Below are 57,550 nucleotides of genomic sequence, written 5' to 3'. Positions count from 1 at the left end.
CAGCTCCCAGTCCCCTTCGGCGGTGATGACCAGCTCCCGCACGTCATCCCCAGGCATGGACACCTCGAACCACAGCCCTTCATCCACCTGCTGCAACTGCCCCAGCAGCTCGTCCCAGAACGGATGCTCCGGCGATTCCAGTGCATCGAGATCGTCCTGATGGGCCTTGACCCAGGACCAGAAGGCATTGATCTGCTGCGGGTGGACGGTGTCTTGCATGCGGTGTCTCCGATTTGCCGCGATTATCGACGCGCAGGGCCTGCGTGCTTGTCTGAGAATGCGGCATGCAGTTCAACCGTATCCGCGCGATTTCCCTGGACCTGGACGACACGCTCTGGCCCTTTCGCCCCTGTCTCGTGAGAGCCGAAGCCGCCTTGCTGGCCTGGCTCCAGGCCCATGCGCCGGGCACGCGATCGGTCCTGTCCGACCCCACCACCCTCATGGCCTATCGGGCCCGGGCCCATGAACGCCATCCAGAACTGCGCGCCGACCTCAGCGGCCTGCGGCGCGCTTCCATTCGGGCATTGCTGGAAGACTGCCGGGAAGATCCGGCCCTGGCGGAGGCCGCCTTCGAGGTGTTCTTCGCCGAGCGGCAGCGGGTGGAGCTGTTCCCGGAAGTGGCCCAGGCCCTGACGGCACTGAGTGAACGATTGCCGCTGGTGGCCTTGACGAACGGCAATGCCTGCATCCACAAGGCAGGCGTCGGCCATTTCTTCAAGGGGGCCATCAGTGCCGCCGAGCTGGGGGTGGCCAAGCCCGAGCCACAGGCTTTCCATGCGGCAGCTGCCCTCGCGGGTGTGCATCCCTCCGAGGTGCTGCATGTGGGCGACGATTGGCATCTGGATGTGGCGGGCGCGGTGGCGGCCGGGGCCCAGGCCGCGTGGGTGGTGAGATCGCCGCAGGCGCTGGGCATCGCCGCAGGCGCCGCCCATGGATTCGGGCCTCCCGCGGGGCTCGACGCAGTGGATACCGGCGCGGTGCCGCATCTGCGTGTCAACGATCTTCAGGAGTTGTTCGACCAGCTCAGCGCGGGCATGGCCTCAAGCCGGCCCGCTCAGCGATCCACGGTGTAGGGCAGCAGGGCCTTCGCCGCTTCGATCCGCAGCGCCAGGGGAACGGCGCTGTCGTTCATCACATGCAGCAGGAAGTGGCGAGGGTCGTTGAAGGACTGCGTCACCAGCGCGACGGCGGGGGCCTCTTCCCCGCGCGGCGCCGCCTCCTGGGTGATGGCCTGTGCGGGCGACTTGCTGGCGCGGTCCCCCACCGCGTCGGCCTCGATCGCCAAGCGCTCCCACGCGTCCTTCCACTGCGCCGGGGAGACGCTCCTGATCCCGCTCAGCAGCTCCGCCTGTCCTTCCTCGTTGGGAGGAAAGTCCACCCAGGGCGTCTCCTCGAAGACCGGCGCGAGGCCGGGCGCGACAAAGGCGGACCATTGGTCCGGCATTACCGGCTCCGGCACGCGGCGGGCATGGGTCCAGGGCGCCTGCGCGTCGGCCCGGGTCGGAAACGTCCGCACCCGCGCGGGTTTCACGGCGGGCAGGAAACGTCGCTGCAGCGCCTGCAAGAAGCGCTCTGCATCCTGCGCCGGCACGGCCTGCGCGAGCGACCACCACAGCTGGAAACTTTGCTCACCGGAAATCGCAATGGCCGGCGCCGGCAGGTCCAGTTCCTCCTGGACCGCGCGCCACAACGCAGCCACCAGCGGCCATTCCACCGGACGCCCGATGTCCAGCACCATCGCCCGCGTCTGGCCATCCGGCCCCAACAAGGCGTCCGCGCCGGGGCCGAGCGCTTCGGAGGTGCCATTCGGGGCAGCATACAAACGGTCGAATTCGGTGTGGTAGCGGCTCATAAGGTCATCGGGGAAATCAAAACTCCGCATGCAGCGTGAAAGCAGCACTCTACTGGACACCGCCCCACCCCACCTGAGGGGCGGGCGCTGCACAGGCAGGCGGATTGCGTGTACCGTTCGCGCCAGACGGCGGTGACGCTGCGACCCCGGGGAGCCCATGAATCCGACCGATGTATGGCCCGGCGTGGTGGCGGTGCTGCTGGCATTGTTGACCACCCGCCTCCTGCCGCATGGCGGTCCGCTGAAGACTGGCGAGACCGGCCCTAGAGGCCAGAGCGGCCAGACCGGCGCATCCCGCTATCGCAGCATTGACGGCCTGCGCGGCTACCTCGCCCTGGGCGTCTTCCTGCACCATGCCGTTCTCTGGCAGGGCTATCGCGTCTCCGGCGCATGGACGCAGCCGCCATCGGCGCTGTATGCGAATGCCGGCAAGGGCAGCGTGGCCCTGTTCTTCATGATCACGGCCTTCCTGTTCTTCGGGCGGCTGCTGGACGCCAGAACGCGGCCCATCGACTGGACCCGCTTGTTTTTCGGTCGATTGACGCGCCTGGCGCCCGCCTACCTGGTCATGCTGGCGCTGCTTCTGATTGTCGTGGCGGTCATGACCCAGGGCCGCCTGCAGGTCGATGCCTCCACCCTGCTTGGCAGCCTGAAGGACTGGCTGCTGTTCACCATCCCGGGGCGGCCGGATCTCAATGGCCTGGCGCGCACCGAGATTGCCGTGGCCGGCGTTACCTGGTCCCTGCCCTACGAATGGATGTTCTACGCGGCGCTGCCGCTGCTGATGCTGCTCACCGGGCAGCGGCCCGGCCTGGCGCCGCTGCTGGTGCCAGCGGCCGCCTGCAGCGCCTTGCTGGTCTGGCGCCCGTCCATCGGCAACCTCATGCCGTTTGCGGTGGGCATCGCGGCCGCTTATGGGTCGCGGTGGGCCCCAATGCAGCGCTTCGCGCGGACCCCTGCGGCGTCGGCCGTGACACTGGTGAGCCTGATCGGGGGCTTCTGCCTGCCAACCTCCGCGCTGTCGCCGCTGCCGCAGGGGCTGCAGGCGATGGCCTTTGTGCTGATCGCTGCGGGCAATGACGTGTTTGGCGCGCTGGCCTCCCGGCTGTCGATACGCTTGGGGGAACCCGCCTACAGCGTCTATCTGCTCCATGGCCTGGTGCTGTTCGTGGCCTTCCAGTTCATCGTGCCCGGTGGCTTGGGAGTGCCGGCTGCATCGCTGAGTGCCGGTCAGCACTGGGGCGTGGTGTGGGCCGCAACGCCGGTGGTGATGGTGCTGAGTCACTTTTGCCATCGGTATGTGGAGCTGCCCGGCATGGCCCTGACCGAGCCCTGCCTGCGACGCTGGCGGGCGCAATCGGCGCAATGGATCCACGGGGCGCACCGGGCGGCGTGGGCGCGGCGCGTCACCGCCTTTTTGGCGTCTGAATTGACGAAACGACGCTGACGCCCGCAAGTGACCGCATCGAACCCTGCTTTTCGTCAATTCACCGTCACAATCGCCCGGCACAATGCAAGGCATCCGAGACAAACAACCGACTGCGACATAGGGCAGAAAGCTGGAACCCGTCACCAGCGTCCGGATACCTTCTTCGACAAGCCACCGCCTCAACCGCGGTGGCTTTTTTCATTGCCTTCTTTCATTGGGATGCGGGATGTAGCGCTTCCGCATCGAGGCGGCTGCCCTCACCCATGCCGCTGCTGCGCTCACGTTGCTTCTTCATTGCCGGTGCCTGGGCCAGTCACTGCCGTGCGCGTACGGTTTTCCAGGGCGTCGCATTCAGCCATCACCGCGTGTAAAGAACCATAAAACCAGACGCTTCGCAGCGGGTGGTCGGCGTACAGCGTGCGATCCTTCGGCCTCTTTTCAACTCTGACACGAAGTTCGCCGCGTCCCGCGTCCCAGCCGCCGCCAAGTCCGGACCGCTTGCATCGCCGTTGCTCTTGCCTGCTCCGATGACACGCACCTGCCACCCTGCCTTGCGTCCGATCTCCCTGGCCCTGCTGACGGCCCTGAGCGCACTCGCCGCGCCCCCATTGCGGGCCCAGACGGCACCCGCGCCGGCGCCCACACCGGCCGCCGCACCGACTCCCTCGGCTGCACCTGCACCGGCCACCGCGCCCACCAAGGCGCCAGCTCCCGCCAGGACGCCCCCCGCGGCGCCCAGCCCGGCCTCCACACAGGCCCCCGCCCCCGCCGCGCCTGGCGCCCCGAGCAGCCCCCCGAAGTCGCCGCGCGCTGACGAAGACCCGCAGCAACTCAACCGCGTGGAAGTCCAGGGCCGGTCCAGCGACGATGCGCAGCGCCGCGCCTCCACCGCATCCAAGATCATCATCGGCCGCGAGGAAATCGAGCGCTATGGCGACAGCACCATCGGCGAAGTGCTCAAGCGCCTGCCGGGCGTGACCACTGGCGGCCGTCCAGGCCGCGGCGGCGAGGTCCGCATGCGCGGCATGGGCTCGGGCTACACCCAGATCCTGGTGAACGGCGAACGCATGCCGCCGGGCTTTTCCCTGGACGAGCTGCCGCCCGACCAGATCGAGCGGATCGAAGTCATGCGCGCCCCCACCGCCGAATTCGGCGCGCGGGCGGTCGCAGGCACCATCAACGTGGTGCTGCGCGAGGCCCTGCAGCGCCGCCTCAACGAGGTTCGCGCCGCACTGGCCACCGAGAACGGTGAGGTCCGCCCGCACCTGAGCTGGACCCGCAACGACAAGCTGGACGACCACGGCAGCGCCTACAACCTGACGGTCAATGCCATGCAGAACCGTCAGCAGGAAGACATCAACAGCCGCACCGTGACCCTGGTGCCGGACACCGGCGACCAGACGGTGCTGCAAACGCTGGGTCACACCGCCAACACCCGCAAGTCGATCAACATGACCGGCCGGGTGCAGTGGCGTCTGGACAATGGCGACACGCTGGCTCTGCAGCCCTTCGTGGTGGTCAACCGCGGCACCAGCGCCAGCACGTTCGACCAGACCCAGACGCCGGAGATCGCCTCCGGCCCGGACCACTACAACTTCAACCACGTCGAATCACAGGGAGACAACCGCTCCGTGATGGCGCGACTGAATGCGCAGTGGAACAAGCGCCTGAGCGATGTGAGCCGTCTGGAGATTCGCGCTGGCGTGGGCCGCATGTCCATGACCGGCAACAACAACCGTCGCGAGTATGAGGACAGCACCCTCACCCGCACCCAGGACGATCACACCAAGAGCCGCGACACCTCCTGGAGCTTCAACAGCAAATACAGCCATCAGTTGCCGGACGAGCACAACCTCGTGGCCGGCGTGGAGGGCGAAGGCACCGGCCGCAACCAGACCCGCAATTGCCTGGAGAACGGCAGCAACTGCGCCTACCTGCTGGATTTCGGGGATGACGTGGATGCCTCCACCCGCCGCCTGGCGGCCTATGCGCAGGACGAGTGGAGCGTGGGCAAGCAATGGGGCTTCTACGCCGGGCTTCGGTGGGAAGGCATCCAGACCGACAGCAAGGCCGTCAACTACAACGTCAGCAACAGCTCCAGCGTGTTGACGCCGCTGCTGCATGCGGTCTACAAGCTGGACGAGAAGAGCCGCGAGCAGATCCGCGCGAGCCTGACGCGCAGCTACCGCTCACCGCAGCTCAATGACCTGATTGCGCGGCCCAGCGTCAACTCGCAGTACCCATGCCTCAACGGCGTGCCCTGCGGCACCAATGCGATCAACTACCCGGACCGCATGGGCAATCCGGACCTGAAGCCGGAGATGGCCACCGGTGTGGAGCTGGGCTGGGAAAAGTACATGACCAAGGGGGGCCTGATCAGTGCCAACCTGTTCTATCGCCACATCAACGACCTGATCCGCACCGTCACGGCGCTGGAGGATGTGAGCTGGTCGGCGCAGCAGCGCTGGGTATCCAAGCCTCGCAACATCGGCACGGCGCAGACCTGGGGGCTGGAGCTGGAGGCCAAGTTCCGGCTGGACGAATATCTGACCGATGCATGGCCGGTGAACATCCGCAGCAACCTGTCACTGTTTCACTCGGAAGTGGCCGGCATCCAGGGGCCCAACAACAAGCTGGACCAGCAGCCGAGCTACACCGCCAACCTGGGCGCTGACTACCGACTGCGCAGTCTGCCGCTGACGCTGGGCGGCTCGATCAACTACACGCCGTCCAACACCATCCAGCAGACGACGCTGACGGAAATCAGCAGCGACAAGAAGCGGGTGTTCGACGTCTTCGCCACCTGGGCGGTGTCATCGGCCACGTCGCTGCGCGTGTCCGCGACCAACCTGGCGCCGCTCACCTACGGCACCGGCAGCGTCTCCATGGTGCCGGCGCGTTATGCCGCCAACGGCAGCCTGCTCAGCCCCGCCAAGATCATCACCGGCGAAAGCACCGGCCGCAGCTTCACGCTCTGGCAGGTGCGGCTGGAAATGAAGATCTGACAGGGCCGGCGCCGGGCCGTCCCAAGGCGGCCCGTGCCCCCCAGGGGGGCGGATGGATGCGCCCCGAGGCGCAGACAGCCGGGGGCTCCATAAAGCAAAAGAGGCCACCCGACTGGGTGGCCTGAAAGGTAGTCATCGAGGGCGATCACTACCTGGGCGACGGGACCGACCAGCGTCGGTCCCCCACGAGAATCGTCACGGGGCCGCCAGAGCGGGGCAACCATCCCCGGCGGCGGATCGCTTTATCGGTTGACCGCGGCCGTCCGCTGCTTGGCCATGGCCGAGCCCGACGGAGACCACAGGGTCGCGCTCAGCCCCAGCACCATCACCCCCATCACCATCCACATCAACGGCGTGATGCGACGGCGGCGACCAATCGGCCGCGGACGTGAAGATGTGCGAGCTGCGCGCAATTGGGGCGGTACTTTGTAGGGCGAGAGGCGCTGCAGACGGACGGCTTGTTTGCTGCCGTCACTTCTGGACACAACCTCGAAGCTGACGCGCTCACCTTCCTGCGGCGCCTGCCCGTCCATCGGGAATGCAGACACATGAACGAAGAGCGCTTCACCGCCCTGTTCGGGCATGACCAGCCCGTGTCCACGTTCCCCGTACCAACTGTTCAAAGTGCCTTCGAATCGCATGGTGACCTTCCCCCTCGCATGAACTAGAAAGACCCCGGGTGTCTCATGTCCGGGGTACGGGACGCATCCTGCCCAGACTGGCGTCCCGTGGGGCAACAGCCTGTAAGCGCTGCAACGCCCCCGTCCTTCCCCTCAAATGAAGGGGTGTCAACCGCTGCGAAATCAGCTCAACGCCGATCAGGGCCGATCAGGCCCATCAGGGTTTAGACGGCAGTTGCCCATCCACCCCCTGCACATAGAACTTGATGCCCTGCAGGAACTTGTCGTCGGCCACCTGGTCCTTGGCCAGCACCTCCTTGCCGTCCTGGCCCACCAGCGGGCCCTTCCAGATGACAAAGCTGCCGTCCTTCAGACCGGTCTTGATCTTCTCGACGCGCGCCTTCACCTCCGCCGGCACGACGCTGTTCAGCGCGACCAGGTCAATCGCCCCTTCCTTCACGCCCCACCAGCTGTGCCGGCCCGCGCCAGCGGCCCAGCTGCCGTCCAGCGCCGCCTTGATGCTGGCGCTGTAGTAGGGGGTCCAGTTCACCACGGCCGAGGCCAGATGCGCCTTGGGGCCATAGCTGCTCATGTCCGAATCCCAGCCGAAGGCATAGATGCCGTTTTTCTCGGCGGTCTGCAGCACGGCGCTGGAATCGGTGTTCTGCATCAACACATCGGCGCCGGCATTGATCAGGGTCTGCGCGGCATTGGTCTCCTGCGGCGGGTTGAACCATTCATTGACCCACACCACCTTCACCGTCGCCTTCGGATTGGAGGCGCGCGCGCCGAGGGTGAAGCTGTTGATGTTGCGAATGACCTCTGGAATGGGAATGGAGCCCACCACGCCCAGCGTGTTGCTCTTGGTCATGGCGCCGGCCACGACACCGGCGAGGTAGGCGCCTTCGTAGGTGCGGGCGTCATAGGTACGCATGTTGGCGGCCTGCTTGTAGCCGGTGGCATGCTCGAACTTCACCTGCGGACTGTCCGCCGCCACTTTGAGCATCGGCTCCATGTAGCCGAAGGTGGTGCCGAACACGAGGCTGTTGCCCTGCTGCACCAGGTCGCGGAACACCCGCTCGGCATCCGCGCCCTCCGGCACTTTCTCGACGAAGGTGGTCTTGATGCGGTCGCCGAATTCCTGCTCCACCGCCTTGCGGGCGTTGTCGTGGGCGAAGGTCCATCCGCCGTCGCCGACCGGTCCGACATAGGCGAAGGCCACCTGCAAGGGCGCACTGGCCGACGACGCCGGTCCGGCCGCGCCGGAGGCACCGCTTTCGCCCGAGGCGGCAGGCGCTTCGTCCTTCTTGCCACACGCCGCCAGCATCACCACGGCGGCCGCCGCCACCAGCAACGGACGGCGCAGCCGGCGCGCCGCAGCCGGGGTCGCGGCGCAGGATCGAGCCGCCGCAGCGGAGACCTCGGTGGGCGCCTGGGCGCGGAAGAAGGAAGACAGGACAGACATGAAGACTCCGGAGTGGGATCCAACAGGGGCAGCCGGTGAGGGCCGGGCCGGCATCAGGCGCCGGGGTGGAAGGGTTTGCCGAGCGACGCCGGCATGTTGGCGCGGATGAAGCTCTCGTTGCGCGAGATCAGCACCAGCACGACGATGGTGGCCAGGTAAGGCAGCATGCTCAGGAACTGGCTGGCGACCTGCACGCCCTGCCCTTGCAGGTGGAACTGAAGCATGGTGACGCCGCCGAAGAGATAAGCGCCCAGCAGCACCCGTGGGGCCCGCCAGGTGGCGAAGCTGGTCAGCGCCAGGGCGATCCAGCCCTTGCCCGCGATCATGCCTTCCACCCACAGCGGCGTGTAGACCACCGAGCAATAGGCGCCTGCCAGGCCGCACAGCGCGCCGCCTGCCATGACGGCCAGCAGGCGAATGCGCCGCACCGGATAGCCCAGCGCATGCGCCGCCTCCGGCAACTCTCCCACCGCCCGCAGCACCAGCCCCGCCCGCGAGCGGGCCAGCCACCAGGCCAGCCCGGCCGCCAGCAAGAGGGTGAGGTAGACCAGCGGATGCTGCCGGAACAGCGCCGGGCCGACCCACGGCAGGTCGGACAGGAGCGGCACCGCGAAGCTCGGCCGTGGGCCCAGCGTGGCCCGGGTGTAGTCCTGCCCCACAAAGGCCGAGAAGCCGGCGCCAAAGAGGCTCAGCGCCAGCCCGGTGGCGTACTGGTTGGTGCCCAGCATCACGACCAGCAGGCCGAAGGCCAGCGCCATCAAGGCGCCCGCGCCCATGCCGGCCAGGAACCCGACGACATCGCTGCCGCTGTGCACCGTGGCGGCGAATCCGGCGATGGCGGCCATCAGCATCATGCCTTCGGCGCCCAGGTTCACCACACCGGCCCGTTCATTGATCAGCAGCCCCAGCGCGGCCAGCGCCACCAGGGTGCCGGCATTCAAGGTGGAAGCCACCAGCAGCGGCAAGGCGTCCATCAGTGGGCCTCCTTCGTTGCGATCCAGCGCAGCCGGTAGTGGATGAGGGTGTCGCAGGCCAGCAGGGTGAAGAGCAGCAGCCCCTGGAACACCCCGGTGATGACCTTGGGCAGCCCCAGCCGCGATTGCGCCAGTTCACCGCCGATGTAGAACATGCTCATGAGCAGCCCGGAGAAGACGATGCCCACCGGATGCAGCCGCCCCACAAAGGCCACGATGATGGCCGCGAAACCATAACCGACGGGTACATACGGCGTGAGCTGGCCCAGCGGACCCGCCGCCTCCAGCCCACCCGCCAGGCCCGCCAAACCGCCCGACAACGCCAGCGTGCCCCACAGCGCCGCCCGCGACGAGAAGCCGGCGTAACGTGCCGCCGCAGGGGCCAGGCCACCGACCTGCCACGAGAAGCCCGCCATCGACCGGAACATCAACCACCACACGCCCACGACCGACACCAGCGCGATCCACACGCCGATGTGCAGCCGCGTGCCGGGGAACAGGCGGGGCACCTGCGTGACCGGCAGGAAGGTGATGGTCTGGGGGAAGTTGTAGCCGCCCGGGTCCTTCCAGGGGCCGTAGACGAGGTACTGCAGCAGCAGCTCCGCCACATACACCAGCATCAGGCTGACCAGGATTTCATTGGCACGGAAGCGGTCCCGCAGCAGGGCCGTCACTGCGGCCCAGGCCATGCCGCCGACCGTCCCAGCTAGGAGGATGAGCAGCACGATCCAACGCCCCGTCTCCGGGCCGGCCTGCATCGCGACCCAGCCCGCCGCCAGCGCACCGACGATGTATTGGCCCTCGGCGCCGATATTCCAGACATTGGCGCGGAAGGCCACTGCAAGACCCAGGGCGATGAGGATCAGCGGGGTCGCCTTCAGGCCCAGCTCGCCCCAGGCGTAGGCATTGCGCACGGGCTCCCAGAAGAACATGCGCAGGCCCTGCAGCGGGTCCTTGCCCAGCGTGGCGAACAGCACCACGCCAATCAGCACGGTGCACAGCAGCGCCAGCAGTGGCGACAGCAGCGACATCCGGCGCGAGGGCTGGGGACGCGGTTCAAGCCGGAACATGGGCGCTCCCTGTCTCATCCGAGGCATCCGAGGCATCCGCGGCATCCACGCCCGTTGGACCGTCTTCCCACAAGCCGCTCATCCACAAGCCGATGCGCTCCACGCTGGCCTGCGCCACGGGCAGCACCGGGGACAAGCGCCCCCCGGCCATCACCACGATCCGATCACTCAATTCCAGCAATTCGTCCAGCTCCTCACTCACCACCAGCAGGGCGCAGCCCTGGTCGCGCAGGGCCACCAGCTCGGCCCGGATCTGCGCGGCTGCTCCCACATCCACGCCCCAGGTCGGCTGCGCCACGATCAGCAGCCGCGGTGCCGCGGAGATCTCGCGGCCCATGATGAATTTCTGCAGGTTGCCGCCGGAGAGGCTGCGTGCCGCCGCACCCGGGCCCGCCGCCCGGACACCGAAGCGTTCGATGATGCGGCCCGCCAGCGCGGCAGCGCGGGACGGCGACCAGTGGCCCAGGCGCCCGACCGGATCGCGGCGTGTCAGCAGCGTGTTTTGCGCCAGCGACAGCACCGGCACCGCGCCGCGGCCCAGCCGCTCTTCCGGCACATGGTGCAGGCCCAGGGCCCGGCGCTCGCGGGGGCCCATCGGCCCCAGGTCATGGTCGGTGCCGTCATCGGCCGTCCAGATCAGCGTGCCTCGGGGCGCGCGCCGGTCCTCGCCGGAGAGCAGCCGCAGCAGCTCCTGCTGACCGTTGCCCGACACACCGGCCACGCCGAGGATGTCGCCGGCCTTCAGCGTCAGATGCAGGTCGTGCAGCGTCACGCCGTGCGGGGAGTCCGGCGGCGCCTGCAGGCCGCGCAGTGACAGGCGCACCGGCGCGTCGCGGCGCGCGGTGCGGGGCGGTGGGCGCTGCGGCTCGGCACCGATCATCAGCCGGGACAGCCCCGCCGCGGTCTCCTGGCGCGGATCGACCTCCCCGGTCACGCGCCCGGCGCGCATCACCGTGCAGCGCTCGCACAGGGTCCGGATCTCATCGAGCTTGTGGCTGATATACAGGAGCGAACAGCCCTGGGCCGCCAGCTGGCGCAGGGTGACAAACAGCGTCTCGACCGCCTGGGGCGTCAGCACCGAGGTCGGCTCATCCAGGATCAGCAGCCGCGGCCGGGTCATCAGCGCCCGCAGGATTTCCACCCGCTGCCGCTCCCCCACCGACAGCGCATGCACCGGGCGCTCCGGGTCCAGCGGCAGCCCATACGCGGCGGACAGGTCCTGCACCCGCTGGCGCACCTCGTCCAGCGACAGCGACCGGTCCAGGCCCAGCCAGATGTTCTGCGCCGCGGTCAGTGAATCGAACAGCGAAAAGTGCTGGTGCACCATGCTGATGCCCAGCGCGCGGGCCTGCGCCGGATGGCGCACTGCCTGCACCTGTCCGTCCCACAGCATCTGCCCGGCATCGGCCTGCACGGCGCCCACGATGATCTTCATCAGCGTGGACTTGCCCGCGCCGTTTTCCCCGAGCACGGCATGGATCTCGCCGGGCGCCACCTGCAGCGAGACGTCGTCGTTGGCCTTGACGCCTGGATAGGACTTGCTGATGTGTCGGAGTTCCAGGCGTGGCGTCATGGCAGGGGAAGGTTACGGGCTGCGGCGGTAGCGGGCCCGGCCGGCCACGTAGCTGGCGACCAGGTTGCGTTCGTCGGAGAGGGTGATCCAGGCAAAGACCTTTTCATGGAGCTCGCGCGCCAAGGACAGTCGGTGGTCCGCGACCGTGCCGTGGGCCCAGTCCCAGATGCAGACATCGGCCAGTGTATCCATGCCGAAATGCCCGATTTCCTCCGACAAACCCAGGGCCTGCGAGGCCCCCAGCGTGGCCGCATGCAGACCGCACCAGGCGGTCAGCCGCTGGCCGTTCAGGGCCTGCACCTTGTACCCGTCCGCCAGGGTGCGCTGCGTGGAGAGGGAGGTGCCGCCGCCGACGTCGCTGGCCACGCTCAGCCGCACGCCGGCCGCCTGCGCCCGGGGCCAGTCGAACAGGCCGCTGCCCAGGAACAGATTGGAACTGGGGCAATGGGCGATCTGCGCGCCGGTGCGGGCCAGCACCGCATGGTCCTGGTCGTCCAGCCAGATGCCGTGGGCCAGGACGGAACGCGGATGCAGCAGGCCGACGCGGTCGTACACGTCCAGGTAGCTGCGGGCATCGGGGAACAGCCGGGCCACCCAGTCCACCTCGCTGCGGTTCTCGGCGACATGGGTCTGCATGTAGAGCGACGCGTCCTCCCGGCACAGCCGACCGGCCATGGCCAGTTGCTCCGGGGTGCTGGTGGGGGCGAAACGCACGGTCACGGCATAGGCCAGGCGGTCGCGGCCGTGGTGGCGTTCGATCAGCGCGCGGCAGTCGCGTTCGGCCTCGGACACATCGTCGCGCAGGCCATCCGGCGCGTGGCGGTCCATCAGCACCTTGCCGGTGATCAGCCGCATGCCGCGCCGGGCCGCCGCATCGAACAAGGCGTCGGCGGAGACCTTGTGGACGGTCGGGTACACCACCGCCGCGGTCGTGCCGTGGGCCAGCAGTGCATCCAGGAAGCGTTCCGCGCCGGCCTGGGCCACCAGCGGGTCGGCATATCGCTGCTCGGCGGGGAAGGTGTAGGTGTTGAGCCAGTCCAGCAGCTCGGTGCCGTAGGACGCAATCACGTCCAGTTGCGGGCTGTGCACATGGGTGTCGATGAAGCCGGGCAGGATCAGCCGGCCCTGGTGGTCTTCCCGCTGCCAGCCGTCGCCGGGATCGGTGGCGGAGACGCCCACCACGCGGCTGCCCTCCACCAGCAGCCAGTGGTCGGGACGAAAGCGCACGGCCGGGTCGTCCACGCGACCCCAGGCCGGTGTGCCGGTGAAATCGAGCAGGTCACCACGCAGGGCGAGGCGGTCGGCGGCGGGAGGCAATGCGGTCATGGTGTGGGACACAGGGCGGCAAGCGGGACAGGACGGGAAGAGATGGGGCGGCGCGAGGATGGGGAACCAAGACTGGGCGCAACCGCGGAATCAAACGGGCTTGACCAATTCCTTGGCCACCTCCCGCACCTGCTCCCGCAGCCACCGCAGCGGGGCACTGTGGTGGCTGAGGTCATGCCAGAGCTGGTAGTAGGTCATGGGCGGAAAAGCAACCGGGCAGCGCAGGATGGTGACGGGCAACTGGTCCAGATAACGACGGCAGAACAGGCGGCCGGTGGTGAGCACCAGCAAGCTGCGCGCCACCATCTGCGGCAACTGGCCGAAGTGGGCCCCGCGCACGGCAATCCGGCGCTCCAGCCCCAGCGACAGCAGATGCTGCTCGATCACCCCCGACTGGCCCGGGCTCAGCGGCATGGGCGCCAGATGCTGGCAGTCCAGGTAGCGCTGCTGCGTCCAGGCGCGGGCACTCATGCGGGCGGCCGGATGCTGCTGGCTGACCAGGCAGACCACCTCGTCCGTCAGCAAGCGGCCCATGTGCAGCTCACCCGGCGGTTCCAGCCAGTTGCCGATCACCAGGTCCACCTCGCCCCGGGCCAGGGCGGCGCGGTAGTCATAGTCGGCGGTGAGCGGGTGCAGGTCCAGTTGCACGCCAGGGGCCTGGCGCTGCAGGCGGGTCACCAGCTCCGGCAGGAACAGCGGGTCCAGGTAGTCGCTGGCGGCGATGCGAAAGCGCAGCTCGGCGGTGGCGGGGTCGAATCCGCCGCGGCGAAGCCGGGTGCCAAAGAGCTGGTCCGCTTCCCGCAGCAGGCGTTCGGCGGGCGCCAGCAGCTCCAGCGCAACGGTGGTGGGCGTCATGCCCGCGCCACTGCGCACCAGCAGCGGGTCGCCCGTGAGCGCACGCAGGCGCCGCAGCTTCTCGCTTATCGCGGGCTGCGTGCTGCCCAGCCGCAAGGCGGCTTTGGAGACACTCCGTTCGACGATCAAGGTTTGCAGGACCCGCACCAGTTGGAGCTCGATCTTGTCGAAATCCAGCAGCGCCGTCATATTGAATTCCGCATACTCACCATGCGGCAGATCCTATAACCATTCCGCCATCGAAGGAGTACCGTTCGGGTGACCCATTGCGCCCTTACCCTTGCCCGCATGACAGCCGCCCGCCCCATTCGTTTTTTCCACCGCGGAGCCATCCGGTCGGTGTCCGGGCTGCAGCCCACCACCACGGTGCTGCAGTACCTGCGGGAGCAGGCGCATCAGTGCGGCACCAAGGAAGGCTGCGCCGAGGGCGACTGCGGCGCCTGTACCGTGATGGTGGGCGAGCTGGCCGCCGATGGGCAGGCCGTGGCGCTGCGCAATGTGAATGCCTGCATCCAGTTCCTCCCCATGCTGGACGGCAAGGCGCTGCTGACGGTGGAAGACCTGGGCAGCAGCCGGGACCTGAATCCGGTGCAGCAGGCGCTGGTGTCCTGCCATGCCTCGCAATGCGGCTTCTGCACGCCTGGGTTTGCGATGACGCTCCAGACGCTGTATGAGCGGCACCAGGACGACGGCACACGGCCCAGCCGGCAGCAGTTGGCAGATGACCTGTCAGGCAACCTGTGCCGCTGCACCGGCTATCGGCCGCTGCTGGACGCGGGTGAGCGCATGTTCGACCTGCCGGTGCGGCGGCTGGACCGCGCACCGCTGGTCCAGGCTTTGCAAACACTCGCTGCCGACGCCCCCTTGACCTATGAAAGCCCCGCGCGCGACGGTGGCGCGCAGCGGGTTCATGCGCCGCAGTCGATCCAGTCGCTGGCGGCGCTGTACGAGGCACAGCCCAAGGCACGACTGGTGGCCGGCGCCACCGACGTGGGCCTGTGGGTCAACAAGCAGCATCGGGACCTGGGGGAGGTGATCCTGCTGGGCCGGGTGGCGGCGTTGAATCAAATCTCCAGGGACAACGGCCTGCTGCGGATCGGTGCCGGCGTGGCGCTGGAAGACGCCTGGGCGGCGCTCGTGGCCGAGGTGCCGGAGCTGCGGGAGTTGTGGCTGCGCTTTGCCTCGCCGCCGGTGCGGCATGCCGGCACCCTCGGGGGGAACATCGCCAACGGATCACCGATCGGGGACGGGGCGCCGGCCTTGATGGCACTGGACGCGGAGGTGGTGCTGCGTCGCGGCGAGCGTCAGCGACGGATGCCGTTGGCGTCGTTCTATCTGGACTACATGAAGAACGCCATGGAGGCCGGCGAGTTCCTGGAGGCGCTGGAGGTGCCGCTGGCCTCCCCCACCACGGCTCGCCGCCTGCGGGCCTACAAGATTTCCAAGCGCTACGACAGCGACATCTCCGCGCTGTGCGCCGTGCTGTCGGTGCGGGTCGATCAAGGCCGGGTCGAGCAGGCCCGCCTGGTCTTCGGCGGCATGGCGGCCATCGTGAAACGCGCCGCCGCCGCGGAAGCCGCGATGCTGGGCCAGCCCTGGACCGAGACCACCGTCGCTGCGGCCGCGCAGGCCCTGTCCCAGGACTTCCAGCCGCTGACCGATCTGCGGGCCAGCGCCGACTATCGGCTGCGGGTGGCCGCCAACCTGCTGCGACGCTTCTGGCTGGAAACGCGGGACGACGCACCGCTCGCCCCGCAGGCAGTCAGTGTCTGGCGCCTGGGGGCCCACGCCTCCCCAGCGCGCCCAACGCCCAACACCCCCGGAGTTCAGCCATGAACAAGCCGCTGGACCTCCCCCTGCCGGTCCTCGACCCGCAGCCCCAGGTGGGCGTGAGCCGTGCCCATGAGTCGGCCCACCTGCATGTGAGCGGCGAGGCGGTCTACACCGACGACATCGCCGAAGTCCGCGGCACCCTGCATGCGGCGCTGGGCCTGTCGCCAATGGCGCATGGCCGCTTGCAGTCCATCGATGTGGCGCTGCTGCGCCGCCAGCCCGGCGTGGTGGACGTGATCACCGCCGCCGACCTGCCCGGGGAGAACAACTGCGGCCCGCTGCTGCATGACGACCCGCTGCTGGCCGACGGGGAGCTGCGCTATCTGGGCCAGCCTGTGTTTGCCGTGATCGCCACCGACCGAGAACTGGCCCGCCGTGCCGCCGCGCTGGCCCGCACCGCCATCCAGGCCGAGCCCCTGCCGCCCGTGCTGACGGCCCGCGAGGCCCATGCGCTGGGCCAGTACGTGGTGCCGCCGATGCACCTAAAGCGCGGTGACGCGGCCACCGCGCTCGCCCAGGCGCCGCACCGGCTGGACGGTGAATGGTCCGTCGGCGGGCAGGAGCAGTTCTATCTGGAAGGCCAGATCAGTTATGCCCTGCCCCAGGAAGACCAAGGGCTGCTGGTGCATTGCTCCACCCAGCATCCTTCGGAGATGCAGGCCCTGGTGGCCCATGCGCTGGGCGGGCTGGCCCATCAGGTGACGGTGCAGTGCCGCCGCATGGGCGGGGGGTTTGGCGGCAAGGAATCGCAGTCCGCGCTGTTTGCCTGCATCGCTGCCGTGGCGGCGGCCCGCTTGCGGGCGCCGGTGAAACTGCGGGTGGACCGCGATGACGACTTCCTGGTGACCGGCCGTCGTCACGGCTTCGACTACCGCTGGACGGTCGGCTTTGATGACCAGGGTCATCTGCTGGCCGCGGACATCGACCTGATCTCCAACTGCGGCCACAGTGCCGACCTGTCTGCGCCGGTGATGACCCGCGCGCTGTGCCACTTCGACAATGCCTACTGGCTGCCCAACGTCAGCATGCATGGCTACTGCGCCCGCACGAACACGCAGAGCAACACGGCCTTCCGGGGTTTTGGCGGACCGCAAGGGGCACTGGCGATCGAGATGATCCTGGACAGCGTCGCCCGGCGGCTGGGGCTGGACCCGCTGCTGGTGCGGCAGCGCAATTTCTATCGGGACGGGTGCGACGTGACGCCCTACGGCCAGCCGGTGGAAGACAACCTGCTGCAGCCGCTGACCGACCGGCTGGTGGCCACGAGCGACTATCACGCGCGCCGCCAGGAGATCGATGCGTTCAACGCCGGCAGTCCGGTGCTCAAGCGCGGTCTGGCGCTGACGCCGCTGAAATTCGGCATCTCCTTCAACGTGGTGCACCTCAACCAGGCCGGCGCGCTGGTGCACGTCTACACCGATGGCTCGGTGCTGGTGAACCACGGCGGCACCGAGATGGGCCAAGGGCTCAACACCAAGGTGGCCCAGGTGGTGGCGCAGGCGCTGGGCGTGCCGCTGTCGCGGGTGCGGACCAGCGCCACCGACACCAGCAAGGTGGCCAATACGTCGGCCACGGCCGCCTCCACGGGCGCAGACCTCAATGGCAAGGCGGCGCAGGACGCGGCGCTCAAGATCCGGCAGCGGCTGGAGCCGCTGGCGGCGCGGCTGCTGGGTTGCGACGTCGAGGCGCTGGTGTTCGAGGCGGGCTGGGTGCGGGTGGCGGCCGGGGCCGGTTCGGCGGACCCATCGCGTCGCATCGCCTTCACCGAGCTCGTGGCCAAGGCCTATCTGGAGCGGATCCAGCTGTGGAGCGAAGGCTTTTACGCCACGCCCGGTCTGCACTGGGATCGCACGACGCTGACCGGCAAGCCTTTCTTCTACTTTGCCTATGGCGCCGCCGTGGCGGAGGTGGTCGTGGACACCCTCACCGGCGAGTCCCGCGTGCTGCGAGCCGATGTGCTGCACGACGTGGGCCAGTCGCTGAACCCGGCGCTGGACATCGGGCAGGTGGAAGGCGCGTTCGTGCAGGGCCAGGGCTGGCTGACCACCGAGGAGCTGGTGTGGCATCCGAAGTCCGGGCTGCTGCTGACGCATGCGCCCAGCACCTACAAGATTCCGACGGCCAATGACATGCCGGCGGATTTCCGGGTGGCGCTGTTTGATGCGCCGAATCGGGCGGACAGCATCCATCGCTCCAAGGCAGTGGGAGAGCCGCCGCTGCTGCTGCCGTTCTCGGTGCTGCTGGCGATCAAGGATGCGGTGGCAGCCGCCGGGCCGGCGCGTTGCGATCCGCCGCTGCGGGCGCCCGCGACGGCGGAGGCGGTGCTCCGTGCGGTGGACGCCGTCCAGGGCGCTCAGGCCGCGGGGGGTAGTCAGCGCGCTCCGGCCGTATAGGGCGTATTGGTCGTATAGGCCGTGTTCGCGGCGTGCAGGTCGCGTGAAGCCGCTCCCAGCCTGGCGGAGGGAGCGGTCGCAGCGTGCGTCTGAGGCCGCGGCTTGCCGGGCTTCAATGCAGCATCAGGTCCACATCCTGCCCGGGGTCACCGGCGCCATCCAGCCGCAACCGCAGAAAATCCAGGTCCAGATGCAGGTGTTCGACCAGCTCGGGCACCGCCACCTGCAGCGCCTTGACGGGGTCGATCTGCTGGTCCGCCGCATCGGCCAGGACTTCGGCCAGGTGCAGCACCGCCGCCAGCAATGAGAACGGCCGGATCTCCAGCGGCGCATTGGCGTCCTTGAAGGCTTCCACCAGGCCGATCGGAAAATGCCAATGCTGCGCCAGGGCCGCCGTGACGTCGGCGTGGGTGCAGGCAAAGCGATGCATTTCCAGGGAGAAGCGGCTGCCCGGCTCCGTGGCATGGGATTCCACTTCCGCGATCTGCACCGGCTCGCGCATGGCCATCAGCAGTTGTCCCGTGCGAAGCATGAGGCCGGCCAGGTAAGCGGTATCAGCATCGCCTTGCAGGAGCTTGCACAGGAGTCTGGCGTAGCCCGCCGTGCGCACGCTGTGCCGCCAGAAGCGCTGGCGGTCCAGGCCCTGGACCTGCGGAAAGCTGCCGGAGAGGCTGGCGGCCATGGCCAAATTGCGCAGAGTTTCCAGGCCGAGCGCCATGGCAGCGTCCTGGAGGGTGGCAATCGTGTGAGAGGGGCTGTAGCGCGCCGAGTTGGCCAGGCGCAGGACCTTGGCGGACAAGGTGGAGTCTTTGCTGATCAGGTCCGCAATCTGAGGCAGGGTGACGTTGTCGTCATCCAGGCTGTGCAGCAATCGTCTGCCGACCTCGGGCATGACCGGCAGGTTGCCGTGCCCACTGAAGAACCGTTCCGCGCTGGAGTTCATCGCCATGACCGCCCCTGGAGGGTTGCTCGTGGCGCCTGAGTCTATGCCGGTCTTTGGGCGGCGGCTAGGGGTGGATGAGCGTGGGGTGGGGCCGGATGCTCGTGCATCGCGATGGGCGGTCGGACGTCACGGGGGAGCGGTTTCATGGCGAGTGGGGGCATTCACAGGGGCGTCATGTGTCGCCGGTCAGGCGTATAAGCGCGATCCGGTCCAGGAGGGTGATGTGGTAGCCGTCGACCTGGACGAGGCCCCGTTTTTCGAGCTGGCGCATCATGCGGGAGAAGGTTTCGGGAGAGACCGAGAGTTGGGCGGCGACATCGCGTTTGCGCTCCTGCATCTGGAAGACCGTGTGAGCGCCGGCGCAGCGCATGAGCCAAGCGGCGACGCGGCGCAGGGCGTCCTTGGAGAGGACGTCGTGCAGGTCGCTGTTGCACAGGCGCACCTGGCCGGCCATGGCCTGCAGCAGGGACAGGGCGGGGGCGCAGCGGCTGGCGAGGAAGTCGCGGGCGAGGTGGAGCGGCCATTCCAGCACCACCGTGGGCGTGGTGAGGGCGCATGCGTCCAGGTCGTGGGCCTGGCCCAGCCAGGCGGTGTGCAGGTCCAGCCATTGGCCGGGGGAGACGGGGCGGCGGAGTTGGAAGCTCTGCATCAGGACATCGGCACGGCCCAGGCGGTTTCGGCCGAGGCCGGCGGTGCCCTGGCAGACTGCGTAGAGATGGGTGGCCATCTGGCCCTGGCGGAAAATGGCAGCGCCCTGGCGGAAGGCGCGCAGGCCGACCAAGCTGTTGAGCAATTGCCGGGCGTCGTCGGCAAGGACGTGGCCGCTGAAGAGGGGCGTCCAGTCGATCAGGCGTTCCGCCAAGGGGGACGAGACGATGGTCTCGCCGGCAGGAAGCGGGACGGCGGGGGTGGGTAAGGCACCGGATGGAACCGGCGGCGGGGGCGGCATCGGCACCGACGCAGTCTGCGTTCCGCGCGCAGCAGCCGCGGGCTGGGCAGCGCGCTCGGGATCTTCAAGCCAGGGAGTGGGGTCGGACACGGGGCAGAAGTCAGAGCCGAAAAACAGCACTGTCGCGTGTCGCAGTGGGATCGGGTTTGCGTCAGGTCAAGATCTGGCTCGGGGCCGTCGTTTGGGGGGCTTGGGGTTGATACGGCGGTGGCGCGCTCTTTCTGGGGGGAGCAGGGTCTCGAGAGCCCTGGGGTCAGTGCACTCCGCTGGAAGGTGCGGACCCGGGCACCTTCCGAGACCCTGCCCTGCCATCAAGCACTGCGATCGAGTTTCTCGTCAAGCCGGCCATCGTGCCACGCCATCACGCGCCGCGCGTGGCAGGACAACCTGCTTCACCATCAAGACCAAAAACCTTGCGATCAGCCTCCGTGTCTATCAAGACGACGCGGCGCTTCGCAAGCCACCACCATCCCCACATTCAAGCACCGTGTGGCGGTCGGGACGCGGCTCAATCGGTCAGCGAATCAGGAGTGCGCGGAAGTCATTGACGTTGGTCTGTGTCGGGCCCGTGATCAGCAGGTCGCCCAATGCCTCAAAGAACGCATAACCATTGTTGGCCGCCAGCAGTTCCGCAGGCTTCAGGCCCAGCGCCTGTGCTCGCGCCAAACTGTCCGGCGTGATGTAGCCGCCCGCGTTGTCTTCCACACCATCAATGCCATCGGTGTCGGCTGCAAGGCCCCAGATCGACGGCTCGGCGCCGAGCGCCAGGACGCAACCCAGCAGGAATTCGCCGGCACGGCCGCCACGGCCCGGGTTCGGCTTGAGCGTGACCGTGGTCTCGCCGCCGGACAGGATCACGCAGGGGCGCTGGAAGGGTTGGCCGTGGCGTGCGACCTCACGAGCCAGTGCCGCATGAACACGGCCTACGTCGCGGGACTCTCCCTCGATTTCGTCGGAGAGCACATAGGCTGGCAGTCCCAGGCGGCGCGCGGCCTCGGCCGCCGCTTCCAGGCTTTGGCGCGGCGCGGCAATGATGTGCTGTTCGTGCCCGTGGAAGCGCGGGTCGCCGGGCTTGGGCGTTTCCCAGTCGCCACGCTCAAGCGCCTGCCTGGCCGTGGCGGGCAGTTCAATGCCGTAGCGGCGGCAGATGTCCAGGGCGTCCGCGCAGGTGGTGGCATCCGGCACCGTGGGGCCGGAGGCAATGATGGCAGGGTCGTCGCCCGGGACGTCGGAAATCATCAGCGTCAGCACGCGGGCCGGGGCGCAGGCCGCCGCAAGGCGGCCGCCCTTGATGGCAGAGAGGTGCTTGCGGACGCAGTTCATCTCCTGGATCGGGGCGCCGCTGGCCAGCAAGGCACGGTTGACCGCTTGCTTGTCCGCCAGCGTCAGGCCCGGAGCAGGCAGGCTCAGCAGGGCCGATCCGCCGCCAGAGATGAGGCAGATGACAAGGTCATCGGCGGTGAGTTGGGTGTCCTGGACCAGGGCCAGCATGCGGGCTGCAGCGCGCTCGCCAGCGGCGTCCGGGACCGGGTGCGAGGCTTCGACAAGCTCCAGGCGCTGAGGACGGTAGTCCGGTGGGATGTGGCCATAACGGGTGATGACGAGGCCAGACAGCGGTGCGTCGGCCGGCCAGGCCGCTTCCAGCGCCTGCGCCATGGAGCCGCCCGCCTTGCCCGCTCCCAGCACCAGGGTGCGGCCCTTGGGCGGCCTCGGAAGGTGGCCCGCCAAAATCTTGCCAGGCAAGGCGCGCTCGACCGCCACCTGGTAGAGGTGGCGCAGGAAGGCGCGAGGGTCTTGGAGAGCGGTGTCTGCTTGCATCGGTGTCCTGCCTGTGAGCCAGCCGTCAGGCCCCAAGGCCTCATCATGAGACTTTGGGGCGGGTGCGGTCGGTCAGCTCAGTTCGTGGTTGGCCAACAGTTCAACAGCGCGCACCAGGGCGGAATGGTCCAGTTGGTCCCAGCCCTGCGCCGCGCAGGCCTGCATGAGCTGCGCGGTGTTGGCTGTGTTGGGCAGGGACAGGCTCAGGGCCTTGGCGCTCTGCAGAGCCAGGTTCAGGTCCTTTTGGTGCAGGCCAATGCGGAAGCCGGGATTGAAGGTGCGCTTGATCATGCGCTCCCCATGCACTTCCAGGATGCGGCTGGAGGCAAAGCCGCCCATCAGGGCCTCACGCACCTTGGCCGGGTCGGCACCGGCCTTCGACGCAAAGACCAGGGCTTCGCTGACGGCCGCGATGTTCAGGGCAACGATGATCTGGTTGGCCACCTTGGTGGTCTGGCCCGCACCAGCACCGCCCACCAGCGTGATGTTCTTGCCCATGAGCGCGAACAGCGGCTGGATGCGCTCGAAGGTCTCGGGCTTGCCGCCCACCATGATGCTGAGCGTGCCCGCCTTGGCGCCCACCTCGCCGCCGGAGACCGGCGCGTCCAGCCAGTCGGCCCCCAGCGCTTCGATGCGCGCCGCGAAATCCTTGGTGGCCATCGGCGAGATGGAGCTCATGTCCACCACCGTCTTGCCCTTGGACAAGCCCTCCGCCACGCCGTTGGCACCAAACAGCACCAGCTCGACGTCCGGCGTGTCCGGCACCATGGTGAAGATGACGTCGGCCTTGCGGGCCACCTCGGCAGCGCTGGGCAGCACGGTGACGCCCGCAGCCACCAGCTCGTCCGGCACCTTGCTGCGGGTGTGGACAAACAGGCTGTGGCCACCCTGCGCCAGGCGCAGCGCCATGGGGGCGCCCATGATGCCCAGGCCAATGAAACCGATGTTGGTGCTCATGACTTCTCCTTCAGATCTCAGGTTCGGAATCTCGGGTTACAGATACTTGTCGCGCAAGGCCTGCGTGGCGCCGCGGAAGACGCCCAGGTCGCTGCCCACGGCCACCATGGTGGCGCCCATGCCCATGTAGCGGCGCGCATCGGCTTCCACCGGCGCCAGGATGCCCACCGCCTTGCCCAGGCCCTTGACGGTCTGGAACACGCTGGCCATGGCAGCCTGCACGTCCGGGTGGCCCGGGTTGCCCAGGTGGCCATAACCTGCGGCGAGGTCCGAGGGGCCGATGAAGATGGCATCCACGCCCTCCACCGCCGCAATCTCGGCCACGGCGTCGACACCGGCCGGGCTTTCGATCTGCAGGCTGACGCTGATCTGCTCGTTCACGCCCTGGAAGTAGCCCGGGATGGTGCCGTAGCGGTTGTTGCGCTGCGAGACCGAGACGCCGCGGATGCCCTGCGGCGGATAACGCGTGGCCGCCACCGCCATGCGGGCCTGGTCCGCCGTCTCGACGAAAGGCACGAGGAAGTTGGAGAAGCCGGCATCCAGCAGTCGCTTGATCTCGACAACGTTGTTGCTGGACGGACGCACCACCGGCGCGCTGACACTGTCCTTGAGCGCCATGAGCTGCGGCACGAAGCTGATGACGTCATTGGGCGAGTGTTCACCGTCCAGCAGCAGCCAGTCGAAGCCAGCCACGCCCAGCACCTCGGTGGTGATCGGGTTCGCCAGCGAGCACCAGCAGCCAATGAGCGGTTCCCCCGCGATCAGCCGCTGGCGGAAGGTGTTGGGGAAGCTGCTGTAGGGCGTGGTGGGCGTGGGCATGGAGGCTCCTTGGATCCTGGAAAACAGTCGGGGGGCAGTGCGGCGCTCAGTCCAGCTTGATGCCGCTCTTGGCCACGACACCCGCCCAGTTCTGGCGCTCCTTGGCAAAGAAGGCATTGAACTCGGTCGGGTTCATCGTGTTGACCTCGGCCCCTTGCGAGGCCAGGCGAGCGCGCAGATCGGGCGAGCGGATGATGCGGATCAGCTCGGCGGAGAGCTTGTTCATCGCCGCAGGTGGCAGGCTGGTCGGCGCCAGGATGCCCTGCCAGGTGCCGGACTCGAAGCCCGGTGCCCCCTGCTCGGCAATCGTGGGCACATTGGGCAGCAGAGGCACGCGGGTGGCCTTGCTCACACCCAGCACCTTGAGCTTGCCGTTCTGCACAAATGGCAGCGTGGCCAGCATGCCATTCATCAGCACCTGGGTCTGGCCGGCAATGGTGTCGGTGACCGCCTGCGAGCCGCCCTTGTAGGGGATGTATTCCCACTTGGCGCCGGTAGCCGCCGCGACGGCGAAACCGGCCAGATGTGGCGCGCTGCCCATGGCGGTGACGGCGAAGTCGATCTTGGTGGTCTTGGACAGGGCCACCAGCTCCTTGAGGTTGTTGGCGGGCACAGAGGGATGCACCACCAGCATGTGCGGGCTGTAGGCCAGCATGGCAACGCCCTTGAGGTCCTTGGAAGGATCGAACGCCAGCTTGGTGTAGAGGGACGGACTGATGGCCAGGGCGGTGACGTCGCACATCAGCAGTGTGTGGTCGTCAGTGGCCTTGGCCACGGCATCAGCGCCCAGGTTGCCGCTGGCGCCGGGCTTGTTGTCGATGATGATCGGCTGCTTCAGCGCCTCGGCCAGCATCGGCTGGATGGCCCGGGCAATGATGTCCGACGAGCCACCAGGCGTGTAGGGCACGATGATGCGCACCGGCTTGGTCGGCCAGGCCTGCGCCCAGGCGCCACTGGTGCCCAGGCTCAGTGCGGTGACTGCGGTGGCCGTGGCCAGCAGGCGCAGCAGCGGGCGACCGGCGAGTGCACCGGAGGCAGTGGATGCAGCGGCGACGCTGCGACGGCTCAATCGGATCATGGACATGTCTCTCTCCAAGGGGGTGGAAGGCCAGTCACCGGGGCGGCGGGATCTTGCGATCTCCTTCAGGACTCTCGGAGGGAGCGCGCCGTCGGCGGTGGGATGCAGGTCAAGCGGGGGCCGGGCTGCCGCTGCGGGCGGCCCGGTGCGTGCGGAGCGTTCAGCGCACCATGCAAGGCCGTTTCGGATCGAAGCGCCAGCCGGGGATGAGGTGCTGCATGGCGATGGCGTCATCGCGGGCGCCGAGGCCGTGCTGGAGGTAGAGCTGATGCGCGGCTTCGACGGCGTCCATGTCGAGGGTCACGCCGAGGCCTGGGGTGCGGGGCACGGCCACTTCGCCGCCGACGATGCGCAGCGGATTGTTGGTGAGGTGCTGGCCGTCCTGCCAGATCCAGTGGGTATCGATGGCGGTGAGGCGACCGGGCGCGGCGGCGGCGGCGTGGGTGAACATCGCCAGCGACACGTCGAAGTGGTTGTTGGAATGGGAGCCCCAGGTCAGGCCGAAGTCGCGGCAGGCCTGGGCGACGCGCACGGCGCCGGACATGGTCCAGAAGTGCGGATCGGCGAGCGGGATGTCCACGGACTGCAGCGCCAGCGAATGGGTGAATTGGCGCCAATCGGTGGCGACCATGTTGGTGGCGGTGGGCAGGCCGGTGGCGCGGCGGAACTCGGCCATGATTTCGCGGCCAGAAAAACCGTCCTCCGCGCCGCAGGGGTCTTCGGCGTAGGCCAGGACGGAGCCGAGATCGCGCAGGAGGCGGATGGCGTCCTTGAGCAGCCAGCCGCCATTGGGATCGAGGGTGATGCGGGCGTCCGGGAAGCGGGCCTTGAGGGCGCGCACGGCCTCGACTTCGACTTCTCCGGCGAGCACGCCGCCCTTGAGCTTGAAGTCTTTGAACCCATAACGGGCTTGCGCGGCTTCAGCCTGGGCGACGATGGCCTCGGGCGTCATGGCGACCTGGTGTCGCTGAGACAGCCAGGCATCGCTGCCCTGCTCGTCCTCGGGATTGAGATAGGGCAGCCCCGTCCGCGTGCGATCCCCGACAAAAAATAGATAGCCAAGCATGGGCACGGCTTCGCGCTGCTGCCCTTCGCCGAGCAACTCACAGACGGGCACACCGAGGTGTTGCCCGAGCAGATCCAGCAGTGCGCACTCGACGGCGGTCAGCACATGAATGGTGGTGCGCAGATCAAAAGTCTGAAGCCCCCGCCCACCCGCATCAAGGTTCTGAAAGCGAGCCCGCACCTGCGCGAGCAATGCATTCCACCGCGCCACGGGCTGCCCAACAAGCATCTGCCCCGCCTCTTCAAGCGTCTTCCGAATCGATTCGCCACCCGGCACTTCTGCCACGCCGACGCGCCCCGCGTTGTCCTCCAGGACGAGCAGATTGCGCGTAAAGAACGGCGCATGCGCACCGCTCAGATTCATCAGCATGCCATCGCGCCCTGCGACGGGAATGGCCCGCGCCGACTTCACCAACGGACTCGTCATCACGATCTCCACATCCACAACACCGCCAGCGCCGTGCGCTACCAGTCACTGACCACTGCGCCACCCAACGGCGCGCCTCACAGCACCATCACCCGCCACCCGCGCCCTCCCCCGCATCCCACCGCCCCCAACAGAGGGCGGCCGCCAGGCCTAGAGAGGCGCTCAACACGTCCTGCCGCCCGCCCCCAGCGAAGACCGGAGATCCGGCTTTGCCGGGCTCCGTCTTGCCCCCTTGGGGGGCGCGCGTCAGCGCGTAGGGGGGGGGCAACAATCTAGTCTGCAGTGATTTTTCGGGTATCGATGAGTTGCTTCCAGCGGTTGAACTCAGCTTTCTGGAAGGCCTGGGCCTGGTCCGGGTGGCTGGCCACGACCTCAAACCCCAGGTCCTTGAACTGCTTCTGCAGCGCCGGGTCCTGCAGCACCGCGTTCATATCCTTCTCCAACTGCGACCGCAGCGCCGGCGCCATGCCACGCGGCACCGCCACGCCCTGCCACGAATACACATCCGCGCCCTTCACCCCCAGCTCGCTGAGCGTCGCCACATCCGGCAGCACCGGCGACCGCTTGTCCCCGGTCACCGCCAGCGCGCGCAGCTTGCCGGCCTGGATGTGCGTGAGCACCGAATTGATGTTCTGGAACGACGCATCGATCTGCGCCCCCAGCAGGTCACTGATGGCCGGGCCGCCGCCCTTGTAGGGCACATGCAGGCCCGACGTGCCCGTCTGCAGCCAGAACAGCTCCGCCGTCAGATGGTCCGACGACCCGTTCCCGGACGAGCAGAAGCTCACCTGACCAGGACGCTTCTTCAGCTCCTCGATCACATCCTTCATCGACTTGAGCGGCGACGAGGCCGGCACCACCAGCACATTCGGCGCCTGCACCGCCACGGTCAGCAGGTCCAGGTCCTTGAGCGCGTCGTACTGCACGGCCTTGAGCAGGTGGGGCGCGATCACAAAGGGCCCGAGCGACGACACCAGCACGGTGTACCCGTCCGGCGCCGCCCGCTTGACCTGCGCGGTGCCCAGCGTGCCGGTGGCGCCCGGCTTGTTGTCCACGATCACCGTCTGGCCCCACTTGGTCTGCAGCTTCGCGCCCATGGCACGTGCCAGGAAGTCGCTGGTGCCGCCCGGTGGGAACGGCACGACCAGGGTGACCGGTTTGTCGGGGAAGCCGGCCGCGAGCGCGGGGCTCAGGGGGCCGAGCGACAGCGTCGTCGTCAACCCGAGGGTGAAAAGGGCAGAGGCCAGGCCCGAGCCCAGGCGGCGGATCAAGCGATTCATCAAGTGTCTCCAGTGGACGACCCCTGTCCTGCCAGCGGACGGGACCGATTTCGAACGGGTCACTCTCTCAACAGCGTGTGGCGACCTTGTTGTCAGTCATCATACAAGTGGATCCGCAGGACTGACAACCGGCAAGGCCATGCCTGGGGATCAGGACTTTTACCGAGAAGCGGTCGGGCACAAGCTGCGCAGCCCGGACCGAACGCCCTTGACCGAGTGCCGCTGACCTACTGCCCGTGACCTTGACCCTGCAGCGCAAGGGCGGCCCGCCGGCGACGCTCCCGGCTGTTGGCCAGATGCGTGCGCATGGCCGCACGGGCGCCCTCGCTGTCCTGCGCGGCGATCGCATTCAGGATGCTTTCGTGCTCGGCATTGACCCGGCGCAGGTAGTCGCGCTGCGCGGCTGCGTCGGGCTGCTCGGTTGACAGACGTGCCCGGGGGATGCTGGGCGCGCCCAGGGTGGTCATCAACTGCTCGAAGTGCGGGTTGCCGGTGGCGCGGGCGATCTCCAGGTGGAACTGGAAGTCCGCGCCCACCGCGTCCCGGCCGGCTTCGGCCGCAGCCGCGAAGGCACCCAGCGCGTCCCGCATCGCGGCCAGCTGCGCCTCGGTGCGGCGCTGGGACGCCAGCGCCGCCGCTTCGGTCTCCACGCCAATGCGCAGCTCCAGCACGGCCACCACGTCGTTCAGTGTCGCCATCTGGTCCGCCGTGATGCGGAACGCACCGCCCTCCCCCATGCCCAGCACGAAGGTGCCGATGCCGTGCCGCGTCTCCACCAGCCCGGCCGCCTGCAGCTTGGAGATGGCCTCCCGCACGACGGTGCGGCTGACGTCGAATTCCGCCATGATGGCCGCTTCAGTCGGCAGCTTGTCCCCGGCCGCCAGCCCCCCGGTACGGATGCGCTCACCCAGGGACTCGACCAGGCCATGGGCCAGGCTGCGGGGACGACGTGTGGACGGACGGGCGTTCATGAGCGGCGGCGATGAAAGGCGAGTTGTACGACAACCAAAGGGCATTGACCACCGGGCTTTCACCAGCGCGGTGAAAACTCCCCCGGCAAAACAAAGCCGGCCCAAGGGCCGGCCGTGCGGTGAGTCATGGAAGCGGCAGCGGGCGGGAGGCAGGGGGCCCGCTCAGACCAGCACCCGCTCGATGCCGCCGTTGTTGGCATGCGCCACATACTCCGGCATCCACTGCTCGCCGAGGATCTGGCGCGCCATCTCCACCACGATGTAGTCCGCCTCCAGCAGACCGTTCTGCAGGTCGCCCCCGTAACGGCTCAGGCCCTGCAGGCAGCTCGGGCAGCTGGTCAGGATCTTGAGATTGTCCTGCTCGCCGACCTTGCCGGTGCCGCGCAGTTGCGCCTCGGCCTTGCGCAGTTCCTCTTCCTTGCGGAAACGGACCTGGGTGGAAATGTCCGGACGGGTCACGCCCAGCGTGCCGCTTTCGCCGCAGCAGCGCTCGCTCTTCATGACCTCGGGCCCGACCAGCGCCTTGACCGTCTTCATCGGGTCCTGCAGCTTCATCGGCGAATGGCAGGGGTCGTGATAGAGATAGGCCTGCTTGCCCTGCAGCGTGATGCCCTTTTCCAGCAGGAATTCGTGGATGTCCACGATGCGGCAGCCGGGGAAGATCTCCTCGAACTTGTAGCCCTGCAGTTGGTCATAACAGGTGCCGCAGGACACCACCACCGTCTTGATGTCCAGGTAGTTCAGCGTGTTGGCCACGCGGTGGAACAGCACCCGGTTGTCGGTGATGATTTTCTCGGCCTTGTCGAACTGGCCGGAGCCGCGCTGCGGATAACCGCAGCACAGGTAGCCCGGCGGCAGCACCGTCTGCACGCCCGCATGCCAGAGCATGGCCTGGGTGGCCAGGCCCACCTGGCTGAACAGGCGCTCCGAGCCGCAGCCCGGGAAATAGAACACGGCTTCCGCATCCGACCGGGTGGTGGCCGGATTGCGGATGATGGGCACGTAGTTCTTGTCCTCGATGTCCAGCAGTGCCCGCGCAGTTTTCTTGGGCAGGCCGCCCGGCAGCTTCTTGTTGATGAAGTGAATGACCTGCTCTTTCACCGGACCGTTGCCGACGGTGGCCGGCGGGGCCTGCGTCTGCTTGCGGGCCAGGCCGCCCAGCACCCGGTTGGCCATGCGCTGGGCCTTGAAGCCCACGCCGACCATGGCGGCGCGCGCCACCTTGATCGTCTCCGGATTGGTGGCGTTGAGCATGAACATGGCCGCGGCATTGCCAGGGCGGAAGCTCTTCTTGCCCATCTTGCGCAACAGGTTGCGCATGTTCATGGTGACGTCGCCAAAGTCGATCTTCACCGGGCAGGGATTCAGGCACTTGTGGCAGACGGTGCAGTGGTCCGCCACGTCCTCGAATTCCTCCCAGTGCTTGATGGAGACGCCCCGGCGGGTCTGCTCCTCATACAGGAAGGCCTCGACCAGCAGCGAGGTGGCGAGGATCTTGTTGCGCGGGCTGTAGAGCAGGTTGGCGCGCGGCACGTGGGTGGCGCAGACCGGCTTGCACTTGCCGCAGCGCAGGCAGTCCTTGATGGACTCGCTGATGGCGCCGATGTCGCTCTGCTGCATGATCAGCGACTCATGCCCCATCAGCCCGAAGCTGGGCGTGTAGGCATTGGTCAGGTCGGCGAAGGTGGTCTGTGAACCGGGCGCCGGGCGCAGCAGCTTGCCCTTGTTGAAGCGGCCTTCCGGATCGACCTTGGCCTTGTAGCTGGCGAAGTTGGCCAGCTCGTCATCGGTCAGGAATTCCAGCTTGGTGATGCCGATGCCATGCTCGCCCGAGATCACCCCGTCCAGCGACCGCGCCAGCGTCATGATGCGGCCCACCGCCTCATGCGCGGTCTGCAGCATCTCGTAGTTGTCGGAGTTGACCGGGATGTTGGTGTGCACGTTGCCGTCGCCGGCATGCATGTGCAGCGCCACCCACACGCGTCCACGCAGCACCTCCTTGTGAATGCGCTTGCATTCCTCCAGGATGGGCGTGAAGGCGGCACCGGCGAAGATGTCCTGCAGCGGCTTGAGGATCTGGGTGCGCCAGCTGGCGCGCAGCGTGTAGTCCTGCAGCAGTTCGAAGAAGCTGCGGCCCTCGGGCTGCTGCACGTCCAGCTGCTGCATCCAGGTGCGCCACAGGGTGCCGATCTCGTCCAGCAGCGACAGTGCCTGCTGCACCCGGTCTTCCAGCAGCTCGGCGCTGGGGATCTCGCCAGCATCGTCGCTGCGGCCCAGCGGCAGGTGGCCGCTGGCGAAGAAGTCCCGCAGCGCGTCCACCAGCTTGAGCTTGTTGCGCAGCGAAAGCTCGATGTTGATGCGCTCGATGCCCAGCGTGTATTCGCCCATGCGAGGCAGCGGGATCACCACGTCCTCGTTCACCTTGAACGCATTGGTGTGCTTGGAGATGGCCGCGGTGCGCTTGCGGTCCAGCCAGAATTTCTTGCGCGCATCGGCGCTGACGGCAATGAAGCCCTCGCCCGAGCGGCCATTGGCCAGGCGCACCACCTCGCTGGTGGCGCGGGCCACTTCATCGGCGTCGTCGCCGACGATGTCGCCGATCAGCACCATCTTGGGCAGGCCGCCGCGCTTGCTCTTGGTGGCGTAGCCCACCGCCTTCAGATAACGGTCGTCCAGATGCTCCAGCCCGGCGAGGATGGCCCCGCCCGGCTTCTTCATCTCGGCGAACATGAAGTCCTTGATGTCCACGATGGACGGCACGCATTCCTTCGGATTGCCGAAGAATTCCAGGCAGACCGTGCGCACATGGGCCGGCATGCGGTGCACCACCCAGCGGCAGCTGGTGATCAGGCCGTCGCAGCCTTCCTTCTGGATGCCGGGCAGGCCGGCCAGGAACTTGTCGGTGACGTCCTTGCCCAGGCCTTCCTTGCGGAAGGTGCGGCCGGGGATGTCCAGGCGCTCGGTGCGCTCGAGCTTCTTGCCGGTGGCGTCGAAGTAACGCAGCTCGAAACTGGCCACCTCCACGTCATGGATCTTGCCCAGGTTGTGGCCGATGCGGTGCACCTCCAGCCACTTGGCTTCCGGCGTGACCATGCGCCAGGAGGCCAGGTTGTCCAGGGCCGTGCCCCAGAGCACTGCCTTCTTGCCGCCGGCGTTCATCGCCACATTGCCGCCCACGCAGGAGGCTTCGGCCGAGGTGGGGTCGACCGCGAACACGAAGCCGTGCAGCTCGGCCAGGTCGGACACCCGCTGGGTGACCACACCGGCTTCGGTGAAGATGGTGGGCACTTCCTTGTCCATGCCGGGCAACACCATCATCTCCACGCCGCGCATGGCTTCGAGTTTTTCGGTGTTGATGACGGCGGTGTTCCAGACCAGCGGCACGGCGCCGCCGGTGTAGCCGGTGCCGCCCCCGCGCGGGATGACGGTCAGGCCCAGTTCGAAGCAGCCGGCCACCAGGGCGGCCATTTCGGCTTCGGTGTCGGGCGTGAGCACCACGAAGGGATATTCGACCCGCCAGTCGGTGGCGTCGGTGACGTGGGCCACGCGCGAGAGGCCATCGAACTTGACGTTGTCCTTGGCGGTGTGGCGGGCAAACACCTTGGTGGCCCGCTTGCGCAGCTCGGCCACCTGCTCGAACTGGTGGGAGAACGCTGCCACGGCCGCTTCGGCGGCGGTCAGCAGTTCACCGACCCAGGCGTCCCGCTGCGTGTCGTCTTCCGGATGCCGGCGGCGCTGCACCTCGGTCAGGCGGTGGCGCAGTGCGCCGATCAGCGCTTCCCGGCGCTTGGGGTTGTCCAGCAGGTCGTCCTGCAGATAGGGGTTGCGCTGCACCACCCAGATGTCGCCCAGCACCTCATACAGCATGCGGGCGGAGCGGCCGGTCTGGCGCTCGCCGCGCAACTGGTCCAGCAGCTCCCAGGCGCGGGCGCCCAGCAGCCGCAGCACGATTTCGCGGTCGGAGAAGGAGGTGTAGTTGTAGGGAATCTCGCGCAGCCGGGGAGCGGGCGCGTGGGTCTGGATCAGATCGCCGGCCATCGCGGGGTCGGCGGGCATCAGGAGATGCGGTGCATTCATGGCGGCCAGGTGCGTGAACACCCTGGGTTGCGGCCCGGCGCTTGGAGAGCGGCGGGCCAGGCTGAGACACTGGAAACCGGACGGCGAACCGTGGCCCCGGGATCGGGCGTCGCCCGGACTTTTGGTCCGCCGGCACGGCTGAACAGGTCAGCCGCCGGAAGTGGCGTTCGCGAAAGGCCTGGATGTCGGCCGGCCCGGGCGGGGCAATGGACGGAATCCTACCTTAGCGACAGAGGGCCGCCGTGGTCAGGGGCCTCTAGGGAACCAGCCCGGGCTCCCCAATCCCTGGGTTCTCCCGAGTGTTCGCTGTCCGCAGAGCGGTCAGACGTGTCGTGACGGGTGTCACAATCCCTTCATAAGCTCTGCGGCGTCCCGTGACGCCGTCACAACACCCTCTTGAGCATCGGAGACCCATGAAGACTTCCCTGCTTGCTGCCGCGCCGGCAGCCCTGCTCGCGGCCGCCCTGGTCGCTTCCCCCCTCGCCGCACAGGCCCAGACCGAGATCCAGTGGTGGCATTCCATGGGCGGTGGCCTGGGCGACTGGGTCAACGACCTGGCCAAGGATTTCAATGCCAGCCAGAAGGACTACAAGGTGGTGCCGGTCTACAAGGGCGCCTATGACGAGTCCATGGCCGGGGCGATTGCCGCCTTCCGCGCCGGCAATGCGCCACATCTGCTGCAGGTTTTCGAAGTCGGCACCGCCACCATGATGGCCAGCAAGGGCGCCGTGGTGCCGGTGGGCGAGGTCATGAAGCAGGCCGGGGTGAAGTTCGACACCGCCGCCTACGTGCCGGCGGTGGCGGGTTACTACACCGCCCCCAATGGGCAGATGCTGAGCTTCCCGTTCAACAGCTCCACCACCGTCCTGCACTACAACAAGGACGCCTTCAAGGCCGCCGGGCTGGATCCGAACAAGCCGCCGTCCTCCTGGCCGGAGGTGGCCGCCGCCGCCGCCAAGCTCAAGGCCAGCGGCCACAAGTGCCCCTTCACCACCAGTTGGGTGGGCTGGACGCAGCTGGAGAGCTTCTCCGCCTGGCACAACGTCGAATACGCCACCCGCAACAACGGCTTCGGCGGGCTGGACGCACGGCTGGTGTTCAATTCCCCGCTGCATGTGCGCCACATCGAGAACCTGGCCAACATGGCCAAGCAGGGCCTGTTCGTCTACAAGGGCCGCGGCAACACGGCCGACGCGACCTTCGTGTCCGGCGAATGCGCCATGGAGACCGGCTCGTCGGGCCTGTATGCCAACATCAAGAAGAGCGCCAAGTTCGCCTCGGGCATCGCGCCCCTGCCCTACTACCCGGACGTCCCCGGCGCACCGCAGAACACCATCATCGGCGGCGCCAGCCTGTGGGTGATGGCGGGCAAGAAGCCGCAGGAATACAAGGGCGTGGCCGCCTTCCTGCAATACCTGGCCCGTCCGGAAGTGGCCGCCGAAAGCCACAAGCGCACCGGCTACCTGCCGGTGACCAAGGCGGCGTATGAAATGACCGAGAAGAGCGGCTTCTATCAGGCCAACCCCGGCACCGATGTCGCCGTGACGCAGATGATCCGCAAGACCACCGACAAGAGCCGCGGCGTGCGCCTGGGCAACCTGCCGCAGATCCGCACCATCGTGGACGAGGAAATGGAGCAGGTCTGGGCCGGCCGCAAGACGGCCAAGCAGGGGCTGGATGACGCAGTGCGTCGCGGCAACGAGCTGCTGGAACGCTTCCAGAAGTCGGCCAAGCTCTGATGAGCCAGGACAAGCGCGTCGTCTTCCGCTCGGGATGGCTGCCCTGGGTGCTGCTGGCACCCCAGGCGGCCGTCATCGCGGCGTTCTTCTTCTGGCCGGCCAGCCAGGCGCTGCTGCAGAGCCTGCAGCAGCAGGATGCCTTCGGGCTGTCGGTGGACTGGGTCGGGCTGGACAACTTCCGGCGCCTCTGGGAGGACGCCGGCTACCTGGCGTCCTTCCGCACCACCGCGGTGTTCTCGCTGCTGGTGGCGGTGCTGGGGCTGGCGATATCGCTGCTGCTGGCGGCCATGGCCAACCGCGTGGTGCGGGGCGCCACGATCTACCGCACACTGCTGATCTGGCCCTATGCGGTGGCCCCGGCCATTGCGGGCGTGTTGTGGCTGTTCATGTTTGCGCCGTCCATCGGCGTGGTCTCCTACGGGCTGGACCGGCTGGGCTTCCAGTGGAATCACCTGCTCAATCCCAACCACGCCATGACGCTGGTCGTCGCGGCGGCGGTCTGGAAGCAGATCTCCTACAACTTCCTGTTCTTCCTGGCCGGGCTGCAGTCCATCCCGCGGTCGCTGCTGGAAGCCGCCGCCATCGACGGCGCCAGCCCCTGGAAGCGTTTCTGGACCATCACCTTCCCGCTGCTCTCGCCCACCAGCTTCTTCCTGCTGGTGATCAATGTGGTGTATGCCTTCTTCGACACCTTCGGCATCATCGACGCGGCCACGCAGGGCGGCCCCGGCAAGGACACGGCCATCCTGGTCTACAAGGTCTACTACGACGGCTTCAAGGCCATGGACCTGGGCGGCTCGGCCGCACAGAGCGTGGTGCTGATGGCCATCGTGATCCTGCTGACGGTCATCCAGTTCCGCTTCGTCGAGCGCAAGGTCAATTACTGAACGGGTGTCCTCATGGTTGAACGCCGACCCGCGCTCACACTGCTCTCCCACCTGATCCTGGTGCTGGGCGTGATGATCGTGGCTTTTCCGCTGTACATCGCCTTCGTCGCGTCGACCCAGACCGCCGATGCGATCGTGCAGGCCCCCATGCCAATGGTGCCGGGCGCCCATCTGCTGGACAACTACCAGGCCGCCCTCACCGGCAGCGGCACCGGGGCCGGCTCCAATGCCCCGGTCGCCCGCATGATGTGGGTGAGCCTGGTCTGCGCGGTGCTGATTGCGGTGGGCAAGATCGCCATTTCGCTGCTGTCGGCGTTTGCGATCGTGTATTTCCGCTTTCCGCTGCGGCAGCTGTTCTTCTGGGCGATCTTCGTCACGCTGATGCTGCCGGTGGAAGTGCGCATCGGGCCCACCTACCAGGTGGTGGCCGACCTGAAGCTGCTCAACAGCTATGCGGGGTTGACGGTGCCGCTGATCGCGTCCGCCACGGCCACCTTCCTCTTCCGGCAGTTCTTCCTGACGGTGCCGGATGAACTGGTGGAAGCGGCCCGCATCGACGGCGCCGGTCCGATGCGCTTCTTCCGCGACGTGCTGCTGCCGCTGTCGGCCACCAGCATCGCAGCGCTCTTCGTCATTCAGTTCATCTACGGCTGGAACCAGTACCTGTGGCCGCTGCTGGTGACCACCGACGAGCAGATGTACCCCGTGGTGATCGGCATCAAGCGGATGATCAGCGGCGGGGATGCCGCTAACGACTGGAACATCATCATGGCCACCGCGGTGCTCGCCATGATTCCTCCCGCCCTCGTGGTGGTCCTGATGCAACGATGGTTCGTCAAGGGCCTGGTCGATACCGAAAAATAAACATGGCAAGCATTTCCCTGCGCAATGTCGTCAAGCAGTACGGCCATGGGGCCAAGGCGAATCCGGTCATCCACGGCGTGAATGCCGAAATCCGGGACGGTGAGTTTGTGGTCATCGTCGGCCCGTCGGGCTGCGGCAAGTCCACGCTGCTGCGGATGGTGGCTGGACTGGAAGAGATCAGCGGCGGCGAAATCGACATCGGCGGCCGCGTCGTCAACGACGTGGAGCCGGCCGATCGGGACATCGCCATGGTGTTCCAGAACTATGCGCTCTACCCGCACATGAGCGTGTTCGAGAACATGGCCTACGGGCTGAAGATCCGCAAGCTCAGCGCTGACGAGATCCAGACCCGGGTGGACAAGGCCGCGCGCATCCTGGAGCTGGGCCATCTGCTGCAACGCAAGCCGCGGGAACTCTCCGGCGGTCAGCGGCAGCGGGTGGCCATGGGACGGGCCATCGTGCGTGACCCGCAGGTGTTCCTGTTTGACGAGCCGCTGTCCAACCTGGATGCGAAGCTGCGGGTGCAGACCCGGCTGGAGATCCAGGGCTTGCACCGCGAGCTGGGCGTGACCGCGCTGTTCGTCACCCACGACCAGGTCGAGGCCATGACGCTGGCCCAGCGCATCATCGTGATGAACGCCGGGCGCATGGAGCAGTTCGGCACGCCGGAGGAGGTGTATGGCAAGCCGGCCACCACCTTTGTGGCCAGCTTCATCGGCTCCCCGGCCATGAACCTGCTGCGGGGACAGGCCCAGGGCGACCGCTTCGTGGTGGGCGGCACGTCGCTGCATCTGCCGTCGCCCGCGCCGCGCCAGGGCGAGCTGGTGCTGGGCGTGCGGCCGGAGCATGCCCTGCCGCTGAGCGGAGGCGCCGGCCAGAGCGAACGGCCGGATCCGGCCGCCTGGCCGCTGCGGGTGGAGTTTGTCGAGATGCTGGGCGCCGAGCGGCTGGTGTATGGGCATCTGGGCGGCGCCCCGCATGCGGCTGATCGACCGGTGGGCCATCGCACCACGAATGATCCGACCGCTTTCACCCTGCGCATCGCGGGGACGGACCATCCGCCCCATCCCGGTGATACTGTCTGGATGCAGGCACCGGCCGTGCGCCTGCACTGGTTCGACGCCACCACCGGTCGGCGTGTGGAGGAGTGACACATGGACGCGCATCCCTGGCCCTGGTCCCTGCCCTTCTGGATTGCCCATCGCGGCGCCGGCAAGCTGGCGCCCGAGAACACGCTGGCGGCCTTCCGGGAAGGCGCCCGGCACGGCTACCGGGCCTTTGAATGCGATGTGAAGCTCAGCGCCGACGGCGTGCCCTTCCTGCTGCATGACGCGACGCTGGACCGCACCACGTCCGCGCGAGGACGGGCGGCGGACCGGACATGGGCGGAACTCTCCCGTCTGGACGCCGGGCGGTGGCACAGCCGCCTTTATGCCGGTGAGCCGCCCGCCAGCCTGGAGGCCATTGCCGCCTTCGTGCGGGTGAACCAGCATGCGCTGAACATCGAGATCAAGCCCACGCCCGGCGATGAGCGGCGGACCGGGCAGGTCGTCGGGCAGGAAGTGCTGCGGTTGTGGAAGGAAGCCGGGACGGTGTCGCTGCTGTTCAGTAGCTTCGAGCCGGACGCCCTGCGAGGCGCCCGCGAAACGGCCCCGCAGGTGCCGCGGGCCCTGCTGCTGGACAAGCTGCACCCGGACTGGCTCGCGACGGCGCAGTCGCTGGAATGCCGGGCCGTCGTCACCCACTATGCGCTGATGGACCAGCCCATGGTGGAGCAACTGCACAAGCTGGGCATGAAGGCGCTGGTCTACACGGTGAACGATGCGGCGAGCGCGCAGTGGCTGATCGGCAACGGCGTGGACGGCATCATCACCGATGCGGTGGATCGGTTCAGTCCAACGGCTTGAACGCTTCAAAGATGGAAGGGTTGAGTCTGGGGTGATTGAGCCGCGGATGAGCGGCGGATACGCCGGTTGGCTCATGCAGCGTCGTTTCGCAGAGCGTTCACCGACCGAGCGACGGGTCCCGCAGCTCGTCCAGCGAGATCATTCCGTAGATGCAGGTGTCTCGGGGCGTTGCGTCCACGCCCAGCATGTCGTTGCGCAGCAGGCCTTCCAGCTGGAAGCCGCAGCGCTCTGCGACGGCCCGGCTGGGTCGGTTGAGGGCGTCGGTGCGGATCTCCACCCGCAGCGCACGCAACTGCGAGAACGCGAGCCGCGTCAGCGCGCAGACGGCTTCACTGGCCAGCCCACGGCCGGTGGCATCGGGCGCCAGCCAGTAGCCGATCTCGAAACGCCGCTGCGGCCAGTCCAGCCGCATCAGGCCAGCGCCGCCGCACAGCCGGCCAGCGCCCCCTTCGGGCGCCCGCTCGTACAGGAAATACGCCAGGTGCTGGCGCGTGAGGAATTCCGCCAGCATGCGGCGCACCACCGCTTCGGACTCCTCCACGCTGGGCATCGTCTGGGCCCAGGGCATCCACGGCTGCAGGTGGCCGAGGGAGCGCTGGATGGCCCGGTTGAGCACGGCACCGTCTCCCACGCGGGGAATGGTGAGCAGCACCTGCTCGGTGGCGAGCAGCTCGGGCACCTGGATCAGGACGGGGTCGGTGGCTTTCATGTTCATCCGCGAAAGGCGCTCAAGCGCAGGCATGCCGGTGACGGCGAAGTCCTGTCAGTTGCCGTTGGCGGAGTGAAGGTTCAAACCACCGGGTTGGGTTTCCACGCCCAGCATTTGATGCTCGTCCGCGACGGTCGGCAAGCTGCGCACGCTGCGGATGGCGTTCAGTCGCATCGCCAGCAGCGTCAGCAGCAGCGCGCCAACGCCGGAGAACAGCAGCGCGGCACGCAGGCTCACATGCTCGCCCAGCCAGCCGCCCAGCAATGCGCCGGGACCGGCGGGGATCAGCGTCAGCCAGCGGATGGTGCTGGTCATTCGCCCCAGTAGGGGAGCCGGCGTGACCGCCTGGCGAAGGGACAGGAAGTTGATGAAGATCAGCACGGCGCCGAGGCCGAAGGCAAACAGCGCCAGTCCGAACGCGCCCACGCCCCAGGCATTGGCCGGTGCCAGCGCCAGGGACAGCCAGCCCAGGCCCGTGATGCCGAAGCCGGTGATGAGGCAGGGGCCAGGACCCAGGCGGGCGCTGATGCGGTGGCCGAAGATGCTCGCCAGCACGGTGCCCGCGCCCAGGGCAATGTAGGACAGGCCCACGCTCTGGGCGGAAAGGCCCAGCACCCGCGTTGCAAACAGGATCTGCACCACCTGGGCCGCCTGGTTGCACATCTGCCAGCCGCCGACGGCAACCGCCAGACTCAGCAGCAGGGAATGACGGCAGACAAAGCTCACGCCGGTTCGCAGGTCTCGCCAGAAGTGGGCCTGGCGAGGCCGGCGCAGGTGCTCCACCACATGCACGCCGCGCAGGATGAGCGCGGAGCTGAGCAGCAGCAGTGCGTCCACCGCCAGCGCCATCGGCGCGCCGAGCAGCTTGATCAGCGCCCCCGCCACCCCCGGCCCGGCGACTTCGGCGCCGGAAGAAGCCAGCGAATTCTTCGCATGGGCTTCCACCAGGCGGTCCGGCTTGACCACCTGTGTCAGCACGATCTGCGCGGCGCTGCCCGCCACGGTGTAGACGGTGCCAAGCAGGAAGGCCACGAAGTACAGCCAGGGCATGCCCAGCCAGCCCATCCACGCGGCAACGGGCACGCTGCCAACAGCCACTGCCAGGCTCACCTCGCCCACGATGTACACCGGCAGCTTGCGCACCCGGTCCAGCCAGACGCCGCCCGGCAGCGAGAACAGGACGAAGGGAATGATCTCCATCGCCGTGAGCCAGCCCATTTGAGTGGGACTGGCATGCAGCAGCAGCGCGGCCGTCAGCGGCAGCGACAACATGGTGATCTGGCCTCCCAGCGAGCTGATCAGGATGGACGACCAGAGGCGGCGGTAGATGACATCCCGCAGCAGGTCACCGGCGGGGATGCGGCACAGGTCGAGCCATCGATCGACCAGAGAAAGGGGCGAGGCGGACGGCCTGGCGGACATGATTCACTCCGGAGAGAGGCGGGACGCACACCGCGGGCGACATCTCGGTCGCGCCATCGCGGATGCGCGCAAGGGAAGCGCCAGGATCGGCAGAACGGACAGGCGCGCCACAGGTGTCACAGGTGCCACAGGCGCCCCACGCCCATTGAGCACCCGGAGGACGCTCAATGCGGCCTCTTCACCCTTCACGTGCCGACCAAAGACCCCGGGCGATTCTTCCAGGGCTGCGACCGTGGGCAGGTGTCAAGCTGGCAACAGGCGGAAAAATCCGTCACCGTACGACGCTGGCGACGCTGCCGACACGGCCATTGACGAGGCCACCGACAGTGCGGCGTCCGGTCTGGTGCGGTCAAGCAGTTTGGTCATCGGAGCGGTCCCGGTTGGCGAGGTGGATGGATGCTAGCAGTGCGTCGCGGGCGGTCACAAGTGAAGAACGGCACGGTCCCCACCAAACGCTTCATTCATTCAACGATTCATTCATTCAACGCCTCATTCACCCAACGCTTCATTCATTGAGCGCAGCGTTCATCAAGCGCCGCATTCATCCACCGCTTCACCGTCCGACTGCTTCACCAGCCCACCGCCGCCCCATCCCGCCGAGGGTCGCTGGCCGCAACATACCCTTCCAACGCCGGATCGCCCAGGCGCCAGATGAACTGGCCCGCGCCGAAGTCCTGGTAGCTGTCGTGGATGTCGCCGATCTGGTGGCCTCTCTGGCGCAAGCCTTCGATCGTTTCCGGATCCATGCCGGACTCGACATTGATCGACAGCCCCTGGTTGAAACGCCACCGCGGCGCATCACAGGCGGCCTGGGGATGCTGGTGGTAATCCAGCATGCGCACCAGGGTCTGCATGTGGCCCTGCGGCTGCATGTTGGCGCCCATCACCCCATAGCTCATCTGCGGCTGGCCGTCCTTCATCAGGAAGGCCGGAATGATGGTGTGGAACGGACGCTTGCCGGGGGCGACCACATTCACATGGTCGGCATCGCGGGTGAATCCATGACCGCGGTTCTGCAGCGAGAGTCCGTAGCCGGGCACCACCACGCCGGATCCGAAACCCATGTAGTTGCTCTGGATGAAGCTCACCATCATCCCGGACTCGTCCGCGGCCGTCAGGTAGATGGTGCCGCCCTTGACCGGATTGCCGGCCTGGAAGTCCTGCGCACGGTTCATGTCGATCAGACGGGCGCGGCTGGCCAGGTAGTCCGGGTCGAGCATCTCATGGGCCTGCACCCGCATGTGCCGCGGGTCCGCGACATGGCGGTAGACGTCGGCGAAGGCCAGCTTCATGGCTTCGATCTGGACGTGCTGTGAGGCCACGCTGTCCACCGGCATTTCGGCGACGTTGGTGTGCTTGAGGATGCCCAGCGCAATCAGCGCCGCAATGCCTTGCCCGCTGGGAGGAATCTCGTGCAGCGTGTGGCCGGCGTAGTCCATCGACAGGGTCTGGACCCATTCGGGACGGTAGGCTGCGAAATCAGCGGCCGTCATGGCGCCGCCGCACTCTCGGGAAAAGTTTTCGACTGCCGCGGCAATCTCGCCTTGATAGAAGGCCTGGCCGCGTGTCTCGCCGATCAGGCGCAGGGTGCGGGCAGCGTCCGGAAAGCGGAAGATTTCTCCGACCTCGGGCGCGCGGCCCCGGGGCAGGAAGGCCTGGGCGAAGCCGGGCTGGCGGACGAGGTCTTTCACCTCGGCGGCCATCGACCACTTGCGCTGCACGATCACCGGGACCGCATAGCCGCGCTCCGCGATCTCGATGGCCGGTGCCATCAGGTCGGCAAAGGGCAGCTTGCCGTAGCGATCGCTCAGCGCCACCCAGCCGCCCACGGCACCGGGCACCGTCACCGCGTCCCAGCCTCGCGTGGGCAGATGCAGACCGGCGCCGTGGCGGCCATCGAAATAGTCAGGGGTCCAGGCCTGCGGCGCCTGGCCGGAGGCATTGAGCCCCTGCAAGGTCTTGCCGTCCCAGACGATGGCAAAGGCGTCCGAGCCCAGGCCATTGCTGCAGGGCTCGACCAGGGTCATGCAGGCGGCCGCGGCGATTGCCGCATCCACGGCATTGCCACCCTGGGCCAGGATGCGCAGTCCGGCTTGCGCCGCCAGCGGGTGCGACGTCGACACGACATTGCGGGCGAAGAGCGGGGAGCGGACGCTGGGATAGCCGCGCGTCCAGTCAAAAGCGTGCGAAGGCATGAGGTCTCCATTCGAGGGCCAAGCGCTGCGGCCCGAGTCAGGCGGCATCTTGTCTTGAAGCGCAGTCGCACGCCAGCGGGCAAAGCCTGTCTCCGGCTGCCGTGTTGCTGAAGCGTGAACGTAACGCAATGCAAAGCAGCGGATTCAGTGTCAACACTGTGTCGTCAGCGGGCGTTGTCTGCTTACCTTGTTCAACACCCCTGGAGTCAACCAGATGCAAGCCCTGAAGACCGTGAAGACCCTGTCCCTGATCCCCGCCCTGCTGATCGCCGGTGCAGTCATGGCCCAGACGCCTGCAGCTCCCGCCGCGACCCCGGCCCCGGCCAAGACCGAAGCCAAGGCTGAAGTGAAGACCGAGACCAAGGCGGAAGGCACGACCGAGAAGAAGACGACCAAGCACAAGGCTGGCACCAAGCATCACAAGGCTGAGAAGCCGGCTGCCAAGGCCTCCGAAGCCGCCAAGTAAGCGCTTCCAGGTCGAAGGTGCCGCCTCGAGCACGGCACCTCTGCGCGAAAGCCGCCCCAGTGGGCGGCTTTTCTTTTTTCTTGCGGCGGATATGGGGTGAGGCGAGGACTGCCCGTGCCAGCGTGTGGCTGTTGCTGTGCCTGGGCCAGCTTATGAGGGAGACAGCTTGTGCGGCCGCCGGCGGGTGAGGCGCCCGGCGGGGTGTTTCAGGCCGCCTGGGCCAGACGGGCGATGGGGATGACGCGTGAGGTCGACCCGCTGGCGCAGGTCACGCCGTGAGCCGCCGCGCAAGCCTGCAAGGCCTCGTCGAAGACCTGGCGTGCGCAGTCATGGCAGCTGCCGCAGGCCGATGCCACACGGGTCTCGTCCTGCAGCACTTCAAAGTTGTGAACGCCGTCGGCCACGCTTCGGCGGATATCGCGGTCGGACACTCGATGGCAGAGGCAGAGGATCATGGGGGCGTCGGCAGCCGTTCCTAAGATGGGCCAGATGCTAACGCAAACAAGAATTCCTCTCAATTGGTCGCGCAAGACCTTTGATCGCGTCGGGATACAAAAAAAACCCCGCCGGGGCGGGGTTTTGTCGGCGACCCGGGCGGGTCAGGGGCCGTGGTCAGGCGGACGGGCCGTCGCCCACCTGGCTCTGCAGCCAGTTCTGCTCGCCGATCTGCGCCACCAGGTCGATCTGGGTTTCCAGATGATCAATGTGATCCTCGGTGTCCTTCAGGATCTCTTCCAGCACTTCGCGCGAGACGTAGTCCCGCACCGACTCGCAGTAGGCGATGGCTTCCTTGAGCAGCGGATGCGACCCGGTTTCGATCTTGAGGTCGCAATGCAGCACCTCCACCGCGTTCTCGCCGATAAACAGCTTGCCCAGGTCCTGCAGGTTCGGCAGGCCTTCCAGCATCAGGATGCGATCCATCAGCTTGTCGGCATGCTTCATCTCTTCGATGGACTCCTCGTACTCGTGCTTGGCCAGGCGCTCAAAGCCCCAGCTCTTGAGCATGCGGTAGTGCAGGAAGTACTGGTTGATGGCCGTCAGCTCGTTCTTCAGCTGCAGGTTGAGATATTCGATGACCTTGGCATCGCCCTTCATGTTCTTCTCCTCAAACGAAATCTGACATTCATCAACAACGGGCGCGTGGCCCGCAACGGGCGCATTCTCGTCCAGTCCCTACCGACTGTGGGGACAAAACCCATGCTCACCGCTCTTTTTGCGAAGCGTTCGCAGCCGTACTTGCAGGCACAGCGGTCTCGACAACGACACGACATCGGCATGGCCATCGCCGCCGGTGCAGGGCCGCATCGCGGAAGGCTGAACACTCGTCCGCAGCATCCACGCGAGATTTAGTTTGCTATTGCGAATCGTTCTCATCTAAGATGTGGACATGACTGCTTATCACCCCACCCCGACCGAGGCCCTGTCGGCCGCCGCGCTGGATATCAGCACGCGCGTCGCCGCATCAGGTTCGCCGCGCCACGATGCGGCTTCCCTGCCCCAGCGGCGGCGCGTCAGCAGCGAGGCGCTGCTGGGCAACGAGCGGGAAGTGGAGATCGAGCACTCCGGCCAGTTGTACCGGCTGCGGCTGACCTCGCTGGGCAAGCTCATCCTGACGAAATAGCCTGCGCTGGCTTGGCGGTTGCGGCGAGCAGGGCCTTGCTCGCCGGACCCTGAGCCAACGGTGATCCCGAGGTCACGCGGGATCCCCATGGCCCCGTGACCGCCGGGTTCGGACAGACGGATTTCCGCATCCCGCGAGCCCACCCGTTCTTCTCTTCTTTCTGTAGCCCCCACCACGCACAAGCCCGCGTCGCGCCAGCCCGTGCGAGTTCCTCCAGGACCTCAGCACCATGTCTCTGCGCCAGACGCCTGTCGCGCTTGCCCTTTCCGTCGCTCTTCCGTTCGCCTTCGCGCAGACCGCACCGAGCGCGCGCTCCGACGACTCCAGGAGCCCCGCTGCGACCCCGACGCCCGCCTCCGCGAGCACACCGCCTGCCCAGCCGCTCGGCGATGTCACCGTCAGCGCCACCCGCACCGAGCGCGCGACCGCCTCCGTTCCCAACACCGTCACCGTCATCACCCGCAAGGACCTGGACCGCCGCGACGCCCGCGACCTCAAGGACCTGCTAAGCGACGAAGTCGATCTCTCCGTCAAGGCCATGACGCCGCGCTTCACCGCGGCAGGGGCCTCGACCGGCCGTGCCGGCAACGAAGGCATCAACATCCGCGGCCTTGAGGGCAATCAGGTGCTGATGATGGTGGACGGCATCCGCGTTCCGCAGAGCTTTGCGTTTGGCCCCTTCGCCAGCGGCCGTGCGGACTTCGTGGATCTGGACAGCCTCTCCACCGCCGAAGTGCTGCGCGGCCCGGCGTCCACCAGCTACGGCAGCGATGGCCTGGCCGGCGCTCTCGTCATGCGCACCCTGTCCCCCGAAGATCTGCTCAAGGACGGGAAGACCTTCGCCGGCTACACCAAGCTGGGTCTCCAGACGGTCGACCGCTCCAAGACCGCCAGCGCCGCCGTGGCTCTGCGCAGCGGCGACTGGTCCAGCCTGATCCAGGCGTCGATCCGCCGCGGCCACGAGACCCGGAACCAGGGCGACAACGACGCCTCCAACAGCACCCGCACCGCCCCCAACCCGACCGACATCGACACCCACAACGTCCTGGCCAAGCTGGCCTACCGCGTGAATGCGGCCCACCAGCTCACCGGCACCGTGGAAGTGCGGGAGCGCAAGATCGACACCGACGTGCTCACCGGTGTCTCCGTGCCCACCGCCACGCCGGCCTCCACCGCCGTCATCGGCCTGACCGCCAACGACCGCATGGACCGCAGGCGCGTCTCGCTGGAGCATCGGTACGAAGACCTCAATGCCACGTGGATCCAGCAAGCCACCACCCACGTCTATGTGCAGGACAGCAAGACCGAGCAGTTCTCCGCCGAAGACCGCTACACCGCCGCCGACCGCACCCGCTACACCCGGTACGAGGAGCACCTGATCGGCCTGAGCTCGCAGGCGCAGACACAGTGGAACGAGCACCGCCTGAGCTACGGTGTGGACGTCAGCCGCAACACCATCGAAGCGACGCGGGACGGCACGGTGCCGCCGGCGGGAGAGACCTTCCCCAGCCGCCCCTTCCCCAAGACCCGCTACCAACTGGCCGGCGCCTTCCTGCAGGATGAGATCGAGCTGGGCACGGTCTCGCTGATCCCCGCCCTGCGCTTCGAGCACTACCAGCTCACGCCCAGCACCGACGACTACACCGGCACCGCGGTGAAGCTCTCCGACCGCGCCGTCACGCCGCGGCTGGGGGCCGTCTGGCGAGCCACCGACTGGCTGCAGCCGTATGTTCAATGGTCACAAGGCTTTCGCGCGCCGACGCCGGACCAGGTCAACAACGCCTTCGCCAATCCGCTCTACGGTTATTCCAGCATCGGCAATCCCGACCTAAAGCCGGAGCACGCCAACAGCTGGGAACTGGGCGTACGCGGCCAGTGGGGCAGCACGGTCCGCTGGCAGCTCAGCGCCTACGACAACCGCTACCGTGATTTCATCAGCCAGCAGGTGGTGAGCGGATCACTGGCCACCGCCAACCTCGTCTACCAATACATCAACCTGAGCCAGGCCCGCATCAAGGGCGTGGAAGCACGGGCGGTGTGGGACGTGGCACCGGGCCTGTCCCTGCAGGCCGCCGTGGCCCATGCCGAGGGGCACAGCACCGTGGACGGCGTGCAAGCGCCTCTCAACACGGTCCAACCGCTGCGTGCCACGCTGAAGGCGCGTTACGAGCGCGATGACTGGTCCGGCTGGGCCAGCCTGCAGCACAGCAACCGCAAGAAGGCGTCCGACATCAGCAGCGGCACCACGCCCTTCTACGCGCCGGGGGCCTACGACGTCGTGGACCTGGGCGGCGCCTACCGCTTCAACAAGACGCTGAGCCTGTCCGCCGCCGTCACCAACCTGTTCGACCGCAAGTACTGGCGCTGGAGCGACGTCACCGGTGTGACGGCCAACAGCACCGTGCTGGACAGCTACACCGCGCCGGGCCGAGCGCTGCAGTTGTCCCTGCGGGCGGACTTCTGACCGATGCCGATGCCGATGCCCCATGCCCATGCTCACGCCCGATGCCCATGACCGCCAAGGAGCCTCTTATGCATGATGCCCGCTACACCGCCCTGCGCCAGGCCTTTGCCCACGCACGCCACGACCGCCGCGCCCGCCACCGCGACATCGCGCAGGCCCTGCACATCTCCGAAGGAGAACTGCTGGCCGCCCACCTGGGTTCGTTCACCACCGACGAGTCCCCGCTGACGGCGATTCGCCTGCGCCCCGACTGGCAGGACCTGATCGAGTCCCTGGAGCCCCTGGGCACGGTCATGGCGCTCACCCGCAACGAGGCCTGCGTGCACGAGAAGGTCGGCGTCTACCGTCAGGTCAGTGCCTTCGGTCCCCAGCGCCAGACCGGCCTGGTGCTGGGTGGTGAGATTGACCTTCGCCTTTTCTACCAGCACTGGCAGCACGGCTTTGCCGTCACCGAACGGCTGGCCGACGGCGCCCTGCAACGCAGCCTGCAATTCTTCGATGCCGCCGGCGTGGCCTTGCATAAGGTCTTCCTCAAACCTGAGAGTGACCGCGCTGCCTACGAGGCGCTGGTGGCCCGCTTCCAGTCGGGCGACCAGTCCCCAGGCCTGACCGTGGGGGAAGCCTGGCAAGCGCCGGCGGAGCGTCCCGACCAGGACATCGATGTCGCCGCCTTCCACGCCGAATGGGCTGATCTGCGCGACACGCACGACTTCTTCAGCCTGCTCAAGCGCCACGGCCTCAGTCGCACGCAGGCATTGCGGCTGGCGCAAGCTCGATTCGTCCAGCCGCTTCCCCTGTCCAGCGCCCAGGACCTGCTCAGCCGCGCCGCCCAACAAGGCATCTCGATCATGGTGTTTGTGGGCAACCCCGGCATCATCCAGATCCACAGCGGCCCCATCCAGAAGGTCGTGATGATGGGCCCGTGGATCAACGTGCTGGATCCGGGCTTCAACCTGCACCTGCGTGAGGACCATATCGCCACGGCCTGGCTGGTGCGCAAGCCCACGGTCGATGGGCTGGTCTGCTCGATGGAACTGTTCGACGCACAGGGCCGCACGGTGGCGATGCTCTTTGGCGAACGCAAGCCCGGCCAGGCGGAGCGATGCGACTGGCGCCAATTGCTGGAAAGCATGGCGGAAGGATCGACGGAGGCCACGCCATGCTGACCCGTCGTCACTGGCTGGCCACCGTGCCCGCGGTGGCCGCCTCCCAGGCGCTGGTCAGCATCCCGCTGCTGGGCCTGCACCGCAGCGCGGCCGCTGCGGCGCCCCGCGTGATCAGCGTCGGTGGGGCGCTCACCGAGCTGATCTACGCCATGGGCGCTCAAGCCGATCTGGTGGGCGTGGACAGCACCTCGCTGTTCCCGGCCGAGGCCACGCGCCTGCCCAACGTGGGCTACGCCCGAACCCTGGCCGCAGAGGGACTGCTGTCGCTCGCCCCGACGATGATCGTGGCCACCGAGGAAGCCGGTCCGCCCGCCGTGCTGAACCAGCTGCAGTCCGCGCGCATTCCCCTGCATGTGCTGCGCGCAGACCACCGTTTCGAAGGCGTGGTGGATCGCACCCGCAGACTCGGTGAGCTGATGGACCGCCCTGCACAGGCCAGGGCCTTGATCGACGGCCTTCAGCAGGCCTGGGCGCAGACGCAGCAGACCGTCAGCCGCGTCAGCGCCGGTCACCGCCCGCCGCGCGTGCTGTTTGTGCTGTCCAACGCCGGCAACCAGGCCCGCATCTCCGGTCGCGCAACGGCGGCCGACGCCATGATCCGGTATGCCGGCGCGGTGAATGCGCTGGGCGAGGTGCAGGGCTACCAGGCGCTGTCCCCGGAAGCAGCCATCGCTGCGGCGCCGGACGTGATCCTGGCGACCTCCCAAGGAGTGGAGGCCGTCGGCGGTGCCGATGCACTGCTGCGGCTGCCGGGCCTGGCGCAGACCCCCGCGGCGCGGCAACGACGTGTCGTGAGCCTGGAAACCATGGAAATGCTGGGCTTTGGCCCGCGGCTGCCGCAGGCGCTGGCCAAGCTGGCCACGGCGCTGCACGCCGGTGCGATGGGCTGACCCTCGGGCCGTCACCGTCACGCAATGACCACAACGTTCTGCCATCACGTTCCGGCATCACGCGCTGACCGTCAAGCCCCTGCCGACGCGATCTGACCGCCATCCCCATGACCACTCTGGACCCGCCTCTGCCTGGCCGCCTGGCCCTCCCCGATCGTCGCCGTGCATGGCCTCGCTCGGCACTGCTGATGGCCGCCCTCGCGCTGGCCACTCTCACGGCGGTGCACCTCGGCGCCGTGTCCATCGCTGCCTCGGACTGGCTGGCCGGCCCCTGGCAGGGCGACGTCTCGGGCGCTGGCGCGCACGTCCTGTGGCAGCTCCGGCTGCCGCGGGTGGTGCTGACCCTCAGCGTGGGTGCGGCGCTCGGTCTGGCGGGCACGCTCTGCCAGGCGCTGTTCCGCAATCCGATGGCCGAGCCGGGGCTGCTGGGCGTCACCAGTGGCGCGGCGGCTGCCGTGGCGCTGACCCTGACGGTGTTTTCCAGCCTGCATCTGGCCTTGCCGGCCGCTGCACGTCTGTGGGTGACGCCGACGGTGGGTTTCCTCGGCGCGCTCCTGGTGTGCGTGGCCCTGCAACGGCTGTCCCGCTGGCTGGCGCCGGGCTCCATTGCAGCACTGCTGCTGTGTGGGCTGGCCTTGCAGGCCATGACCTTCGCGCTGGTGGGCCTGTGCAGTTTCATGGCCAATGACGACCAGCTTCGCGCCATCAACTTCTGGACGCTGGGCTCTCTGGCCGGCGCCACCTGGACCATGGCTGCCGTGATGATGCTGGCGCTGGTCCTGCTGGGACTGTGCGCCCACGCCCTGGCCCCCAGGCTCAATGCGCTGGCGCTGGGCGAGGCCGCGGCGGCGCATGTGGGCATCGACGTGGACCGGCTGCGGCGCGCTACCGTCGCCATCGTGGCCCTGCTGGCCTCGCTGTCGGTGGCCTGGTGCGGCAGCATCGGCTTCATCGGACTGATGGCCCCTCACCTGGCCCGGCAGCTGGTGGGCGCCGACCTGCGCCGCATGCTGCCCACCGCCATGATGTCGGGCGCGCTGCTGCTGCTGATCGCGGACACACTGGCCCGCACGCTGGCGGTGCCGGCGGAGATCCCCGTGGGCGTGTTCAGCGCGCTGATCGGGGCCCCATGGTTCCTGGTGTTGCTGCGCAGCGCCGTGCGGCGGATGGGGAGCGCATGATGCTGGTGCTGCGCCAGGTCGGTCTCCAGTTGGGCCGCTTGCGCCTGGGCCCGGTCCACCTGCGGCTGGACGCTGGCGAGCGGGTGGCCATCCTCGGCCCCAGCGGTGCTGGCAAGTCCACGCTGCTGCGCTTGATCGCCCGCGAGCTGCCACCGACCCAGGGCGAGGTGCTGCTGGACCGTCGCCCCCTCGCCCAATGGTCGGCCGCGGACCTGGCCCGTCGCCGTGCGGTGCTGCCCCAGCAACATGGCGTGGCGTTTGGCCTGCCGGTGGAGCTGGTGGTGGCGCTGGGTCGCGTCGCGCGTCAGCAGGATCCGGCGCAGGAGCGCATCGTTCAGGAGGCGCTGGTGCAGGCGCAGGCGGATCATCTGCGCGGTCGCCGCTTCGACACCTTGTCCGGCGGCGAGCAGGCTCGCGTGCAACTGGCGCGCGTGCTGGCGCAGGCCTGGGACGAGCGCGAGGGCCTGCTGCTGGTGGACGAGCCCCTGGCGGCCATGGACCCGGGCCTGACCCTCTCCCTGATGCAGGCACTTCGACACTTCGCCGAGCAGCGCGGACATGCGTTGGTCGCGGTGCTGCACGACCTGAACCTGGCGATGAACCACTTCGATCGCTTGTGGATGGTCAAGGACGGGCAGCTGATGGCCGACTGCGATGCGCTCCCCTCCACGCTGCCGCTGCTGGAGCAGCTCTATGGCACTCGGCTGCGGATGCTCCAGGATGAATGGGGCATCGCGGTGCTGCCGGTCATGGCGCAGCAGACAACGCGCTCGAGGACGGAGGCCTGCCGATGAGCGTGCTTCGCTTCGGCGAGGGTCTGCCGCAGCATCGGCATAAGCGGCGCATGGACGAGGCTCGGGCGCAACAACGGCCGGAGCGGCGCTTGGACGAGGCTCTGGAACAGCATCGGTCCGCGCAGCACGTGCAGCACGTGCAGGACGTGCAGGACGCACAGGACGCGCTGCGCGAGAGCGTGCGTTGGCCCAGCCGCCATCACCGCCGTGACCCGGCCGATGAAGCCCCCCGCAGCTCACTGCGGGACTGGCCCGTCATGCGGCCCTCGTGGCCGAAGCGCCGTATCACGAGCGGATGGGCTGCCGCCGCGCTGACCCTGCATGGGCTGCTGCTGTCGGCACTGTTGGCCACACGTCCGTTGACGGTTGCGCCGCCCCACCCATCGCTCCCTTCCTTGTCGTTGGGTGTGGTGAATGTGCGGCTGCTGCCGGCCCCATCGATGTCCCTGGCTGCATCGCATCAAACGGCGCTTCCTTCGATGCCGTATCCGCCCGCCCCCCATGCCGTGCCCCCGCCACCGATGCCGCTGCCCATCCCGGCTGTGATCCTCGCGGCATCCAACGAATCGCTGTCCCCGGCGCCACCTGCAACGAAGACAGAGGCAGCGGACAGGGCCCATGCGTCCGACGTCCCCTCGCCGGTATCGACCGACCGGTCCATCGCCCCAGCGCTTGGACCGACGCAAACGCCACTTCAATCGCCCACATCGCCGCAGGTACCCATGCAAGCACTGTCGCAGCGGCAGGACTTGATCAACCCCGGCGCGCCACGCACCACCACCGACCGCTCGCCACCCACCCCATCCTCCGATCAGCCCGCTTCATTCCCCGCGAGTCACCAGTCCTGCCAGGACACCCAGACGACCCGCTACTACCCGGCGCTGCTTCGTGAACGCGGAGTCCAGGGTCAGGTGCGGCTGCGGGTCAAGGTGGACGAGCACGGCCGTGCGGCGGAGGTGCTGGTCGCCAGTGGCAGCGGCTTCCGGCTGCTGGACGACGCGGCCCGGCGCGTGGCCGAGTCCTGCCCGTACGTCCCTGCGCGCCGAGGGGACCAGCCTGTGGCGAGCTGGATCGAATACGCGGTCCGGTTTGCACTGTCGCCGCACCCATGACCCATCGCCCGATTGAGAAGGAGTCCGTCCCATGTGCGACAAAACCACCCTGTTCAGCCGCCTGCCCCTGGCGGAACCCTTGCCTGCGTCTTCCGGATTCGACGCGGCCGGACGCCAGCTCGGCGGCTTGCCGCTCCAGTCGCCGCTCAAGAAGTCGAACGGACCGGATGCCAGCCCGGCCGACCTGCCGTCTGCGCGCGGCTCACGCCGCCGTCGGCTCTGGGAGTTGCCCACCCAGTCCTTGTGCCCCGTCATCGGGGTCTGCCTGCCGATGCAGGTGCTGCGTCGGCGGCTGGGCAAGGTCCTGGGCGGACATGCGCAGGGCAATGACTATGAGCTGCACTGCGGCGCCATCAATGAATGCGGCCATCGCGGCACGGTCTCCGAAGCGCTGCAGAAGGAACTGGACCAGCGTTATGCGATTGCGCTGAAGCAGTCCGCCCAGCACAAGACGCCGGAGGCACTGGGCCGGTTCTGGACGGCAGCGCAGGACGGCAATGACGTGGCCGGGGCGCTGTGGGCCACGCTCACCCACGCACGCTGTGACGCCGCCCTGCAGGAGCAGGTCCTGCGGGACATCCACATGCTGCAGCATCAGGTCGGCGCCGCGAACCGGGCGGACCTCCAGCGCATGGACGCGCTGGAGGACGAGAACGCCGTGCTGGGCCGCGAGCTGGCGCTGGCCCAGTCACGCAGCACCCGTCTGCTGGCGGAGCGGGCGCAGCAACTGGAGACCAGCCAGGCGGAATGCCTGCGCCTGCGGGGCGAGTTGATGGGCCGGGACATGCTGCTGGCGGGCCTGCGGGACGAGATGCAGCAGCTGGAGGAGAGCGTGCCGGGACTGAAGAGCCGGCATGAGCAGGCCAAACAGCTGCAGCATCAGCAGGAGCGCATCCACCACCTGGAGCGGGCCCTGCTGGCGGCGCAGCAAACGGCGGAACGTGAGCAGCGCCGCGCGATGGAGTTGCAGCGGCAGGTCGACACGCTGCAGAGCCGGCTGGAAGCGCCGACGGCCGACCTGGCACCGGCCGCCGAGCCGTCCCTGCCGGCGCTGGACGAGCGGGCGGTCCTGTGTGTCGGCGGGCGTCCTGCCGTGGTGCCGATCTACCGGCAGCTGATCGAACGCACCGGCGGCCGCTTCCTGCATCATGACGGCGGGGAGGAAGACGCCGTGGCCAAGCTAGACGCCAGCCTGGCAGCCGCCGACCTGGTGATCTGCCAGACCGGATGCATCAGCCACGATGCCTATTGGCGGGTGAAGGACCACTGCAAGCGGCATGGCAAGAAGTGTGTGTACATCGAGTCCCCGAGCGCCAGCGGTCTTCGACGGGCCCTGTGCACGCTGAGCGATGCGGGCTCGGCGCAGGCCGACGAGGACGCGAGACCGATCACCAGGGAATGACGCAGCTACCGAGGCGGACTGAATGCGCCAGGCGCCACCATTGATAATCCGGGCATGCCCTGTCCTGCGCCGGATACCGCCTCTCACCATGGATAAAGTCTTGCTCCAGCAGTTGGTGCTGGACCGCCTCGCCGACGATCTTCGACACACGGAACAGGCCGCGCGAGTTGCCCATGAAACCGCCACGCACGAAGAGAACATCGCGGAAAACAAGTACGACACCCTGGGGCTGGAAGCGTCCTATCTCGCCACCGGCCAGGCGCGACGGGCCGAGGCGATCCGTCAGGCCATGACGCAATGGCGGTCATTCCGCCCTCGTGCCTTCGAGCCCGGCCAGGACATCCAGATCGGCGCCCTGGTCTGCCTGGTCGATGCCAACGACCAGCAGCAACTGCTGTTCCTCGGTCCTGACGGCGGCAGCATGAAGCTGGTCAGCGAAGGTCATGAGGTCCAGGTCATCAGTGGCGACGCTCCATTGGGACGCGCCCTGCTCGGCAAGAGCGAAGGGGATGAAGTCTCCCTTCAGGCCGGGCCGGGTCGGCGCCAATGGGAAGTGTTGTGGATTCACTGAGGGCCATGTCGGCTCAAGGCTGATCCGGCGTTTTGGCGACCACCTCCGGCGGCGGCACCGGCCCGGAGCGCCGGGGCCCCGTCTGCCCTGGGCCGGGCAGGTGTCGACGTGACCCCAGCCGATGCGCATACAGCCAGGTGAATTCCGCACCCACCAGGAACACCTGGGCGGAGTAATAGATCCACACGAAGATCACCGCCACCGATCCAGCCGCGCCGAAACCGCTGGCCACGCCGGTCTTGCCGATATAAAGCCCGATCAGCACCCGCCCGATGGTGAACAGCGCCGCCGTCACCGCCGCGCCCACCCACACATCCGACCACGCCACCTTCACCCGCGGCATGACCTGGTAGATGGCGGCAAACACCGCGGTCGTCATGGCAAATCCCACCGCGGCATTGATCCCCTGCAGCAGCCATTCCCAGCCACCGAACCAGCCGCCCCACCACTTGCCCAGGGCCGACACCACCGCGCCCGTGACCAGCGACACCAGCAGCAGGAAGGCCACGCCCACGATCATGCCGAAGCTGAGCAGGCGCGCCCGCAGCAGGCTCCACAGGCCGCTGCTGCGGGCGCGTACGGGCGCGCGCCAGATGCGATCCAGCGCGTCCTGCAATTCCGCAAACACGGTGGTCGCCCCCACCAGCAGGATGACCACGCCCACCACCGTGCCCAGAATGCCGGTGCTGGGCTTGCTCACATGCGCCAGCATCTCCTGGATGCCCTCGGCGGCCTGCGGGCCCATCAGCCCGTCGATCTGACCGAACAGTTCGCCCCGCACCGCCTCTTCGCCGAACACCAGTCCTGCCAGGGAAATGACGATGACCAGCAGCGGCCCCAGCGAAAACACCGAGTAATAGGACAAGGCGGCGCCCATGCTGGGGGCGTAGTCGTCGATCCAGGCAGAGAGCGCGTCCTTGACCAGCGCCCACCAGGTGCCCGGTGAACGACGGGACCATACGACCGCAGGCGCTGCGGCGGAAGGACCGGACGGGTCGCCCGTTGGCGACGCAGGGGGAAGCTCTGGATGGATCACGGACATGACGGTGGCACCTCGGCAGCGTCCCGCCAGGTGGCAACCGGCGCTCCCACCGTGTGGCGTTCCGGTGACTCGACAAGCCGCCGGGCCGAGCGCACAGTGCCGCATCGTCCCACTCTCGCAGCTCGGAGCATTGATGTTCGACCACGTCAAGTTCGGCGTCCGCGACTACGCGGTCAGCAAGGCCTTTTATCTGAAAGCCCTGGCCCCATTGGGCATTACCGGCGTGCACGAAGCGCATGGCGGCATCGAGATCGTCGGCGAGGGCGACTCGTCCCTGTGCCTGGAGCAGACGGACAAGACACCGGCCCCGCTGCACATCGCCTTCGTGGCCCACAGCCGGGAGACGGTGGACGCCTTCCACCGCGCGGCCCTGGAAGCGGGCGGTCGGGACAATGGCGCACCCGGTTACCGCCCGCGCTATCACGCCGGTTACTATGCCGCGTTTGTCCTCGATCCGGACGGCCACAATATCGAGGCTGTGTTCCATGAACGCGCTTGAATGTCGGCATACGTCATGAGGGCATAAGAACCTTTCAATGCGGATGAGATGGCACAAGGAAAACGAATTTCTGTCGACATCAGCGAAGACGCCCTGAGTGCCATCCGGGCCCTTGGCGCGGCCGCCAAGGCCGCCCGCACGGCGGCCGGAGAGAGTCAGGGCGCAGCCGCCACGCGCCTGGGCGTCCACGTCCAGACCATTGGCCGCATCGAGTCGGGCGAAGCGGGCGTGGCCATCGGCCATGTCTTCGGATTGCTGGCGCTGTACGGTGTCCTGCCGCCCGGCCCGGGCCTTGGGTCCTGACGCGCGTGCAGTCCTCCGGGAGGTTGCTTCATGCTGATTGAAAGGACCTGGCTTCGCTGGCTGACCGCCACCGCGGTGCTGGGTGGGGCCACCTGGCTGAATGTTGTCCTGCAGCCTGCCCTGGACGGGCGAGCGCCCCTGCTGCCCTACTTCCCCGCCCTGGTGGTCGTCGGCCTCACCTGCGGCCTGAGCTCGGCCCTGCTGTTGCTGCTGCTCTCCTGCCTGTGCGTCCTGTACTGGTGGATCAAGCCGATCGGGGCCTTCTGGCCCATCGAATCGCTGGCCGATGCGTTGCTGCTCGTGCTGTTCATCTGTGCGGGCCTGCTGGTCTCGCTCGTGTCGGCCTGGGCCGGCCGCTTGATGGAGAAGGAACGGCTGATCCGACGCCGCCTGAATCTGGCCCTGGCCGCCGGCCGCATGGTCACCTGGGACTGGGATGTCGCCACCGGCTTTGCCACGACCGCCGGCGGCGTGCGCGAACTGTTCGGCACCCGCTGGACCACGATGGACGACATGCTGGCCAACCTGCCTGAGCAGGACGCCCAGAAATTCCTCGAGCGCTACCGCTATGCCGTGACCTCCGGCGGGCGCTTCAGCCTGTCCGCGCCGATGACCCGCCCGGACAACGGCGAGATCGTGTGGGCCCAGATGGACGGCTACGTCACCCTGGACGCGCAGGGACGCGCCGCCCATGCCTACGGCGTCACCGTGGATGTGACGGCGCAGCAGGAGGCGCTGCGGGCCAGCCAGGCTGCCGAGGAGCGTTTCCATCTGGCGCTGCAAAGCGGCAAGGTCATGGCCTGGGAATGCGATCCGCAGGGGCGCTACACCTGGGCCTACAACGTGCCCATGGGCCTTCGGCGGGAGGACCTGATCGGCGCGGAAGTCGGCAGCCTGGTCGGCCAGCCCGAATATGCGCAGATCATTCGGGACGCGGTGGTCACCGGGGACACGGTGAATGTCGCCCAGCATGCGACCCATGCCGGCGGCACCTTCCACCTGCTGACCTCGCTCAAGCCCATCCGGGATGCGGACGGCCAGGTGCGCCGGGTGCTGGGGGCCACCGTGGATGTCTCCGAGCTCACCGCCGCCCAGGAACAGCTGCAGCGCGAAAACCAGCGCAAGGACGCCTTCCTGGCCACGCTGGCGCACGAGCTGCGCAATCCGATGGCGCCCATCCGCTACGCGGTCACCATGCTGCGGCAGGCCCATGGCGATGAGGTGCGACAGCGCGCCGTGGACATCATCGCCCGCCAGTCCGGCCATATGGCGCGCTTGCTGGACGACCTGCTGGACATGAGCCGCATCACGCGCAATGTGATTGAGCTGCAGCGTCAGGTCATCGACCTGCGCAGCGTGGTGCGTCAGGCGCTGGAGGCGGTGGAGCCGCTCTATCACCAGATGAAGCATCAGCTGTCCCTGTCGCTGCCGGCCACGCCGGTGCTGGTGGACGGCGATCCGACGCGGCTGCAGCAGGTGCTGTCCAACCTGCTGGACAACGCCGCCAAGTACTCGCCCGTGCCTGGGGAGGTGCGGG

At 67.8% G+C, this 57,550-nt stretch carries 48 protein-coding genes (2 of these 48 only partly in view); 23 read left to right on the top strand and 25 right to left on the bottom strand.

Features of this window, described 5'->3' with window-relative positions:
* A protein-coding gene (locus tag DES44_RS02420) for a hypothetical protein (RefSeq protein WP_058936375.1) crosses the window boundary here: on the bottom strand, positions 1-219 show its start. 399 nt of this gene lie to the left of the window's left edge; 219 of the gene's 618 nt are visible here — the first part of the coding sequence; it begins with the start codon at positions 217-219; its stop codon lies off the left edge, out of view.
* Positions 220-284: 65 nt separating this feature from the next.
* On the opposite strand from DES44_RS02420, the gene DES44_RS02415 reads away from it, so the two are divergent.
* On the top strand, positions 285-1,073 hold the full coding sequence (locus DES44_RS02415) for an HAD family hydrolase (RefSeq protein ID WP_083525809.1): 789 nt from the start codon (positions 285-287) through the stop codon (positions 1,071-1,073).
* Here DES44_RS02415 and DES44_RS02410 read toward each other — a convergent pair.
* Positions 1,055-1,852: a hypothetical protein gene (locus DES44_RS02410; protein ID WP_058936376.1), complete on the bottom strand. Its 798-nt coding sequence runs from the start codon at positions 1,850-1,852 to the stop codon at positions 1,055-1,057. The two genes, DES44_RS02415 and DES44_RS02410, sit on opposite strands and share 19 nt — an antisense overlap.
* Positions 1,853-2,009: 157 nt before the next feature.
* On the opposite strand from DES44_RS02410, the gene DES44_RS02405 reads away from it, so the two are divergent.
* Entirely contained in the window at positions 2,010-3,299 is a 1,290-nt protein-coding gene (locus tag DES44_RS02405; protein WP_083525810.1) for an acyltransferase family protein, read from the top strand.
* 509 nt (positions 3,300-3,808) lie between these two features.
* Positions 3,809-6,286, top strand: a complete 2,478-nt coding sequence (locus DES44_RS02400) for a TonB-dependent receptor plug domain-containing protein (protein ID WP_147306915.1) — start codon at positions 3,809-3,811, stop codon at positions 6,284-6,286.
* Between the two features lie 242 nt (positions 6,287-6,528).
* Here the strand turns inward: DES44_RS02400 and DES44_RS02395 are convergent, their stop codons facing one another.
* The 7 genes from DES44_RS02395 to DES44_RS02365 form a co-directional block, all read right to left on the bottom strand.
* A complete protein-coding gene (locus DES44_RS02395) occupies positions 6,529-6,927 on the bottom strand; it encodes a cold-shock protein (RefSeq protein ID WP_083525811.1) in 399 nt (132 codons plus the stop codon).
* A 196-nt stretch (positions 6,928-7,123) separates the two neighbouring features.
* The gene (locus DES44_RS02390) at positions 7,124-8,233 is read right to left on the bottom strand and encodes a BMP family ABC transporter substrate-binding protein (RefSeq protein ID WP_083526105.1); all 1,110 of its coding nucleotides are present in this window, start codon (positions 8,231-8,233) and stop codon (positions 7,124-7,126) included.
* Between the two features lie 191 nt (positions 8,234-8,424).
* The gene (locus DES44_RS02385; protein ID WP_058936379.1) at positions 8,425-9,345 is read right to left on the bottom strand and encodes an ABC transporter permease; all 921 of its coding nucleotides are present in this window, start codon (positions 9,343-9,345) and stop codon (positions 8,425-8,427) included.
* Entirely contained in the window at positions 9,345-10,415 is a 1,071-nt protein-coding gene (locus tag DES44_RS02380; RefSeq protein WP_058936380.1) for an ABC transporter permease, read from the bottom strand. Before DES44_RS02380 ends, DES44_RS02385 begins: the two co-directional genes overlap by 1 nt.
* Complete coding sequence (locus DES44_RS02375; protein WP_058936381.1) at positions 10,402-11,988, bottom strand: ABC transporter ATP-binding protein; 1,587 nt, start codon at positions 11,986-11,988, stop codon at positions 10,402-10,404. Before DES44_RS02375 ends, DES44_RS02380 begins: the two co-directional genes overlap by 14 nt.
* Before the next feature lie 12 nt (positions 11,989-12,000).
* On the bottom strand, positions 12,001-13,314 hold the full coding sequence (gene guaD / locus DES44_RS02370) for a guanine deaminase (protein WP_058936382.1): 1,314 nt from the start codon (positions 13,312-13,314) through the stop codon (positions 12,001-12,003).
* Between the two features lie 90 nt (positions 13,315-13,404).
* Positions 13,405-14,358 carry a LysR family transcriptional regulator gene (locus DES44_RS02365; RefSeq protein ID WP_058936383.1) on the bottom strand — a complete coding sequence of 318 codons (954 nt, stop codon included), beginning with the start codon at positions 14,356-14,358 and terminating at the stop codon, positions 13,405-13,407.
* Positions 14,359-14,457: 99 nt separating this feature from the next.
* On the opposite strand from DES44_RS02365, the gene xdhA reads away from it, so the two are divergent.
* Together xdhA and xdhB are read left to right on the top strand one after the other, a co-directional pair.
* Positions 14,458-16,005 carry a xanthine dehydrogenase small subunit gene (gene xdhA, locus DES44_RS02360; RefSeq protein WP_058936384.1) on the top strand — a complete coding sequence of 516 codons (1,548 nt, stop codon included), beginning with the start codon at positions 14,458-14,460 and terminating at the stop codon, positions 16,003-16,005.
* Positions 16,002-18,395, top strand: a complete 2,394-nt coding sequence (gene xdhB, locus DES44_RS02355) for a xanthine dehydrogenase molybdopterin binding subunit (protein WP_058936385.1) — start codon at positions 16,002-16,004, stop codon at positions 18,393-18,395. Before xdhA ends, xdhB begins: the two co-directional genes overlap by 4 nt.
* A gap of 112 nt (positions 18,396-18,507) precedes the next feature.
* On the opposite strand, the gene DES44_RS02350 is transcribed toward xdhB, so the two are convergent.
* From DES44_RS02350 to DES44_RS02305, 10 genes are all read right to left on the bottom strand, one after another.
* Complete coding sequence (locus DES44_RS02350) at positions 18,508-19,344, bottom strand: HDOD domain-containing protein (RefSeq protein WP_058936386.1); 837 nt, start codon at positions 19,342-19,344, stop codon at positions 18,508-18,510.
* A 166-nt stretch (positions 19,345-19,510) separates the two neighbouring features.
* Positions 19,511-20,377 carry a Crp/Fnr family transcriptional regulator gene (locus DES44_RS02345; RefSeq protein WP_147306914.1) on the bottom strand — a complete coding sequence of 289 codons (867 nt, stop codon included), beginning with the start codon at positions 20,375-20,377 and terminating at the stop codon, positions 19,511-19,513.
* 426 nt (positions 20,378-20,803) lie between these two features.
* The gene (locus DES44_RS02340; protein WP_058936388.1) at positions 20,804-22,105 is read right to left on the bottom strand and encodes a glycerate kinase type-2 family protein; all 1,302 of its coding nucleotides are present in this window, start codon (positions 22,103-22,105) and stop codon (positions 20,804-20,806) included.
* 72 nt (positions 22,106-22,177) lie between these two features.
* On the bottom strand, positions 22,178-23,062 hold the full coding sequence (gene glxR, locus DES44_RS02335) for a 2-hydroxy-3-oxopropionate reductase (RefSeq protein ID WP_058936389.1): 885 nt from the start codon (positions 23,060-23,062) through the stop codon (positions 22,178-22,180).
* A 36-nt stretch (positions 23,063-23,098) separates the two neighbouring features.
* Positions 23,099-23,881: a 2-dehydro-3-deoxyglucarate aldolase gene (gene garL, locus DES44_RS02330; protein ID WP_058936390.1), complete on the bottom strand. Its 783-nt coding sequence runs from the start codon at positions 23,879-23,881 to the stop codon at positions 23,099-23,101.
* Between the two features lie 46 nt (positions 23,882-23,927).
* Positions 23,928-24,965: a Bug family tripartite tricarboxylate transporter substrate binding protein gene (locus tag DES44_RS02325; RefSeq protein WP_083525812.1), complete on the bottom strand. Its 1,038-nt coding sequence runs from the start codon at positions 24,963-24,965 to the stop codon at positions 23,928-23,930.
* Positions 24,966-25,119: 154 nt separating this feature from the next.
* Complete coding sequence (locus DES44_RS02320; protein WP_198164813.1) at positions 25,120-26,451, bottom strand: enolase C-terminal domain-like protein; 1,332 nt, start codon at positions 26,449-26,451, stop codon at positions 25,120-25,122.
* A 272-nt stretch (positions 26,452-26,723) separates the two neighbouring features.
* Entirely contained in the window at positions 26,724-27,731 is a 1,008-nt protein-coding gene (locus DES44_RS02315) for a Bug family tripartite tricarboxylate transporter substrate binding protein (RefSeq protein ID WP_083525813.1), read from the bottom strand.
* 227 nt (positions 27,732-27,958) lie between these two features.
* A complete protein-coding gene (locus tag DES44_RS02310) occupies positions 27,959-28,702 on the bottom strand; it encodes a FadR/GntR family transcriptional regulator (protein ID WP_058936391.1) in 744 nt (247 codons plus the stop codon).
* A 162-nt stretch (positions 28,703-28,864) separates the two neighbouring features.
* Positions 28,865-32,758, bottom strand: a complete 3,894-nt coding sequence (locus DES44_RS02305) for a DUF3683 domain-containing protein (RefSeq protein WP_058937570.1) — start codon at positions 32,756-32,758, stop codon at positions 28,865-28,867.
* Between the two features lie 434 nt (positions 32,759-33,192).
* Here DES44_RS02305 and ugpB point away from each other — a divergent pair, with 434 nt between their 5' ends.
* The 5 genes from ugpB to ugpQ are packed head-to-tail and all read left to right on the top strand — an operon-like array spanning position 33,193 to position 38,176.
* Positions 33,193-34,518 carry a sn-glycerol-3-phosphate ABC transporter substrate-binding protein UgpB gene (ugpB, locus tag DES44_RS02300; RefSeq protein WP_058936392.1) on the top strand — a complete coding sequence of 442 codons (1,326 nt, stop codon included), beginning with the start codon at positions 33,193-33,195 and terminating at the stop codon, positions 34,516-34,518.
* Positions 34,518-35,405, top strand: coding sequence for a sn-glycerol-3-phosphate ABC transporter permease UgpA (ugpA, locus tag DES44_RS02295; RefSeq protein WP_058936393.1), 888 nt, complete (start codon positions 34,518-34,520; stop codon positions 35,403-35,405). The genes ugpB and ugpA overlap by 1 nt, the downstream gene beginning before the upstream one ends.
* 12 nt (positions 35,406-35,417) lie before the next feature.
* Entirely contained in the window at positions 35,418-36,269 is an 852-nt protein-coding gene (gene ugpE, locus DES44_RS02290; protein WP_058936394.1) for a sn-glycerol-3-phosphate ABC transporter permease UgpE, read from the top strand.
* Between the two features lie 2 nt (positions 36,270-36,271).
* Positions 36,272-37,420 carry a sn-glycerol-3-phosphate import ATP-binding protein UgpC gene (locus DES44_RS02285; RefSeq protein WP_058936395.1) on the top strand — a complete coding sequence of 383 codons (1,149 nt, stop codon included), beginning with the start codon at positions 36,272-36,274 and terminating at the stop codon, positions 37,418-37,420.
* Between the two features lie 3 nt (positions 37,421-37,423).
* Complete coding sequence (gene ugpQ / locus DES44_RS02280) at positions 37,424-38,176, top strand: glycerophosphodiester phosphodiesterase (RefSeq protein ID WP_058936396.1); 753 nt, start codon at positions 37,424-37,426, stop codon at positions 38,174-38,176.
* A gap of 97 nt (positions 38,177-38,273) precedes the next feature.
* On the opposite strand, the gene DES44_RS02275 is transcribed toward ugpQ, so the two are convergent.
* From DES44_RS02275 to DES44_RS02265, 3 genes are all read right to left on the bottom strand, one after another.
* Positions 38,274-38,885, bottom strand: a complete 612-nt coding sequence (locus DES44_RS02275) for a GNAT family N-acetyltransferase (protein WP_058937571.1) — start codon at positions 38,883-38,885, stop codon at positions 38,274-38,276.
* A gap of 54 nt (positions 38,886-38,939) precedes the next feature.
* Positions 38,940-40,307 carry an MFS transporter gene (locus tag DES44_RS02270; RefSeq protein WP_083525815.1) on the bottom strand — a complete coding sequence of 456 codons (1,368 nt, stop codon included), beginning with the start codon at positions 40,305-40,307 and terminating at the stop codon, positions 38,940-38,942.
* A 569-nt stretch (positions 40,308-40,876) separates the two neighbouring features.
* On the bottom strand, positions 40,877-42,502 hold the full coding sequence (locus DES44_RS02265; RefSeq protein ID WP_058936397.1) for a gamma-glutamyltransferase family protein: 1,626 nt from the start codon (positions 42,500-42,502) through the stop codon (positions 40,877-40,879).
* A 214-nt stretch (positions 42,503-42,716) separates the two neighbouring features.
* Here DES44_RS02265 and DES44_RS02260 point away from each other — a divergent pair, with 214 nt between their 5' ends.
* Complete coding sequence (locus DES44_RS02260) at positions 42,717-42,968, top strand: hypothetical protein (protein WP_058936398.1); 252 nt, start codon at positions 42,717-42,719, stop codon at positions 42,966-42,968.
* Positions 42,969-43,174: 206 nt separating this feature from the next.
* Here the strand turns inward: DES44_RS02260 and DES44_RS02255 are convergent, their stop codons facing one another.
* The gene (locus DES44_RS02255; protein WP_058936399.1) at positions 43,175-43,423 is read right to left on the bottom strand and encodes a (2Fe-2S)-binding protein; all 249 of its coding nucleotides are present in this window, start codon (positions 43,421-43,423) and stop codon (positions 43,175-43,177) included.
* A 157-nt stretch (positions 43,424-43,580) separates the two neighbouring features.
* The gene (gene bfr / locus DES44_RS02250; protein WP_058936400.1) at positions 43,581-44,063 is read right to left on the bottom strand and encodes a bacterioferritin; all 483 of its coding nucleotides are present in this window, start codon (positions 44,061-44,063) and stop codon (positions 43,581-43,583) included.
* 292 nt (positions 44,064-44,355) lie between these two features.
* Between bfr and hemP the strand changes: the two genes are divergently transcribed.
* The 9 genes from hemP (at position 44,356) to DES44_RS02205 (ending at position 54,169) form a co-directional block, all read left to right on the top strand.
* Positions 44,356-44,589 carry a hemin uptake protein HemP gene (gene hemP / locus DES44_RS02245; RefSeq protein WP_083525816.1) on the top strand — a complete coding sequence of 78 codons (234 nt, stop codon included), beginning with the start codon at positions 44,356-44,358 and terminating at the stop codon, positions 44,587-44,589.
* A gap of 229 nt (positions 44,590-44,818) precedes the next feature.
* Positions 44,819-47,053 carry a TonB-dependent hemoglobin/transferrin/lactoferrin family receptor gene (locus tag DES44_RS02240; RefSeq protein ID WP_058936401.1) on the top strand — a complete coding sequence of 745 codons (2,235 nt, stop codon included), beginning with the start codon at positions 44,819-44,821 and terminating at the stop codon, positions 47,051-47,053.
* 68 nt (positions 47,054-47,121) lie between these two features.
* The gene (locus DES44_RS02235; protein WP_058936402.1) at positions 47,122-48,219 is read left to right on the top strand and encodes a hemin-degrading factor; all 1,098 of its coding nucleotides are present in this window, start codon (positions 47,122-47,124) and stop codon (positions 48,217-48,219) included.
* Positions 48,213-49,109 (top strand): heme/hemin ABC transporter substrate-binding protein, encoded by an 897-nt coding sequence (locus DES44_RS02230; protein WP_058936403.1) that lies wholly within the window; start codon positions 48,213-48,215, stop codon positions 49,107-49,109. Before DES44_RS02235 ends, DES44_RS02230 begins: the two co-directional genes overlap by 7 nt.
* A 107-nt stretch (positions 49,110-49,216) precedes the next feature.
* Positions 49,217-50,290, top strand: coding sequence for a FecCD family ABC transporter permease (locus DES44_RS02225; RefSeq protein WP_058936404.1), 1,074 nt, complete (start codon positions 49,217-49,219; stop codon positions 50,288-50,290).
* Positions 50,239-51,084: an ATP-binding cassette domain-containing protein gene (locus DES44_RS02220; protein WP_232309831.1), complete on the top strand. Its 846-nt coding sequence runs from the start codon at positions 50,239-50,241 to the stop codon at positions 51,082-51,084. The genes DES44_RS02225 and DES44_RS02220 overlap by 52 nt, the downstream gene beginning before the upstream one ends.
* Complete coding sequence (locus DES44_RS02215; RefSeq protein WP_116001268.1) at positions 51,081-52,196, top strand: energy transducer TonB; 1,116 nt, start codon at positions 51,081-51,083, stop codon at positions 52,194-52,196. The genes DES44_RS02220 and DES44_RS02215 overlap by 4 nt, the downstream gene beginning before the upstream one ends.
* A 31-nt stretch (positions 52,197-52,227) precedes the next feature.
* On the top strand, positions 52,228-53,598 hold the full coding sequence (locus DES44_RS02210) for a DUF2325 domain-containing protein (protein WP_058936408.1): 1,371 nt from the start codon (positions 52,228-52,230) through the stop codon (positions 53,596-53,598).
* 88 nt (positions 53,599-53,686) lie between these two features.
* The gene (locus DES44_RS02205) at positions 53,687-54,169 is read left to right on the top strand and encodes a GreA/GreB family elongation factor (protein WP_058936409.1); all 483 of its coding nucleotides are present in this window, start codon (positions 53,687-53,689) and stop codon (positions 54,167-54,169) included.
* Between the two features lie 13 nt (positions 54,170-54,182).
* Here the strand turns inward: DES44_RS02205 and DES44_RS02200 are convergent, their stop codons facing one another.
* Positions 54,183-55,211 (bottom strand): YihY/virulence factor BrkB family protein, encoded by a 1,029-nt coding sequence (locus tag DES44_RS02200; RefSeq protein WP_083525818.1) that lies wholly within the window; start codon positions 55,209-55,211, stop codon positions 54,183-54,185.
* A 133-nt stretch (positions 55,212-55,344) separates the two neighbouring features.
* Between DES44_RS02200 and DES44_RS02195 the strand changes: the two genes are divergently transcribed.
* The 3 genes in view from DES44_RS02195 to DES44_RS02185 are tightly spaced (at most 48 nt apart) and all read left to right on the top strand, a layout consistent with a single transcriptional unit that may run on beyond the window.
* On the top strand, positions 55,345-55,710 hold the full coding sequence (locus DES44_RS02195) for a VOC family protein (RefSeq protein ID WP_058936410.1): 366 nt from the start codon (positions 55,345-55,347) through the stop codon (positions 55,708-55,710).
* 48 nt (positions 55,711-55,758) lie between these two features.
* On the top strand, positions 55,759-56,013 hold the full coding sequence (locus DES44_RS02190; protein ID WP_058936411.1) for a helix-turn-helix domain-containing protein: 255 nt from the start codon (positions 55,759-55,761) through the stop codon (positions 56,011-56,013).
* Positions 56,014-56,043: 30 nt separating this feature from the next.
* On the top strand, positions 56,044-57,550 hold the 5' portion of the coding sequence (locus tag DES44_RS02185; protein WP_058936412.1) for a hybrid sensor histidine kinase/response regulator. 689 nt of this gene lie beyond the right edge of the window; only the first 1,507 of its 2,196 coding nucleotides appear in the window; the start codon lies at positions 56,044-56,046; its stop codon lies off the right edge, out of view.

This window comes from Roseateles depolymerans, from assembly GCF_003387155.1.
Taxonomy (GTDB): domain Bacteria; phylum Pseudomonadota; class Gammaproteobacteria; order Burkholderiales; family Burkholderiaceae_C; genus Roseateles; species Roseateles depolymerans.
Note: the sequence above shows the minus strand (reverse complement) of the source record. Positions and strands in the feature narration are given on the sequence as shown.

Coding starts and splice junctions, on each gene's coding strand:
- DES44_RS02200 (WP_083525818.1), bottom strand. CDS start 55,211: ATGTCCGTGATCCATCCAGAGCTTCCCCCTGCGTCGCCAACGGGCGAC.
- DES44_RS02215 (WP_116001268.1), top strand. CDS start 51,081: ATGAGCGTGCTTCGCTTCGGCGAGGGTCTGCCGCAGCATCGGCATAAG.
- DES44_RS02395 (WP_083525811.1), bottom strand. CDS start 6,927: ATGCGATTCGAAGGCACTTTGAACAGTTGGTACGGGGAACGTGGACAC.
- glxR (WP_058936389.1), bottom strand. CDS start 23,062: ATGAGCACCAACATCGGTTTCATTGGCCTGGGCATCATGGGCGCCCCC.
- ugpA (WP_058936393.1), top strand. CDS start 34,518: ATGAGCCAGGACAAGCGCGTCGTCTTCCGCTCGGGATGGCTGCCCTGG.
- DES44_RS02385 (WP_058936379.1), bottom strand. CDS start 9,345: ATGGACGCCTTGCCGCTGCTGGTGGCTTCCACCTTGAATGCCGGCACC.
- DES44_RS02235 (WP_058936402.1), top strand. CDS start 47,122: ATGCATGATGCCCGCTACACCGCCCTGCGCCAGGCCTTTGCCCACGCA.
- DES44_RS02220 (WP_232309831.1), top strand. CDS start 50,239: ATGGTTCCTGGTGTTGCTGCGCAGCGCCGTGCGGCGGATGGGGAGCGC.
- ugpE (WP_058936394.1), top strand. CDS start 35,418: ATGGTTGAACGCCGACCCGCGCTCACACTGCTCTCCCACCTGATCCTG.
- DES44_RS02390 (WP_083526105.1), bottom strand. CDS start 8,233: ATGCTGGCGGCGTGTGGCAAGAAGGACGAAGCGCCTGCCGCCTCGGGC.
- DES44_RS02350 (WP_058936386.1), bottom strand. CDS start 19,344: ATGGCGATGAACTCCAGCGCGGAACGGTTCTTCAGTGGGCACGGCAAC.
- ugpB (WP_058936392.1), top strand. CDS start 33,193: ATGAAGACTTCCCTGCTTGCTGCCGCGCCGGCAGCCCTGCTCGCGGCC.
- DES44_RS02210 (WP_058936408.1), top strand. CDS start 52,228: ATGTGCGACAAAACCACCCTGTTCAGCCGCCTGCCCCTGGCGGAACCC.
- DES44_RS02380 (WP_058936380.1), bottom strand. CDS start 10,415: ATGTTCCGGCTTGAACCGCGTCCCCAGCCCTCGCGCCGGATGTCGCTG.
- DES44_RS02375 (WP_058936381.1), bottom strand. CDS start 11,988: ATGACGCCACGCCTGGAACTCCGACACATCAGCAAGTCCTATCCAGGC.
- DES44_RS02285 (WP_058936395.1), top strand. CDS start 36,272: ATGGCAAGCATTTCCCTGCGCAATGTCGTCAAGCAGTACGGCCATGGG.
- DES44_RS02240 (WP_058936401.1), top strand. CDS start 44,819: ATGTCTCTGCGCCAGACGCCTGTCGCGCTTGCCCTTTCCGTCGCTCTT.
- DES44_RS02205 (WP_058936409.1), top strand. CDS start 53,687: ATGGATAAAGTCTTGCTCCAGCAGTTGGTGCTGGACCGCCTCGCCGAC.
- DES44_RS02260 (WP_058936398.1), top strand. CDS start 42,717: ATGCAAGCCCTGAAGACCGTGAAGACCCTGTCCCTGATCCCCGCCCTG.
- DES44_RS02195 (WP_058936410.1), top strand. CDS start 55,345: ATGTTCGACCACGTCAAGTTCGGCGTCCGCGACTACGCGGTCAGCAAG.
- DES44_RS02320 (WP_198164813.1), bottom strand. CDS start 26,451: ATGACGAGTCCGTTGGTGAAGTCGGCGCGGGCCATTCCCGTCGCAGGG.
- DES44_RS02255 (WP_058936399.1), bottom strand. CDS start 43,423: ATGATCCTCTGCCTCTGCCATCGAGTGTCCGACCGCGATATCCGCCGA.
- DES44_RS02340 (WP_058936388.1), bottom strand. CDS start 22,105: ATGCAAGCAGACACCGCTCTCCAAGACCCTCGCGCCTTCCTGCGCCAC.
- DES44_RS02265 (WP_058936397.1), bottom strand. CDS start 42,502: ATGCCTTCGCACGCTTTTGACTGGACGCGCGGCTATCCCAGCGTCCGC.
- DES44_RS02405 (WP_083525810.1), top strand. CDS start 2,010: ATGAATCCGACCGATGTATGGCCCGGCGTGGTGGCGGTGCTGCTGGCA.
- ugpQ (WP_058936396.1), top strand. CDS start 37,424: ATGGACGCGCATCCCTGGCCCTGGTCCCTGCCCTTCTGGATTGCCCAT.
- bfr (WP_058936400.1), bottom strand. CDS start 44,063: ATGAAGGGCGATGCCAAGGTCATCGAATATCTCAACCTGCAGCTGAAG.
- DES44_RS02310 (WP_058936391.1), bottom strand. CDS start 28,702: ATGAACGCCCGTCCGTCCACACGTCGTCCCCGCAGCCTGGCCCATGGC.
- xdhB (WP_058936385.1), top strand. CDS start 16,002: ATGAACAAGCCGCTGGACCTCCCCCTGCCGGTCCTCGACCCGCAGCCC.
- DES44_RS02410 (WP_058936376.1), bottom strand. CDS start 1,852: ATGAGCCGCTACCACACCGAATTCGACCGTTTGTATGCTGCCCCGAAT.
- hemP (WP_083525816.1), top strand. CDS start 44,356: ATGACTGCTTATCACCCCACCCCGACCGAGGCCCTGTCGGCCGCCGCG.
- garL (WP_058936390.1), bottom strand. CDS start 23,881: ATGCCCACGCCCACCACGCCCTACAGCAGCTTCCCCAACACCTTCCGC.
- DES44_RS02225 (WP_058936404.1), top strand. CDS start 49,217: ATGACCACTCTGGACCCGCCTCTGCCTGGCCGCCTGGCCCTCCCCGAT.
- DES44_RS02230 (WP_058936403.1), top strand. CDS start 48,213: ATGCTGACCCGTCGTCACTGGCTGGCCACCGTGCCCGCGGTGGCCGCC.
- DES44_RS02325 (WP_083525812.1), bottom strand. CDS start 24,965: ATGTCCATGATCCGATTGAGCCGTCGCAGCGTCGCCGCTGCATCCACT.
- xdhA (WP_058936384.1), top strand. CDS start 14,458: ATGACAGCCGCCCGCCCCATTCGTTTTTTCCACCGCGGAGCCATCCGG.
- DES44_RS02305 (WP_058937570.1), bottom strand. CDS start 32,758: ATGCCCGCCGACCCCGCGATGGCCGGCGATCTGATCCAGACCCACGCG.
- DES44_RS02275 (WP_058937571.1), bottom strand. CDS start 38,885: ATGAAAGCCACCGACCCCGTCCTGATCCAGGTGCCCGAGCTGCTCGCC.
- DES44_RS02400 (WP_147306915.1), top strand. CDS start 3,809: ATGACACGCACCTGCCACCCTGCCTTGCGTCCGATCTCCCTGGCCCTG.
- DES44_RS02190 (WP_058936411.1), top strand. CDS start 55,759: ATGGCACAAGGAAAACGAATTTCTGTCGACATCAGCGAAGACGCCCTG.
- DES44_RS02315 (WP_083525813.1), bottom strand. CDS start 27,731: ATGAATCGCTTGATCCGCCGCCTGGGCTCGGGCCTGGCCTCTGCCCTT.
- DES44_RS02415 (WP_083525809.1), top strand. CDS start 285: ATGCAGTTCAACCGTATCCGCGCGATTTCCCTGGACCTGGACGACACG.
- DES44_RS02365 (WP_058936383.1), bottom strand. CDS start 14,358: ATGACGGCGCTGCTGGATTTCGACAAGATCGAGCTCCAACTGGTGCGG.
- DES44_RS02270 (WP_083525815.1), bottom strand. CDS start 40,307: ATGTCCGCCAGGCCGTCCGCCTCGCCCCTTTCTCTGGTCGATCGATGG.
- guaD (WP_058936382.1), bottom strand. CDS start 13,314: ATGACCGCATTGCCTCCCGCCGCCGACCGCCTCGCCCTGCGTGGTGAC.